Genomic DNA, 48,422 nt, shown 5'->3' on the forward strand with positions numbered 1-48,422 from the left:
CGATCCACGCTTCCTCCCCACACTCGGTCGCCCTCATGCAGTTGCGCTTCACTTCGTTCGCTGTGGTCAGCTTACGGCGGGACTTTCACCCACAAGATTGCGCCCATGCTGGGCGCACATAAAAAAAGGGCGACCGAAGTCGCCCAAATTGCCTTGCGTGCCCGTGGTTCTGGAAAGACTCAGGGCGCCTTGCGCTTGTGTGAGTCTTTCCAGATGAAATAACCAACACCTACGAAGAATGCGACCATCAAACCGACGGTGCCGACTCCGGCGAGAACTACAACATCGATAAACATGATTGCCTCCTGCGGTAGCCCTCTTGGGCTGTTGGGGATGGCTGCAAGTTATCAGGGCTGCGGGGCGGTTCATTGATCCAAGTCAAGGGGGCGCAGAGGCCCGCTGCGCATGGCAGCGGATACTGATCCAGATCAACGAATAGGCCCCGAACGGGGCGAATGGACAGGCGTGGCACAAGGCGACATCGCCTTTATGGACTGCGCGAAAAGCGGGTAAAACAACGCGCACCTGCTGCGACCGTCTCCGGCGGCAGTGCACCATGGTTTATCGGCACGGCACAAAAGCTGGCCGGCTGTCGCTGCGCCCTCGCGACGGCGCTCGACAGGCTCACAACCGCTGAGTCAGGCCTGGCTAGCGCTTTTTCGGCTTGCTCTTGCTGCTCTTCTTGCCCTTGGGCAGGGGCAGCGCCTGCTCGAATGCCTGACGCATCTCGTCGAGCTTCTTGTCATGCAGGTCGTGGATGCGCTTGCCGCGCTCGGCGCTGAAGTCGATCAGCTTGTCGTCGTTGCTCATGATGGCGACCGGATTAAACGAAACGTCAGATTCAGGCGTGGCGCGCATGGGCTGCGCGTCTTCGCCACTTGATGCTGCCAATAATGCTGGGTTGGCCCGCCCATGACCAGCAGCGAACCGTGATTGAGCGCCAGGGAGTGCTCGATGCGGCTGTGCCCCTTGCGCCGTAAATCGAAACGCCGGGTCGCGCCCAGGTTGAGCGAAGCGATCAGCGGATTGGCACCCAGCTCGGCCTCGTCGTCGCTGTGCCAGCCCATGGAGTCCTGGCCGTCGCGGTAATAGTTGAGCAATACGCCGTTGAGCGGCTGCCCGACCGCCGCCACCAGCCGGGCGCGAATCTCCGCGAGCAGGGGCGTCCAGGGCAGCGGTTGATGGGTCAGGCCGGAATAGCGGTAGCTGGCCGCGGCATCGCCATACCAGGCGACCAGCCGCGGCACCGGGTGCTGGCGACCGTAAAGCCGCACCTGCGGCTGCTGCCAGGGCGTCTGCTCGAGCAGCTGCGCAAGCCAGCGATCCGCCGTGGCCTGCTCCAGCCAGTGCGGCTTGAAGTCCAGCTCGGCGTCGGCCAGTTGCACATCGGTATCGGGGAATAGGCTCACGGGCAATCGGGCTTGGTTATCCAGCGCATAGTGTGCGCCGCTCAGACTTCCACATCCACCCACAGACCTTGCCGGGGGAGTTCGTCGATTACCGCCTCATCGGCCTCGGCCACGTCGCCTTCGGCCAGTTCCTCGGCGCTGTAGCCACGCCGCTGGCGCCGGCGCTGCTCCTCGCGCAACAACTCGGCCGCCTCCTGGGGGTGGCGCTTATCCAGGCTCACGCCACTTTCCTTGGCGCTGGCGGCGGCCGGCGTAACCGGCGGGATATCGGGCCTGGGCTTGATCACGTCCTGCTGGACGGTGACCGGCGCCATGCCGTGCGGAATTGGCGGTAGCACTTTATTCAGTCCTCCTTTGGTCAGGCTGTCGGCCACCCGGACGCCGACTTGAGCACGGCCTCGCTACACTTTCGACTCAAGTAACAGCTAATAAGTACCAGTTAAGCAGCATTGCGTCTTTGGCCTTGGCTTGGCGTTCCGTTACCATAGTCGGCTTTTTCACGCAGGAGACAGGCATGGCGCAGTATGAACCGGGGCAACGCTGGATCAGTGACAGCGAAGCGGAGTTGGGCTTGGGCACCATCCTCATACAGGACGGCCGGATGCTCACCGTGCTCTACCCGGCCACTGGCGAAACCCGCCAGTATGCTGCGAACAATGCACCGCTGACCCGCGTGCGTTTCTCCCCGGGCGACGAGATCACCCACTTCGAAGGCTGGAAGCTGACCGTCCAGGAAGTCGATGACGTCGACGGCCTGCTGGTTTACCACGGCCTCAACGGACAGAGCCAGAGCGTCACCCTGCCGGAAACCCAGCTGTCCAACTTCATTCAGTTCCGTCTGGCCAGCGACCGCCTGTTCGCCGGCCAGATCGACCCGCTGGCCTGGTTCGCCCTGCGCTACCGCACCCTGGAGTTCACCAGCAAGCAGTTGCAGTCCTCGCTCTGGGGCCTGGGCGGTGTGCGTGCACAACCGATCGCGCATCAGTTGCACATCGCCCGCGAAGTCGCCGACCGCATCGCCCCGCGGGTATTGCTGGCCGACGAAGTGGGCCTGGGCAAGACCATCGAAGCCGGCCTGGTGATCCATCGCCAGTTGCTCTCCGGGCGCGCCAGTCGCGTGCTGATCCTGGTGCCGGAAAACCTCCAGCACCAGTGGCTGGTGGAAATGCGCCGGCGCTTCAACCTGGATGTGGCGCTGTTCGACGCCGAACGTTTTATCGAGAGCGATGCCAGCAATCCCTTCGAGGATTGCCAGTTGGCGCTGGTCGCCCTGGAATGGTTGTGCGAAGACGAGCGAGCCCAGGACGCGCTGTTTGCCGCCGACTGGGACCTGCTGGTGGTCGACGAGGCCCATCACCTGGTCTGGCACCCGGAGCACGCCAGCGTGGAATACAGCCTGGTCGATCAGCTTGCCGAAGTGATTCCCGGCGTGCTGCTGCTCACCGCCACCCCGGAACAGCTCGGCCAGGACAGCCACTTCGCCCGCCTGCGCCTGCTCGACCCGCATCGTTTCCATGATCTCGCCGCCTTCCGCGCCGAGAGCGCCAACTACAAGCCGGTCGCCGAGGCGGTGCAGGAACTGCTCGATCAGGGCCGTTTGTCGCCCGCCGCGCATAAGACCATCCATGATTTCCTCGGTGCCGAGGGCGAGGCCCTGCTCGGCGCCGTCAGCGATGGCGATAGCGAAGCCGCGGCGCGCCTGGTGCGCGAGTTGCTCGACCGCCACGGTACCGGCCGCCTGCTGTTTCGCAACACCCGCGCCGCGGTGCAGGGTTTCCCCGAACGCGAACTGCATGCCTACCCGCTGCCCAGCCCGGACCTGTACCTGGAGCTGCCGGTCGGCGAGCACCCGGACCTGTACCCGGAAGTCAGCTACCAGGCCCAGGCCGACGTCGACGAGGAACAGCGCTGGTGGCGTTTCGATCCGCGCGTCGAATGGCTGATCGACACCCTGAAGATGCTCAAGCGGGTCAAGGTGCTGGTGATCTGCGCCCACGCCGAAACCGCCATGGACCTGGAAGACGCCCTGCGCGTGCGCAAGGGCATCGCCGCCACCGTGTTCCACGAAGGCATGAACATCCTCGAACGCGACCGCGCCGCCGCCTACTTTGCCGACGAGGAATTCGGCGCCCAGGTGCTGATCTGCTCGGAGATCGGCAGTGAAGGCCGCAACTTCCAGTTCGCCCACCACCTGGTGCTGTTCGATCTGCCGAGCCACCCGGACCTGCTCGAGCAGCGCATCGGCCGCCTCGACCGGATCGGCCAGAAGCACCGCATCCAGTTGCATGTGCCCTACTTGGAGAACAGCCCGCAGGAACGCCTGTTCCAGTGGTATCACCAGGCGCTGAATGCCTTCCTCGCCACCTGCCCGACCGGCAACGCCCTGCAGCACCAGTTCGGCACGCGCCTGCTGCCGCTGCTGGAAAGCGGCGACGACGGCGAATGGCAGAGCCTGGTGGATGAGGCCCGTGGCGAACGCGAGCGGCTGGAAGGCGAACTGCACGCCGGCCGCGACCGTCTGCTCGAGCTCAATTCCGGCGGTGCCGGTGAGGGCGAGGCGCTGGTCGAGGCCATCCTCGAACAGGACGACCAGTTCGCCCTGCCTATCTATATGGAGCAGTTGTTCGACGCCTTCGGCATCGACAGCGAGGACCATTCGGACAACGCCCTGATCCTGCGCCCCAGCGAGAAGATGCTGGATGCCAGCTTCCCGCTCGGCGACGACGAGGGCGTGACCATCACCTACGACCGCGACCTGGCCCTGGCCCGCGAGGACATGCAGTTCCTCACCTGGGAACACCCGATGGTGCAAGGCGGCATGGACCTGGTGCGTACCGGCTCGATGGGCAACACCGGGGTGGCGCTGATCAAGAACAAGGCCCTGAAACCCGGCACCGTACTGCTCGAACTGCTGTATGTCAGCGAAGTGGTGGCTCCGCGCGCCCTGCAACTGGGGCGCTACCTGCCGCCGGCGGCGCTGCGCTGCCTGCTCGACAGCAGCGGCAACGACCTGGCCCACAAGGTGGCGTTCGAGACCTTGAACGACCAACTGGAAAGCGTGCCGCGCGCCAGCGCCAACAAGTTCGTCCAGGCCCAGCGCGATACCCTCAACCCGTTGATCAATGCCGGCGAAGACAAGGTCGCGCCGCGCCACCTGGAGCGGGTAGCGGAGGCCAAGCGCCGCCTGGCCGCCGACACCGAAGAGGAACTGGCGCGCCTGACGGCCCTGCAAGCGGTCAACCCGAGCGTGCGCGACAGCGAACTCACCGCCCTGCGCCAGCAGCGCGAGCAGGGCCTGGCCCTGCTCGACAAAGCCGCGCTGCGCCTGGAAGCGATCAGGGTACTGGTCGCCGGCTGAGGCCAGCCCCTGAACTGACAAGGCCCGCAATTGCGGGCCTTGTCAGTTCAGGGTGACGGGCTGTGGGAGGGGCATCAGCCGCGATCCGACGCGCCTCTGGCTTGTCGCGGCTAAAGCGGAGCGCCGCCCGGCCCCTCCCGCATTACGCCGGCACCGCCTCGGCCATGCCGCTGCGCATGCGCGCAGAGTCGGCGACAAAACAGCGCGAGGCCTGCAGCAGCGCCAGCATGGTGAGAAACAGCGCCACCGGGATCAGCAGCATCGCATCATGCAGCCCCACCGCCTTGAAGGTTTCGCTCATCTCGCTGGCGCCAGCGGCGAGCATCGCCGCCTGGGAGAAATGATCGGACAGCAGGCCCACCGCAATGGGGCCGAGGCCGCCGCCGAGCAGGTACAGACCGGCGAAGAACAGCGCCATGGCCGTGGCACGCAGGCGCGGCTCGACCACATCCTGCAGCGCCGTGTAGACGCAGGTGTAGAAGTTGTAGGCGAACAGCCAGCCGACGCTGAAGACCGCAACGAACACGCCGACCTCGATGCGCCCGGCCAATAACGCATAGGCGGTGGCTGCGGCGGCGATCAGCATGCTCACGGCAGCGAACAACAGGCGTCCGGTGGCCGAATGCTGATGAATACGATCGGCCATCCAGCCACCCAGCGTCAGGCCAAACAGGCCGGTCACGCCGACGATCACCCCGGTGGCCACTGCCGCCTGCCCCAGCGGCAGGAGGAAATAACGCTGCAGCATCGGCACCATGAAGGAGTTGCAGGCGTAGGTGGCGAAGTTGAAGGCCAGGCCGGCGAGCACCAGCCACCAGAAGGTGCGGATCGCCAGCACCTTGCGCAGCGGCTTGTCCACCGCGCTGCTCGCCACCTGCACGGCTTCCGCCGCACCGCGCTTGGGCTCCTTGATGAAGAACATGAACAGCGCGAGGATCATCCCCGGCACGGCGGCGATGAAGAACGGCGCGCGCCAGCTGTCGAAGGCCTCGACCATGGCGCCGATGGTGAAGAACGCCAGCAGCAGGCCCAGGGGTAGGCCGAGCATGAAGATGCCCATGGCCCGGGCGCGTTTGTGCGGCGGAAACAGATCGCCGATCAGCGAGTTGGCCGCCGGCGCATAGCTGGCTTCGCCGATGCCGACGCCCATGCGTATCAGCAGGAAGCTCCAGAAGTTCCAGGCCAGGCCGTTGACCGCGGTCAAGCCGCTCCATACCACCAAACCCCAGCCCATGATCTTGCGCCGCGCGCCGGTGTCGGACATGCGCCCCAGCGGCACGCCGGCGATGGCATAGACGATGGTGAAGGCGGTGCCGATCAAACCCAGCTGAAAGTCGCTGAGGCTCCATTCCAGGCGAATCGGCTCGATGATGATGGCCGGAATGGTGCGGTCGAAGAAGTTGAACAGGTTGGCGAGAAATAGCAGGAACAGAATGCGCCAGGCGTTCGCCGCTTGTTGAGACTGCTGCATGGAATCCATCTCTGATTATTGTTATGGCCGCGATACACCACGGGGGCACGAACGTACTTGGCAGTGACCGCCAGGCAATCGAATCTAGAGCCTGCGATCCGCGCTGTCTGTGACTATTTGTAGTGTTGATGTCAGTGAATCGCACAGATCGAAGTCCCCGGCACCAGCAACCCACCGATCAAAAGCCGATTAAACCTGTCGAACGTGTTCAGGTTTGGCCGCGCGCACCTGTGCGCGCCCCTCTTGTGCTCCATCCAAGGGAGTGCCGGCGCCGTCCAGGCCACCCATGGCGATCCCTCCCCGGGGGATGGGGACAGTTCAATCACAGGAGATCAGAGTGGCTCGCATCGACAAGGAACATTTCATCGGCCTGGAGTGGTTACGCTTTCTGCTTGGCATCTATGTGGTGGTTTTCCACACCCTGCATAGCTATCCGGATGAACAAAAACCGTCCTGGCTGGCGGATCTGACCGGGGTCGGATTCTTTGCCACCAGCAGCTTCTTCGTGCTGTCCGGCTTCCTGCTGGCTCATGTGTACTGCCGCCAAGGGCAATTGCGCGAACCAGCCCGCAGCTTCTGGAGCAGGCGTTTCGCCAACCTCTATCCGCTGCACCTGTTTTCTCTGCTGCTGACGATCGGCGTGCTGTTCATCATCAGCAGCCTCGGTATCCCTCCCGATGACAGCAAGGCCAGCATCCGCTTCGTGATTTATGACACCAACGCAGACATGGCCGGCGCATCCCGGGAGACTCTTGAGCACTTCATGAGCAATGGCGAACTGCTGCTCAACTCCGGCTTGCAATTGCTCATGCTGCAAGCCTGGAATCCTTATTACCTGACGTTCAATGCGCCGCTATGGTCGATTTCCACGTTGTTTTTCTTCTACCTGACCTTTCCCCTGCTGGCACCGCGGCTGATGCGCACACGCCACAAGGGCTGGTGGTTGGTCGCCATCACCCTGATCTACCTGCTGCCACCGCTCTGGGTGATCCAGAGCCAGGAATACGGCATGCCCTACACCGGCATACTGCACCGCATGCCCCTGCTGCGCCTGCCAGAGTTTCTCGCTGGCATTCTGTTGTACGGGCTGTTCCGCCAGCTGCGCGACAACGGCTACCAGCCACAGCTGAGGGCCAAGCTGCTGCTTGGCGGCTTCAGCCTGCTGTGCTTCGGCGCAGCGATCTGGCTGCTGAAAGGTGAACAGTACTGGTACTTCCTGCTGCACAACGGCTTGCTGCTGCCCGCGCAACTGGCCCTGGTCTATCTGTGTGCCCTGATAGCCACGCCAGACAGCGAGCGCCTGATCCACTGGTCACAGCGTCTGGGTGCCGCATCGCTCCCGCTGTTTGTCCTGCACGTGCCGATTTTCATTATGTTTTCCCGCTCGGAAAAGCTCCTCGGCGTTGCCTCAGCACAGTGTTTCGAGCGCTGGACCAGCTGTGCCCAGCAAGCCGGTGAGCAAGCGCTGTCACTGTGGTTCTACCCACTGTTTCTGCTGTTGACGATTGCTTTGTGCGTCTGGGCGCAAGAAAATGCAGTAGTCCCGGCACGCAGGTGGCTACTCAGGCGCCTGCCGATATCTGTCCAGTAAAGATCCCCCAGCAAAGAGGAATCATTTACGGATAACATGGTCGGAAAATCAGTACCCGGTTCAACTGGGCCGCTCTATCTTTCTTGCTTCGTCTGGTGAATCCGTGTCATTGAAAATCGTCAAACTTTCTTCCCCTCACGGCATCCTCTCCCCCCTCCTCCATTTGGCCTCTATCGCCTTGCTGCTCTGCGCCGCTCAAGTACAGGCGTTCTCGCTGGATGACGTGGCTGCCAAGGCCAAGGCTCTCGGCGAAAAAGGCTACAGTGCACCGGCCAGCAATCTGCCTGCCCAATTCAGCGAGATGGCCTTCGCCGATTATCAGAAAATCCAACCGCGTCCTGAAGCGTTCGAGTGGAGCGAGCGCGATACGCCGTTCAAACTGAGCTTTTATCACCAGGGCATGCACTTCAATACACCGGTGAAGATCAACGAGATCACCAGCACCACGGTCAAGGAAATCAAGTACGACCCCGAACGCTTTAATTTCGGTGACCTGAAACTCGACCAGCAAGCGACCAAGAATCTCGGCTATGCCGGTTTTCGGGTGATGTACCCGATCAACCAGAAGGGCAAGCAAGACGAGATCATGAGCATGCTCGGTGCCAGCTACTTCCGAGTGATCGGCAAAGGACAGGTGTACGGTTTGTCGGCGCGCGGCCTGAACATCGACACCGCACTGCCCAGTGGCGAGGAGTTTCCCTATTTCCGCGAGTTCTGGATCGAACGGCCGAGGCCGCAGGACAAGCACCTGGTGATTTTCGCCCTGCTCGACTCACCGCGCGCGACCGGCGCCTACCGTTTCATCCTGCGCCCGGGCAAGGATGCACTGGTGGATGTACAAGCCCGCGTGTACCTGCGCGACGCAGTCGACGAACTTGGTCTGGCATCGCTGACCAGCATGTTCCTGTTCGACCCGAAACAGCCCCCCAGGCAGCACAGTTTCCGGCCGGCCCTGCATGACTCCAACGGCCTGGCGATCCATGCCGGCAATGGCGAGTGGCTCTGGCGACCGCTGAACAATCCAAAACACCTGGCCGTCAGCAGCTGGCAGGTGGAAAACCCGAGAGGCTTCGGCTTGCTGCAACGCGGTCGGGAGTTCTCCCGCTACGAAGACCTCGACGACCGTTACGACCTGCGCCCTAGCGCCTGGATCGAACCCAGGGGTGACTGGGGCAAAGGCCGGATAAAGCTGGTGGAAATCCCCACCCAGGACGAGACCAACGACAACATAGTGGCATTCTGGGCGCCGGATAAACTGCCCGAAAAAGGCCAACCCCTGGAATTTGCCTACCGCATGCACTGGACCCGTGACGAACCAGCGCTGCATCAGCCGGACAACGCCTGGGTCGCCCAGACCCTGCGCGCGCCGGGTGAAGACAAGCAGGCCAACCTGATCCGCCAACTGGACGACAGTATCGCCATGCTGATCGACTTCGAAGGCCCCGCACTGACCAAGTTGGCGAAAGATGCCGCACCGAGTTCGCAAGTCAGCGTCGGCGACAATGCTAAGCTGATGGAGAACAACCTGCGTTATAACCCCGCCACCCGTGGCTGGCGCCTGACCTTGCGGATCAAGGTCAAAAACCCCGAGCAGCCGGTGGAGATGCGCGCGGCGCTGATCAATGGCGACCAGCCGCTGAGTGAAACCTGGAGTTATCAATTACCCGCCCACACGGCTATCAGTCGATGAACGAGCAGAGCGCCGCCCCCCTGCACCAGCCAGAGCTGGACGCCTACCTGGCAGAATTGTCACTGCCTGACGCAGAGCGAGAGGCGCTGGCCCAGGCCGAGAGCTTCGCCGACCTGCACCGGCGTCTGTCCGGCCAGCCGGCGCCGAGCACGGCCGAAGCCGTCTGCCAGTCCGCGACACGCCGCCTGCAACTTGGCGCCGGAACCAACCTGGCTGACATCGGTGTCCTCGGCGAAGATGCCGCTGGCCGGCCGCGCATCGAGGCTACCCCGCCCCTGCACCGCAGCCATGTGACCCCCGAGGCCTGGCGCACCAATATCCTGGTACGTGCCTGGCGCAAACTGCTCGGCAGGAAAAGCCCGCCGCCGCCGCCGCGGCAGCAGCTGGAACCCGCCCCCTGGCGCCAGGTTGGCTCGCACCGCCGGCTGGTCCTGCTGCTGTTGATGCTCGGACAAACCGCAGTGGCGACCTGGTACATGAACAGCATCCTGCCCTATCAGGGCTGGATCCTGATCGACCTGCAGGAAATCATGCAGCAGAGCCTGCAGCAGAGTTTCATCCAGGTTCTGCCTTACCTGGTGCAGGGCAGCATCCTGGTGCTGTTCTCCATCCTGTTCTGCTGGGTTTCCGCCGGTTTCTGGACCGCCCTGATGGGCTTCTGGGAGCTGCTGCGCGGCTATGACCGGTACGGGATTTCCGGCGCGCACGCGGGTGATCAGCCGATCCCTGCCGAAGCGCGGACCGCGATCATCATGCCGATCTGCAACGAGGACGTGCCGCGGGTCTTCGCCGGGTTGCGCGCAACCTATGAGTCGGTGGCCGCCACCGGCGATCTCGATCGCTTCGATTTCTTCGTGCTCAGCGATACCGGCGACGCCGACATCGCCGCCGCCGAGCAGAGCGCCTGGCTGGAACTGTGCCAGGCCTGCAAAGGCTTCGGCCGGATCTTCTACCGGCGCCGGCGCCGCCGGGTCAAACGCAAAAGCGGCAATATCGACGATTTTTGCCGCCGCTGGGGCAGCAACTACCGCTACATGGTGGTCCTCGATGCCGACAGCGTCATGAGCGGCGAAAGCCTGACCTGCCTGGTGCGCCTGATGGAAAACAATCCCCAGGCCGGGATTATCCAGACCGCACCGAAGTCCGCCGGCATGAATACCCTGTATGCACGCCTGCAACAATTCGCCACCCGCGCCTACGGCCCGCTGTTCACCGCCGGCCTGCACTTCTGGCAACTCGGCGAATCGCACTACTGGGGGCACAACGCGATCATCCGCGTACAGCCTTTCATCGACCACTGCGCCCTGGCGCCGCTGCCGGGCAAGGGCGCATTCGCTGGCGCGATCATGTCCCACGACTTCGTCGAAGCGTCACTGATGCGGCGCGCCGGTTGGGGTGTCTGGATCGCCTACGATGTACCCGGCAGCTATGAGGAACTGCCGCCCAACCTGATCGACGAGCTGGAACGCGATCGCCGCTGGTGCCATGGCAACCTGATGAATTTCCGCCTGTTCCTGGTCAAGGGCATGCACCCGGTGCACCGTGCGGTGTTCCTCACCGGGGTGATGTCCTACCTGTCGGCACCGCTGTGGTTCCTCTTCCTGCTGCTCTCCACCGCGTTGCTGGCGACCCACACCCTGCTGGAGCCCCAGTATTTCCTGGTGCCCGGCCAGTTGTTCCCGATCTGGCCGCACTGGAATCCAGATCAAGCCATTGCCCTGTTCTCCACCACCCTGACCTTGCTGTTCCTGCCCAAACTGCTCAGCGTCCTGCTGATCTGGGTCAAGGGTGCGCACGCCTATGGCGGCGCGTTCAAGGTCAGCCTCAGCATGCTCCTGGAAATGCTCTTCTCGGTACTGCTGGCGCCGGTCAGAATGCTGTTCCACACCCGCTTCGTCACCGCTGCCTTTCTCGGCTGGTCGGTGCAATGGAACTCACCCCAACGTGACGATGGCATAACCACCTGGGGCGACGGCGTACGTCGGCACGGCTGGCAAACCCTGCTGGGTATCTTCTGGACTGCCGGGGTCGCCTGGCTCGACCCGGTGTTCCTCTGGTGGCTGGCGCCGATCGTGGTGTCGCTGATGGTGTCGATCCCGGTTTCGGTGATTTCCAGCCGCCTGAGCCTGGGCCTGAGTGCCCGACGCAACCAGCTGTTCCTGATCCCCGAAGAGTCGAATCCGCCCCAGGAACTGGTGTCCACCTATGCCTACGCCAGGCACAACCGCGAGCATGCCCTGCACCAGGGATTTATCGCCGCAGTCCTGCAGCCGTTCCCCAACGCCCTGGCGTGCGCCATGGCAACCGCTCGTCATGGCGATTCGTCACGCCTCGAAACGGCCCGCCAGCGCTTGTTGCAACATGCGCTGAAAAACGGCCCGAAAAAGCTCGACGGCCCCAGCAAACTGGCCTTGTTGAGTGATCCCGTGGTGCTCAGCCGCCTGCACGCGCTGCTCTGGGAACAGGCCGAGCTGCACCCCTTGTGGCGACATGCCTTTGGCCAGTCCATACAGCAGCCAGCCCGTTTGCCAGTCACGCAGGCCAGGCTTCCCCTGTCGCAGCCGCCCCGCCCGGTAGCCGGCTAACACACCCTTCGGCTGCGATGCTTGGCACATCGCAACCGAAGGCTCTGCTGCCGAGCAGAGCCGCTGGTCAGCAAGAACCTGCCGCCGAGCATGCCGGTCCGCGGCCATGCACTTGCCTTATGCACAGACTCACTATACTGATGCCAGATCGCCATATCCTTCACCCATGATCGGCGACACCGATAATCGACGCGAGCGTGGTCTACGACTGCTAGGGCCGTTGTCGTGACCGCATACCCTGTCGATGGTTGTACAAGGCTGTATAGACGCTGAGTCAACGGCAGGTCGCCATGCCCCTACCCGTTCACACACCACCCGGCAAGCGGGGCAACACTTCGCTACGCTTAGGCCTCGGCCTGTTGCTGGTGCAGTTGCTGTGCCTGGCCGAGACCATGGCCGCAGAAAAAATCCGCCTGCAACTGCGCTGGCTGCATCAGTTCCAGTTCGCCGGCTACTACATGGCCCAGGAAAAAGGCTTCTATGCGCAGGCCGGGCTGGAGGTGGAAATCCGCCCAGGCGGGCCCGGCACGCCGAAGCCGATAGACCTCCTGCTCGAAGGGAATGCCGATTTTGCCATTGCCAACAGCGGCCTGGTCATCGCGCGCTTGCAGGGCCGGCCGGTGGTGGCGCTGGCGGCGATCATGCAGAGTTCGCCAATCGTGTGGATAGTGCGCGCCGACTCGGACATCTACACGCCCCACGACCTGGCAGGCAAGCGGGTAATGCTGATGCCGGCACCGGAAAACGCCGAACTGCTTGTCACCCTGGCCCGTGAAGGCGTCGATCAAGACCGCCTGCAGCTGCAACAGACCAGCTTCGACCCGCAAGATCTGATCGACGGCAACACCGACGCCTACAACGGTTACATTTCCAACGAGCTGTTCTGGCTGCAACAACAGCAGCTGCCCTACCGGTTGATCAAGCCGCGCGAATACGGGGTCAACTTCTACAGTGACGTGCTGACCACTAGCGAAGTCCTGCTGCAACAGCGTCCCGCACAGGTCGAGGCCTTCATCCAGGCCAGCCTCAAGGGCTGGCAATACGCCCTGGAACACATCGAGGAAAGCGTACAGCTGATCCATCAACGCTATGCCCCCGACAAGAGCCTGGAACATCTGCGTTTCGAAGCCGAAGAATTGCACAAGCTGATCATGCCGGAGCTGGTGCAACTGGGGCACATGAACCCGGGGCGCTGGCACGCCATTGCGCAAAGCTACCTGGATCTGGGTATGGCCGATGGACCGATCGAACTGGACGGTTTCATCTACAAGCGCAAGGTTGCAACCGATCACAGCCTGCTTTACCAGGTGCTTGGCGGGGCTTTGCTAGCCCTGCTGCTGCTGGGCGCCGTGGCGTTGCGCTTTGCCCGCCTGACTCGCAAGCTGCGCCTGGAGGTCAAGCGCCGGCAACAGGCCGAGCAGGAACTGCGCAGCAGCAACCTGCAACTGGAGCGCCTGGCCAATACCGATCGCCTGACCGGACAATGGTCGCGCCTGAAGATCGAGGAGTTGGCGCACAACGAAATCAAGCGGGCCGAGCGCTATGATTTCCCCCTGGCCCTGGTATTTCTCGATATCGACCGCTTCAAGTCGGTCAACGACCAGTATGGTCACGACGTCGGCGACTGCGTCCTCACTGGCGTGGCGCACCGGATCAAGAGCCACCTGCGCGACTCCGACAGCCTGTGCCGCTGGGGCGGCGAGGAATTCATCATCCTCATGCCGCACACCGACCTCGACCAGGCCTGCCTGATCGCGGAAAAGCTCCGCGGCCTGCTCGCCGCCGAACCGCTGACCGGCACCATCGGCGTTACCGGCAGCTTCGGCGTGGCGCAGTGGCAGCCCGGACAAGGCCTGGGCGAGCTGGTGCACTGCGCCGACCTGATGCTCTATCGCGCCAAGAAGTTGGGGCGCAACCGGGTCGAACGCTTTTCTCCCTGCGCCATCCTGCCCCTGGTGTAACGGGCTAGCCGGCGTTGCGCCAGCTGGCCAGCCAGCCCAGCCCCGCCTGCGTACCCGCCTCGCCCGGCAGGTACTCGGCGCCCAGCCAGCCCCGATAGCCGCTGCGTTCGAGCGCCGCCAGGGCTGGAGCAAACTCGAGCTGACCGGTTCCCGGCGCCCCGCGCCCGGGGCAATCGGCGAACTGCACATGGCCGATGCGCCCGACCAATAACGCGATGCCTGCCAGCAGGTCCACGCCTTGGCGCGCCATGTGATAGAGGTCGTACTGGGCCGCCAGATTGGGGTGCCCGACCCTGCGCAACAACTCATCGAGCTGTTCCGGGGTGTTGATCAAAAAGCCCGGCATGTCCAGCGGGTTGATCGCCTCCACCAGCACGCGGATCCCCAGCACCCGAAAAGCCTCGGCGCTCTTGTGCAGATTGGCGGCCAGGGTCGCCAACGCCCGTTCTCGGCTTACCCCCTCGGCCAGGCGCCCGGGCAGCACATTGACGCAGGCCGGACGCACCATCGCCGCATAGGTCAGCGCCTCCTGCAGTGCCGCATCGAACTCGGCCTGGCGCGCCGGCACCGCCGCCAGACCGGCGCCGCCGTCGAGCAGGTCGCCAGCCGGCAGATTGATCAGCACCAGCGGCATACCCGCGGCCTCCAGTGCCTCCTTCAGGCGAATCGCCGCCAGCTCGTAGGGAAACTGGATCTCCACCCCATCGAAGCCCGCTGCGGCGGCCGCCACCACCCGCTCGCGCAACGGCAGCTCAGTGAACAACAGCGACAGGTTGGCGGCGATTTTCATGCCTCGCCCTCCCGATACAGTTGCACCAGCGTGGCCGGGTCGCGCTGCAGATTGCCCTGGCTGCCGTGCAGGCGCATCAACTGTGCCGCCAGGCCGCTGAGTGGTGTGGCCGAACCGATCTCGCGGGACAGTTTGACCGCGCTGTCGAGATCCTTGAGCAAGGTGCGCACATGCCATTTGATCGGTTCGAACTGGCTGCTGGCCATTTGCGGGGCGAGGATCTGCAGCTGTTTGGAATCGGCAAAACCACCGGCCAAGGCCGGCGCGAGCAGGCTGGCATCGACCCCGGCCCGCTCCGCCAGGGCCACCACCTCGGCAATCACCAGCGTGTTGCAGGCGACGATCATCTGGTTGCACAACTTGGTCACCTGACCGGCACCGACATCGCCCATGCGGGTCAGGCGCTGACCCAGGTGGGCGAGGATCGGTCGCGCCCGTTCGACATCCTCCTCGCGCCCGCCGGCCATGATTGCCAGGCTGCCGGCCTCGGCGCCTGGCGTGCCGCCGGACACAGGCGCATCGACCCAGCGCATGCCACAGCGCTGCTCCAGTTCGGCGGCCATCGCGCGGGTCGCCGCCGGTTCCAGACTGGAGAAATCCACCAGCAGTTGCCCGGGGCGGGCGCCCTCGACGATACCGCCGGAGCCGAACACCACCTCACGCACCACCTCGGTATTGGCCAGGCAGAGCATCACGATGCCGGCATCGGTGCACAACTCGGCCGGGGTTTGCGCACGCTGCGCCCCCAGCTCGAGCAACGGCAGGCACTTGTCCGGCGAACGGTTCCACACGCTCAGGGGATAGCCCGCGGCCAGCAGGCGCCGGGTCATGGGCAGGCCCATCAGGCCGATGCCGGCGAAAGCCAGGGCCGGAAGGGAGGTGGTCATCGATGCCGACATAATGCGACTCCAGCTCAAAGGTGATGGATATCTTAACGTAGGGTGGGACGGGCTAGCGGCGCGAAACGTCTGCAGCGAACCGGGCACGAACCGGGCACGCCGCGTAACCCACCGGGGTGTAAGGCAGACACCGCCGCGGCAATCCGAACAGAGGGCTTCGCCCGCCCAACCACAAGCGCGTGATTCCCTTTATACTTCGCCGGCTTTCCCCGCTATTGAACCGGAGAACCCCCATGTTGAAGCGTCCCTTTGCGCTGGCCGCCGGCCTTGCCTTGTGTTTTTCCGCCGTATTCGCCCAAGCCGCCGATGTATTGCGCGTCTCGGCCATCCCCGATGAAGCCCCCACCGAGCTGCTGCGCAAGTTCAAGCCGCTTGGCGCCTACCTCGAACAGCAACTGGACATGCAGGTCGAGTTCGTCCCGGTATCCGACTATGCCGCCGTGGTCGAAGCCCTCGCCGCCGATCGTATCGACCTGGCCTGGCTGGGCGGCTTCACCTTCGTCCAGGCGCGGCTGAAAACCGGCGATGCTGCGCACGCTGCCATTCCGTTGGTGCAACGCGCCGAAGATGCAAAATTCACCAGCAAGATCATCAGCGCCGATCCGGCCGTGCAATCGCTGCAAGACCTGAAAGGCAAGACCTTCGCCTTCGGCTCGGTGTCGTCCACCTCCGGCAGCCTGATGCCACGCTACTTCATGCTGCAGGACGGGATCGAGCCGGAACAGTTCTTCAGCCGCATCGCCTACTCCGGTGCACATGACGCCACCGCGGCCTGGGTCCAGGCGGGCAAGGCCGACGGCGGCGTACTCAACGCCTCGGTGTGGGACAAACTGGTCGCCGCCGGCAAGGTCGACACCGACAAGGTCAAGGTAATCGCCACCACCCCGCCCTACTTCGATTACAACTGGACAGTGCGCGGCACCCTCGACCCGGTCGTGCGCGACAAGATCCAGGCGGCGTTCCTCGCCCTCGACCCGGCCAACCCGGAACACAAGGCGATCCTCGACCTGCAAGCCGCCAGCCGCTTTATCCCGACCAAGGCAGAAAATTACCAGGGTATCGAGGAAGCAGCCCAAGCGGCCGGCCTGTTGAAGTGAGTGTCAGCCTCAGCGGCGTGGGCCTGACCCACGCCAACGGTCAGGTGGCGCTCAGCGAGGTCGATCTACAGGTCAAGATCGGCGAGCGGGTGGCCATCATCGGCCCATCGGGCGCGGGCAAAACCAGCCTGCTGCGCCTGCTCGCCAGCAACCTGCAACCCAGCAGCGGACAGATCCACCTGCTCGGCCAGCAGCCTTGGCAGCTCGGCGCGCGCCAGCGGCAGAAATTGCGTGCGCGGATCGGCCTGATCCATCAGGCGCCGCCCTTGCCGCCGCGCCAGCGCGTGGTCACCGCGGTACTAGCCGGCAAGCTCGGCCAGTGGTCGCTGGGCAAGAGCCTGCTCAGCCTGCTGCACCCGCTGGATATCCCCGGCGCCCAGGCGGCCCTCAGTCGCCTGGACCTGGCGGACAAGCTGTTCGAGCGCTGCGACCAGCTGTCCGGTGGCCAGTTGCAACGGGTCGGCATCGCCCGGGTGCTCTATCAGGCGCCGGAACTGATCCTTGCCGACGAACCCGTGTCGGCCATGGATCCGGTGCTCGCCGGCCATACCCTGAGCGTACTCAATGAGGAAGTCAGCCGGCGCGGCATGACCCTACTGGCCAGCCTGCATGCGGTGGAGTTGGCCCTGGCGCATTTCCCGCGGATCATTGGCGTGCGCGAGGGGCGCATCATCTTCGACCTGCCGCCCGAGGCAATCGGCGCCAACGCACTGGATGCGCTGTATGCCAACGAACAATTGCCAGCCGTGCCCACCTCGGCGGCGCCGGCACCTGTGAGCGTGCAGATCCCGCGATGCTGAACCCCGTACTGCGCGACCCGGCAGCCTTGCCGCGCCTGGTCCTGACCCTGCTGGCGGTGCTGCTGTTGTGGCCGGGCCTGACGCTCAGCGAGCTGAACCTGGTGGTGCTGTTCGATGAGCGCAACGCGACCAATATGGGCCGCTTTCTCGTCGACTTCTGGCCGCTGGCGCATGATCGCGAGTTCCTCCGGTTGCTCGCTCGCGCCACCCTGGAAACCCTGGCCATCGCCACCGCCGGCATGGCCCTGGCCCTGCTGATCGCCATTCCCGGCGGCCTGCTGGCCAGCCGTGCGCTGTCACTCTCCGCCGTCCACCGTGGCGGACGCCCGGCCTGGTGGGCACAGGCACTGCGCTGGCCGGTGCGCGGCCTGCTGATCGTCCTGCGTAGCGTGCCGGAAATCGTCTGGGCGCTGCTGTTCGTGCGCGCCGTGGGTCTCGGCCCGACGGCCGGGGTGCTGGCCATCGCCATCACCTACAGCGGCATGCTCGGCAAGGTCTATGCGGAGATCTTCGAGTCGGTCGATCCGCGTCCGAGCCGCGCCCTGCTGGTTGCCGGCAGCCCACGCCTGGCCGCCTTTGCCTACGGGGTACTGCCCAATGCTGGCGCAGAAATGCTCTCCTATACGGTGTACCGCTGGGAATGCGCCATCCGCGCCTCGGTGGTGATGGGCTTCGTCGGCGCAGGCGGCCTGGGCCAGCAGATCGACCTGTCGATGCGCATGTTCGCCGGCGGCGAGGTGGCCAGCATGCTGCTGACCTTCCTGTTGCTGGTGCTGCTCGCCGACCAACTCAGCCGCCTGCTGCGCGCGAGGCTGCTATGAAGCCGCCTGCGGACAAGCGCCTGGGCAACTATGCCCTGCTGCTGGCCTTGCTGGCGGCGGTGCTTGCGTCCTTCAGTTTCCTGGGCATCGACCTGGGCGCCCTGGTCAGTGGCGACAGCCTGAGGCAAATGGGCCGCTACGCCAGCAGCTTCTTCAGCCCGGATTTTTCGCCGCCGCACGTGCGGGCCATCGGCCATGGCGCGCTGGAGACCCTGGCCATGTCGGCCATCGGCACCCTGCTGGCCGCCCTGCTCGGCCTGCTCCTGGCCTTGCCGGCGTCCGGGCGCTTTGGCTGGCTGGCCCTGAGTGGCTCACGCTTTCTCCTGAATGCCCTGCGCGCGATCCCGGAACTGGTGTGGGCGGCCCTGGTGGTGCTGGCCGCCGGCCTCGGACCGAATGCCGGCACCCTGGCCCTGGCCCTGCACACCACCGGAGTGCTCGGTCGCCTGTTCGCCGAGGCCCTGGAGAACACCCCGAACGAACCGGCCGAGGCGATTCGCCTGAGCGGTGGCGGGCATGTGGCGGCGTTCTGCTACGGCACCCTGCCGGCGGTCTGGCCGCAGCTGATCGCCTATTCGTTGTACCGCTGGGAAAACAATATCCGCATGGCCAGCGTGCTCGGCTTTGTCGGTGCCGGCGGCCTGGGACAGATGCTCTACGTCAGCCTCAGCCTGTTCCAGGAAGCCCAGGCGGCGACGGTGATCCTGGCGATGCTGATCCTGGTGCTGGCGGTCGACGCCTTCAGCGGCTGGGCGCGTCAACGCTGGGTCAGCGCGTAGGGTCGCGCAGCATCCGGCGCGCTGGCGCTGGCCGTGGACTAGCAGCACTGGAATGGCGAACTAAGGACGGAGTGTGTACTGATCGGCGCAATCGACAGGCTTACAGCCCATCCTTCTCCAGGTGATCGAGGTCGATCGGATCGCCAATATTGACCCCCAATTTGGCCCGAATATCGGCGAACATCTCGTCGTATTCCTGATGGTTACGCATGACTAAGCTGGAGTTGGTCGGGAAACCGTGCTTACGCGCAATACGGGTAGCAACGCTGGCAAAATTAAAGGCGGTATCGCGGTGCAGTTCAAATTGCTCCTCGAAGGTCTTGCCTGCCAGATCGCCAACCATGCGCATGTGCAGCATCGGCCCTTCGGCGGGATCCCTGCGCACCTCGTAATAGAGATCGACGCTGAACGCGAGTTGATCGGCTATGCCGGGACTGGTGATGTGAAGATGGCCGGGTTCGAACATAACGACACTCCCACTATAAAGTCCCTTTCGAGCATAGCTCAGCACCGCTAGTCCGGTTAAAAAAGCGGCCAGCGGTTTGCCGGATCAGATTGGTCTCGTTTCCCCGGCGCGCTCCTGCACCAGCACCCAGGGTGCCACCACCACAGCCCAGAGCTTGGGATCGCGCGCCAACAAGTCCTGCGCACACACCTCATCGACCTTGCTCAGCACTTCGGCCTGCAGCCAGGTAGCCACTTTGCCCTGATCGTTTTCGGCCACGGCTTGCGCCACTGCAACCAGATCTTGCTCGCCCTGCACCCACAGCAACGCGCCGCGGGCGAAGAAAGGTTGTAATTCTTGCCAGGTGATTGGCGCAGTTTCTCCAAGCAGCTTGGCATAGAGGGTGCTAGGTTGTTCAGTCATGGTTTGTCCGCAGAAGTAGTCCGAGTTTTGCTCGGGCAACATGATAGCGCCGAGCAAGCACCAGGCAAGTCCGCCGGAAGCTGTCGGACGCAGGCAAATCACGCCGTTTTTCTATACGTTTATTGCAATTAAGCGACATCCGCATGCTTTGCCGTCAGCGGCCGGCTTTCAAGCCGCAAAGCGGCGCTCTACACTGCAGCGGTAAAGTTGCCGGGGGTATAAGCGGATGAAACCATCCGGTTATGCAACTTTGGCTGCCAGAACTACACAACGAAAATCAATAAGAGTGGAGCACTATGAACAAGGCTACTAAGCAGATATCCAAACTGTTTGCCGCCATGGCCATGGCCGGCGTTGCCAGCTACTCGCTAGCGGCTGACACCATCAAGATCGGCATGGCAGGTCCGGTAACGGGCGCAGTCGCACAATATGGCGAGATGCAATTCATCGGCGCCAAGATGGCCATCGAGCAGATCAACAAGGCTGGTGGCGTCAACGGCGCCATGCTCGAAGGCGTGGTCTACGACGATGCCTGCGATCCGAAACAAGCCGTGGCCGTGGCCAACAAGATCGTTAACGACGAAGTGAAATTCGTGATCGGCCACCTCTGCTCCAGCTCCACTCAGCCGGCGTCCGACATCTATGAAGACGAAGGCATCCTGATGATCAGCCCGGCGTCCACCAGCCCGGACATCACCGCTCGCGGTTACGAACTGGTGTTCCGCACCATCGGCCTGGACAGCCTGCAAGGCCCGACCGCCGGCAACTTCATTGCCGACCACGTCAAGCCAAAAGCTGTAGCTGTCATCCATGACAAGCAACAGTACGGCGAAGGCATCGCCACCGCGGTCAAGCAGACCCTGGAAGCCAAAGGCACCAAGGTCGCCCTGTTCGAAGGCATCAACGCCGGCGACAAGGATTTCTCCGCGATGATCGCCAAGCTCAAGCAAGCCGGTGTGGATTTCGTCTACTACGGCGGCTACCACCCGGAACTGGGCCTGCTGCTGCGTCAGTCGGCTGAAAAAGGCCTGAGCGCCAAGTTCATGGGCCCGGAAGGTGTGGGTAACAAGGAAATCTCGGCCATCGCCGGCCCGGCTTCCGAAGGCCTGCTGGTGACCCTGCCGAAGTCGTTCGACCAGGATCCACGCAACCAGGCGCTGGTCGAGGCGTTCAAAGCCAAGAACGAAGACTCCAGCGGCCCGTTCGTATTCCCGGCCTATGCGGCCGTGCAGGTAATCGCCGAAGGCATCGAAAAAGCCGGCAGTACCGACACCGACAAGGTGGCCGCAGCCCTGCGTGCCAACAGCTTCGACACGCCAACCGGCGTCCTCAGCTTCGACGAAAAGGGCGACCTGAAGGACTTCAGCTTCGTGGTCTACGAATGGCACCAGGACGGCACCAAGACCGAAGCGCCGCTCAACTGATAAAGCGGCTTCCCGCCTGAACCCAAAGCCCACTGCAACCGCAGTGGGTTTTGTTTATTAGAAGAATTCCGGTCTCACCCTGCGCCACAAGCGCTGACGTGCGTGACGACCCAGGAGTTAGGCAATGCCTGATCTGTATCACTACCTGCAACAGCTGGTTAACGGTCTGACCGTTGGCAGTACCTATGCCCTGATTGCCATTGGCTACACCATGGTCTACGGCATCATCGGCATGATCAACTTCGCCCATGGCGAGGTTTACATGATTGGCTCGTATGTAGTCTTCATAGTTATCGCCGGCCTGGCCATGTTCGGCCTGGACAGCTTGCCCCTGATGATGATCGCGGGCTTCGCCGCCAGCATCATCGTCGCCAGCGCCTACGGTTACAGCATCGAACGGGTCGCCTATCGCCCTCTGCGCGGCGGCAACCGCTTGATCCCGCTGATCTCGGCGATCGGCATGTCGATCTTCCTGCAGAACCTCGTGTTGCTGTCCCAGGACTCCAAGGACAAAGCCATCCCCAACCCGCTACCGGGCAACTTCGTGTTCGGTGAAAGCGCCATGAACGGCGTGGTCATTTCCTATATGCAGGTGCTGATCTTCGTCGTTACCTTCCTGGCGATGGTCGGCCTGACCCTGTTCATCTCCCGTTCGCGCCTCGGCCGGGCCTGCCGGGCCAGCGCCGAAGACCTGAAGATGGCCAACCTGCTGGGCATCAACACCAACAACATCATTAGCCTGACCTTCGTCATCGGCGCCGCCCTGGCGGCCGTGGCCGCGGTGCTGCTGGGCATGCAGTACGGTGTGATCAACCCGCACCTGGGCTTCCTTGCCGGGATCAAGGCCTTCACCGCAGCGGTACTGGGCGGCATCGGCAGCATCCCCGGCGCAGTATTGGGCGGCCTGGTGCTCGGCGTGGCCGAAGCCTTCGGCGCCGACATCTTTGGCGATCAGTACAAGGACGTGGTGGCTTTCAGCCTGCTGGTGCTGGTGCTGCTGTTCCGCCCGACCGGCATCCTGGGTCGTCCGGAGGTTGAGAAAGTATGAGCACCTCGATCAAGAATAACTTCAAGACAGCCATCTTCAGCGCCCTGCTGGTACTGGCCGTGGCCTATCCGGTAATGGGCCTGAAGCTCTCCACCGTGGGCATCAAACTGGAAGTGCAAGGCGCCAGCCCGGCCGCGCTCTGGACCATACTCGGCTGCTCAATTGCCATGTTCTTCTGGCAATTGTTCCGCACCCAACTAAGCGCCGCCTGGGGCCATGCACCGAAGTTGCCGAGTATGCCGAGTCAGGCCAGCAACTTCCTCACCCTGCCCTCGACCCAGCGCTGGGTGATCATCGGACTGATCATCGTGGCCCTGGCCTGGCCGTTCTTTGGCAGCCGCGGCGCGGTGGACATCGCCACCTTGATCCTGATCTACGTGATGCTCGGCCTCGGCCTGAACATCGTGGTCGGTCTGGCCGGCTTGCTCGACCTCGGTTACGTGGCCTTCTACGCCGTCGGCGCTTACAGCTACGCGCTGCTGGCGCACTACTTCGGCCTGAGCTTCTGGATCTGCCTGCCGATCGCCGGTCTGATGTCCGCGTTCTTCGGCTTTATCCTGGGCTTCCCGGTGCTGCGCCTGCGCGGCGACTACCTGGCCATCGTCACCCTGGGTTTCGGCGAGATCATCCGCATCCTGCTGAACAACATGACCTGGCTGACCGGCGGCCCCAACGGCATCGGCTCGATCCCCAAGCCGACCCTGTTCGGCCTGTCCTTCGACCGCAAGGCCGCCGAGGGCATGCAGACCTTCCACGAGTATTTCGGCGTGGCCTACGCCTCGATCAACAAGGTGATCTTCCTCTACCTGATCGCCCTGGTGCTGGTGCTGCTGACCCTGTTCGTGATCAACCGCCTGCTGCGCATGCCGCTCGGCCGCGCCTGGGAAGCCCTGCGCGAGGACGAGATCGTCTGCCGCGCGCTGGGCATGAACCCCACCATCATCAAGCTCTCGGCCTTCACCCTGGGCGCCTGCTTCGCCGGTTTCGCCGGCAGCTTCTTCGCCGCGCGCCAAGGTCTGGTCAGCCCACAATCCTTCACCTTCATCGAGTCGGCGATCATTCTCGCTATCGTCGTGCTGGGCGGCATGGGCTCGCAGCTGGGGATCATCCTGGCGGCCATCGTGATGATCCTGTTGCCGGAACTGGCGCGGGAGTTCAACGAATACCGCATGCTGATGTTCGGCGCCCTGATGGTGCTGATGATGATCTGGCGTCCGCAAGGCCTGCTACCCATGCAGCGTCCCCACCTGGAGTTGAAACAATGAGCCGGCCTATTCTGGAAGTAAGCGGCCTGTCCATGCGCTTCGGTGGCCTGTTGGCCGTCAACGGGGTGGGGCTGACCGTCAATGAAAAACAAGTGGTGTCGATGATCGGTCCGAACGGTGCCGGCAAGACCACGGTGTTCAACTGCCTGACCGGCTTCTACCAGCCGACCAGCGGCAATATTCGCCTCGATGGCGAGCAGATCGAGGGCCTGCCAGGCCACAAGATCGCCCGCAAGGGTGTGGTGCGGACCTTCCAGAACGTGCGCTTATTCAAGGAAATGACCGTGGTGGAAAACCTGCTGGTGGCCCAGCACCGCCACCTCAACACCAACTTCTTCGCCGGCCTGTTGAAGACCCCGGCGTTTCGCAAGAGCGAACGCGAAGCCATGGATTACGCCGCGCACTGGCTGGAGCAGGTCAACCTGACCGACTTCGCCAACCGCACGGCTGGCACCCTCGCCTACGGCCAGCAGCGCCGCCTGGAGATTGCCCGCTGCATGATGACGCGACCGCGCATCCTCATGCTCGACGAGCCGGCCGCCGGCCTCAACCCGCGGGAAACCGACGACCTCAAGGCCCTGATCCGCATGCTGCGCGATGAACATGACGTCACCGTATTGTTGATCGAACACGACATGAAGCTGGTCATGAGCATTTCCGACCATATCTACGTGATCAACCAGGGCACGCCCCTGGCCGAAGGAACGCCGGAGCAGATCCGCGCCAACCCGGACGTGATCAAAGCCTACCTGGGGGAAGCTTGATGCTGTATTTCGACAAGGTTTCCACCTTCTACGGCAAGATCCAGGCCCTCCACGACGTCAGCGTCGAGGTGCGCCAGGGCGAGATCGTCACCCTGATCGGCGCCAACGGCGCCGGCAAGTCGACCCTGCTGATGACCCTGTGCGGTTCACCGCAGGCGAGCAGCGGCAGCATCCGCTACCAGGGCGAAGAGCTGATCGGCCAGAACACCCCGGACATCATGCGCAAGAGCATTGCCGTGGTCCCGGAAGGCCGCCGGGTATTCTCCCGCCTGACCGTGGAGGAAAATCTGGTGATGGGCGGTTTCTTCACCGCCAAGGGCGAATTCCAGGAGCAACTGGACAAGGTTCTGCAGCTGTTCCCGCGCCTGCAGGAACGCCTGACCCAGCGCGCCGGCACCATGTCCGGCGGCGAACAGCAGATGCTCGCCATCGGCCGCGCGCTGATGAGCAAGCCCAAGCTGCTGCTGCTCGACGAGCCGTCGCTGGGGCTGGCGCCGATCATCATCCAGCAGATCTTCAGCATCATCGAACAGCTGCGCGCGGACGGTGTGACCGTGTTCCTGGTCGAGCAGAACGCCAACCAGGCGCTCAAGCTGGCCGACCGCGGCTATGTACTGGAGAACGGCCGGATCGTCATGCAGGGCAGCGGGCATGACTTGCTCAACGATCCGAAGGTGCGCGACGCCTACCTGGGCGGCTAAAAATATCCGCCTTATTGAAACCGCTCCTCGGAGCGGTTTTTTTATCTGCGCCGTTCGCCCAATGATCCGTGCATCGCGTCCCTGGCCAGTTACAATGGTTGCCCTTTTTTGCCGACGACTCTTTCCATGACCGACCCGATACGCCTGTCCAAACGCCTGATCGAACTGGTCGGCTGCTCGCGCCGCGAGGCCGAGCTGTATATCGAGGGCGGCTGGGTGACGGTCGACGGCGTGGTGGTGCAAGAGCCGCAGTTCAAGGTCGAGGCGCAGCGCGTCGAACTGCTGCCGGACGCCGTACTGGCGCCGGTCGAACCAGTCACCCTGCTGCTGCATGTGCCCTCCGGGCATTTCCCGGATCGCGCGGTCGAGTCGGTCGGTCCGGCCAGCCAGTGGCCGGACGACAACTCCGGCATCCGCCCGCTGAAAAGCCACTTCGCCCGCCTGGTCACCTGCCTGCCCCTGCAGGCCGGCGCCGATGGCCTGCACGTGCTGACCCAGGACTGGCGTATCGAGCGCAAGCTCAAGGAAGATCAGGCCAAGCTGGAACAGGAATACGTGGTCGAGGTGCTCGGCACGCTCAGTAACAGCCAGCTGAAACGCCTGAACCATGGCCTGAGCTTCAACGGCACCGCCCTGCCGCCGTGCAAGGTCAGCTGGCAGAACGAAACCCGCCTGCGCTTCGCCTTGAAGAACCCGCAGCCCGGGCAGATCGTCTTCATGTGCAACAGTGTCGACCTCAAGGTACTGGGCATGAAGCGCATCCGCATCGGCGGCGTGCCCATGGCCAAGGTCCAGCCCGGCCAATGGCGCTATCTCGCCGGCAAAGAGCGCTTCTAACTTTTCTCCAGCTGGCGCCTCTCAGGCGCCAGCCCTTTTCAGGACACCCCCATGCTCAATAACGATGTACTGCGCAGCCTGCGCTACACGCTCGACGTCAACGATGTGCAGATGACCGAAATCATTCAACTCAGCGGCAAGGAGGTCGAGCTGGAAACACTCGACGCCCTGCTGAAAAAGGAGGATGAGGAAGGCTTCGTGGCCTGCGACGATGAGCTGATGGCGCATTTTCTCGATGGCCTGGTGTACTTCAAGCGCGGCAAGGACGAAAGCCGTCCGGCCCAGCCGTTCGAGCTGCCGGTGACCAACAACATGGTGCTGAAAAAGCTGCGGGTCGCCTTCGAACTGAAGGAAGACGACATGCACGCGATCATGCAGAGCGTCGACTGCCCGGTGTCGAAACCCGAGATGAGCGCGCTGTTCCGCAAGTTCGGCCACAGCAACTACCGCACCTGCGGCGATCAGTTCCTGCGCAACTTCCTCAAGGGCCTGACCCTGCGCGTGCGCGGCTAAACCGTACCTGCATGGCTCATGGCGCTGCATTCCCAGGCGCAATAATGCCTGCCGCGCGGCAGGCAGGCGATTAGGCTAGTGGCATTCATCCCCCAAGAGGATTCGCCATGCACCCCTACTTCTCTTTGCAAGGCCGCACCGCCCTGGTCACCGGTGGCACTCGCGGCATTGGCAAGATGATCGCCAAAGCCTTCCTCGAAGCCGGCGCGACTGTCTACGTCTGTGCCCGTGACGGCGAGGCCTGCGCACAAACCGCCGCCGAACTCTCGGCCTTCGGCACTTGCCATGGCATGGCCGCCAACCTGGCCAGCGAGGAAGGCGTGCAGGCGCTGGCCGCGCAGCTGGCCGGCGAAATCGGCCAACTGGATATCCTGGTCAACAATGCCGGCACCACCTGGGGTGCGCCGCTCGAGTCTTACCCGGCCAAGGGCTGGGAGAAGGTCATGCAACTCAACGTGACCTCGGTGTTCAGCTGCATCCAGCAGTTGCTGCCGCTGCTGCGCAAGGCCGGTTCGGCGGCCAATCCGGCGCGGGTGATCAATATCGGCTCGGTAGCCGGCATCACCTCCCATGGCGAAGACGCCTATGCCTATGGCCCGAGCAAGGCCGCGCTGCATCAGCTGTCGCGCATGCTCGCCCGCGAACTGGTCGGCCAGCACATCAACGTCAACGTGATCGCGCCGGGGCGCTTTCCGAGCAAGATGACCCAGTTCATCGCCCAGGACGAACAGGCCCTGGCCGAAGACACCGCGCTGATCCCGATGAAACGCTGGGGCCGCGAAGAGGAAATGGCCGCCCTGGCAATCAGCCTGGCCAGCACCGCCGGCGCCTACATGACCGGCACCATCATCCCTATCGACGGTGGCTTCCACCTCTGACCAGTGCCCACGGCCGAGCCCGACCTTTGGTCGGCAGCCCCTGCCCGATGCGCGCGCCCTGCTAGCGTTAATTAATGGAGGGATGGGGGTAACCGCAGCTTTCGTTTCACCAGCCAGGTGAAGGAGGTTGATCATGGCCATCGCCGAATGGCGCATGCAGGGCGTCGAATTCATTGCCTGCAACTGCAATTGGGGCTGCCCCTGTCAATTCGATGCACCACCAACCCATGGCCACTGCCAGGCGGTGGCGTCGATGCAAGTGGAACACGGGTATTTCAATCAGGTGGCGCTGGATGGCCTGTGCTGGGCCGCCACCTTCGCCTGGCCAGGCGCCATCCATGAGGGCAACGGCAGTTGTCAGGTGTTCATCGATGAACGCGCCGACGACGCGCAACGCCAGGCACTGCTGACCATCCTCTCCGGCCTGGAGAGTGACCCCGGAGCCAACGTGTTTCAGGTGTTCAGCACCACCATGAGTGAAGTGTTCGAACCGCAGTTCGTGCCCATCGCCCTGTCCATCGATGTCGATCAGCGCCTGGCGCACCTGGACATTCCAGGCGTGCTGCAGGCCAGCGGCGAGCCGATCCGCAGCCCGATCGACGGCTCGCCTCATCGAGTCCGCCTGTCCCTGCCCGACGGTTTCGAGTTCCTCGAGGCCGAAGTAGCCAGCGGCAGCTACCAGACTCATTCAGCCCTCAAACTGCAATCCCAGGGCAGCCATAGCCACCTCGCCCACGTGCACTTCACCGGCCATGGCATAGAGCCGTAAAGATGGCAGAACTTCAGGCCGCGACGCAGGGCAAGCGCCTGACAGGCGAGCAGGTGCTGTTCCTGCTCTGCCTGCTCGCGCTGACCGCCCTGGCCTGGCTGATGCTGCTGCAAATGGCCCGCGACATGAGTGCGCCTGGCGGCATGGCCGATGCGGCGATGGCCGGCATGCTCATGCCCTGGAGCCTGACCGATGCGCTGCTGATGTTCGCCATGTGGGCGGTGATGATGGTCGGCATGATGCTGCCCAGCGCCCTGCCCATGCTGCTGATCTACCAGCAGATGCTGCGCAAGCGCATGCCGGCGCCACAGCGACACCTGGCCCTGCTGCTGTTCTGCAGCGCCTATGGCCTGGTCTGGACCGGCTTCGCCCTGGGCGCCACGGCGCTGCAATGGGCGCTCGAGCAGCTCGCCCTGCTCAGCCCGGGGATGCGCAGCAGCAGTACCGCGCTGGGCGCCGGCCTGCTGCTGGTCGCAGGCGTCTACCAGTGGCTGCCAAGCAAGGCGGTCTGCCTCGAGCATTGCCGCGGGCCGCTGCATTTTCTGCTCGGCTACTGGCGCCCCGGCGTGCTCGGCGGCTGGCGCATGGGCCTGGCCCATGGCGCTTACTGCCTGGGCTGCTGCTGGGCCCTGATGGGCCTGCTGTTCGTGGTCGGCGTGATGAACCTGCTCTGGGTGGCAGTGATCGGCGCCTTCATCCTGCTGGAGAAAAATCTGCCGCAGGGGCTCTGGCTCAGCCGTATCTGCGGTTTGTTGTTGCTCGGCTGGAGCCTGTGGCTGCTGCTGGGCTAGGGTCTGTTGCCGTTTCGGCGCGGCTCGCGACGAAACGGCAACAGACCCTAACGACTGCTTAAGAGCGCCGCGCATTGCAGGTAAGATGAGCCCCCGCCACTGCTGACCGTCGCCCCCATGCCCTACTCCGTCTCACCCATCGGTTTTGTCCGCTCCTGCTTCAAGGAGAAGTTCGCCATTCCCCGTCAGCCACAGTTGGCACCGGCTGCCCGTGGCGTGCTGGAGCTGGTCGCTCCCTTCGATACTGGCGAAGCGGTGCAGGGCCTGGAGCAGGTCAGCCATGTCTGGCTGCTGTTCCTGTTTCACCAGGCCCTGGAAGACCGGCCACGTTTGAAAGTGCGCCCACCGCGCCTGGGTGGGAATAAATCGGTGGGGGTGTTCGCCAGCCGCGCCACCCACCGCCCCAACGGCATCGGTCAATCGGTGGTCAAGCTGGACGCGGTAGAGCCGGGCAGACTCTGGCTGTCGGGGATCGATTTGCTCGACGGCACCCCGGTGCTGGATATCAAACCCTATGTGCCCTATGCCGACAGCGTCGCGAGCGCCTATAACCGCATCGCCGACGCTGCTCCGCGGCTGATCGAGGTGCACTGGCTGGACGGCGCCCTCGGCCAGGCGCGCAGCCATGGCCTGCGCCTGGACCAGCCGCTGATCGAGCTGATCGAGCAATGCCTGGCCCAGGATCCGCGCCCGGCCTATCAGGTACCAGCGCCCGAACGGCGCTATGGCGCGCGCTTCTGGGATGTCGATGTGCGCTGGCACTATCCTGAGCCGGGCAAGATCTGTGTGCTGGACGTGGTGGCGGCCTGAACGGGCCAGCCGAAAGCCAAACAGAATAGTTACCCGCCTGCGCGCGACCACTACACATTTTGATTGAAGTATTGCTTCCGCAGTGCCTGGGCTGCGGCTAAAGTTGACTCGTGGGCAGCACCTTTCGGCACATCGCCACACTCCCCCGCAGGTCATGGCCAGTCCCGAGAATCCATAATTTACCTTATGAAAAAACAGTCTTACGTGCCATCAGGCGACCTTGTCGACCTTCTGCTCGATGCCATCTGTGTGGTCGACAAGGAGGGCCGCTTCGTTTTTGTCAGTGCGGCCTGCGAGCGGATCTTTGGCTATACGGCCGAGGAAATGGTCGGCAGGAACATGATCGAACTGGTAGTGCCGGAAGACCGCGCCAGGACTCTGCAAACGGCCAGCGACATCATGGCAGGCACCAGCAAACCCAGCTTTGAAAATCGCTATATCCGCAAGGATGGGCAGATCGTTCACATCATGTGGTCGGCACGCTGGTCGGCGGACGATCAACTGCGGATTGCCGTGGCCCACGACATCAGCGAACGCAAACACAGCGAGACGATGCAAGCGGCGCTCTATGCCATATCCGAAGCGGCGCACCTGACCAAGGACCTACCCGGTCTGTTCGAGAAAATTCATTCGATCGTCGGCGAACTGTTACCGGCCATCAACTTCTCCGTGGCCCTTTACGATGAGCAGAATGACCAGCTGAGCTTTCCCTACCATATCGATGAGCACCATCCGGCACCGGCTCCGCACAAGCGCGACGCGGCTACACTCAGCGCCGAAATCATCCGCACCGGACAGACCTTGCTGCTCTCGCCAGAAACGCTGACGACATTGCCCGAGCATGTGCAGGCGATCGACTGCGCTTCACTGTACTGGCTGGGCGTGCCGCTCACCTCGCACAACGGCACCATTGGCGCCCTGGTAGTCCAGAGCTATACCCATGGGGCGCGTTACACCGACAGGGACAAAGAGCTGCTGCAATTCGTCTCGACCCAGGTGGCGTCGGCCATCGAACGCCAGCAGATGCTCAGTCGCCTGCAGTTCATGGCCCAATATGACCAACTGACCCGCCTGCCTAACCGCGCGCTGCTCCATGACCGCCTGCATACCGCACTGACCAGGGCACGCCGGGAGCACACGCAACTGTCGCTGCTATTCCTCGATCTGGACAAGTTCAAGCAGGTCAACGATACCTTCGGTCACGCCATCGGCGATCTACTGCTGCAGATGGTTGCTAATCGCCTCAAGCAATGCATTCGCGAATCGGATACGGTCGCACGCCTGGGCGGCGACGAATTCGTGGTGCTGCTCGAGGACTTCCAATCGCCGGATCATGCCTTGCTGGTCGCCGAGAAAATCCGCTTGGCGCTCAACCAGCCATTCGACCTCAATGGTCAGGCTCACCGGGTTCTGCCGAGCATCGGGGTGGCGTTCTATCCGCAGCATGGTGATGATGCGCACCAGTTGCTCAGTCATGCCGACAACGCCATGTACGTGGCGAAGAAAAGCGGCGGCAACTGCTTTCAGATCATGCTCGAACCAAGCCCCCGCTGAAGGCTTTTGCCCGGGTGATTGCTCCAGCGGCGGACTCAACAGGTGAGTGACATCAGCCAGCCGTGCAACGCGTAGCCCGGATGCCATCCGCGAGCAATAAGTCGGCGCTGGGTGTCTCCCCGAATTGCATCCGCGCAGAAAAAATCCCGTTCACTTGAGTCAAGAGAACGGGATTGCACTTGCGCCAAGCCTTGGCAGAAAACCCTGGAGCCTACTTCTCGACGAAGGCGCGCTCGATCAGGTAGTCGCCCGGCTCGCCCATGCGGGGGGAGATCTTCAGGCCGAAGCTGTCGAGCACCGCGGCGGTTTCGTCGAGCATGCTCGGGCTGCCACAGATCATCGCGCGGTCGTCCTGCGGGTTGATCGGCGGCAGGCCGATATCGCGGAACAGCTTGCCACTGCGCATCAGGTCGGTCAGGCGGCCCTGGTTCTCGAACTCTTCGCGGGTCACGGTCGGGTAGTAGATCAGCTTGTCCTTCAAGGCATCGCCGAAGTATTCGTTCTGCGGCAGGTGCTCGGTGATGAACTCGCGGTAAGCCACTTCGTTGACGTAACGCACGCCATGCACCAGCACCACTTTCTCGTAGCGCTCGTAGGTTTCCGGGTCCTGGATCACGCTCATGAAAGGCGCCAGGCCAGTGCCGGTGCTGAGCAGGTACAGGTGCTTGCCGGGCAACAGGTCGTCGAGTACCAGGGTGCCGGTGGGCTTGCGGCTGACCACCAGCTCATCGCCGGGCTTGAGGTGCTGCAACTGCGAAGTCAGTGGACCGTCCTGCACCTTGATGCTGAAGAACTCCAGGTGCTCTTCGTAGTTCGGGCTGGCGATGGAATAGGCGCGCATCAGCGGCCGACCGTTATCCTGCTGCAGGCCGATCATCACGAACTGGCCATTCTCGAAGCGCAAGCCCGGATCGCGGGTGGTCTTGAAGCTGAATAAGGTGTCGTTCCAGTGGTGAACACTGAGTACACGCTCGACGTTCAGGTTGCTCATGCTAGGTCCTCAAGATCACGGGCAATGGCGGTTGCAGCGGATTCTAGACGCGGGCAGAATATCTGTTAAGTGAATAATCAAGATATAGGTTATCGGTTATATAGATATGCGATTTACCCTAAGACAGCTCCAGGTATTCGTCGCCGTGGCCCAGCAGGAAAGCGTCTCCCGCGCGGCCGACTCGCTGGCCTTGTCGCAATCGGCGGCCAGCACTTCGCTCAGTGAATTGGAGCGGCAAACCGACTGTCAACTATTCGATCGCGCTGGCAAGCGTCTGGTCCTCAATGCCCTGGGCTCGCAGTTATTGCCCCAGGCGCTGGCCCTGCTCGAGCAGGCCAAGGAAATCGAGCGCCTGTTGGCCGGCAAGAGTGGTTTCGGTTCGTTGAATGTCGGCGCCACCCTGACGGTGGGCAACTACCTGGCCACCCTGTTGATCGGCAGTTTCATGCAGCGCCATCCCGAATGCCGAGTGAAATTGCAGGTACACAACACCGCCTATGTGGTGCAGCAGATCGCCCATTATGAGCTGGACATGGGCCTGATCGAGGGCGACTGCCAGCACCCGGATATCGAGGTGCAACCCTGGGTCAAGGACGAACTGGTGGTGTTCTGCGCCCCGCAGCATGCCCTGGCCAAGCGCGGCGCAGCCAGCCTGGACGAGTTGACCCAGGAAGCCTGGATCCTCCGTGAACAGGGCTCAGGCACGCGCCTGACCTTCGATCAGGCGATGCGTCATCATCCGCGCTCGTTGAACGTGCGCCTGGAGCTGGAACATACCGAGGCGATCAAGCGCGCGGTGGAGTCGGGCCTGGGCATTGGCTGCATCTCACGCCTGGCCCTGCGCGATGCCTTTCGCCGTGGCAGCCTGGTGGCGGTGGAAACGCCCGAACTGGATCTGCGCCGGCAGTTCTACTTCATCTGGCACAAACAGAAGTACCAGACGGCTGCCATGCGCGAATTCATCGAGCTATGCCGGGCGCTGACTGCCGGGGTCAAGCGCAGCGATGAGATAGTGCTGCCGAACATTGCCTGATCGCACGACGTGGCGGGCACTGCCAGCAGTGACCGATTCACCACCGATTAACCCAGCAGGATCACCGCCCAGACACTGGCGATCAGCGCCAGGGACACGAGTTGCGCGGCGCTGCCCATGTCCTTGGCGTTTTTCGACAAGGGATGCAGCTCCAGGGAAATCCGATCGACCGCCGCCTCCAGCGCCGAATTGAGCAGTTCGACGATCAACGCCAACAGGCAGACACCGACCATCAGGGCGCGCTCGCCCCGACTGACGTCGCTGTAGAACGCCAACGGAATCAACACCAGGTTGAGCAACATCAACTGACGAAATGCGGCTTCGCCAGCAATCGCGACACGCAAACCCGCCAGCGAATAGCCCGCAGCATTAACGATACGCTTAAGGCCAGTCTGGCCCTTGAATGGCGACATAAGAAGGTTATCCACACTATAAAAGGCCGGCCGCCACGAGAACGCTAGACCGGCACACGCAAACCGACGCCACCCTGCCGAGTAACGCGCATCAAGCGCGCGTCAATTGCTGGGGATCGATTCCATCTGCTGCAACAACAGCGCCGCCTGGGTGCGGGTACGTACGCCGAGCTTGCGGAAAATCGCCGTGACATGCGCCTTTACCGTTGCCTCGGAAACGCTCAACTCGTAGGCGATCTGCTTGTTCAGCAGGCCGTCGCAGACCATGGTCAGCACGCGAAACTGCTGCGGAGTCAGGCTGGCCAGGCCGGCGCTGGCGGCCTTGGCCTCGGCAGAGACCTGGGCGGCCTCCTCGGTTTGCTCCGGCCACCAGGTATCGCCATCGAGCACCACTTGTACGGCTTGCTGGATGCTCTCCAGGGAGCTGGACTTGGGAATAAAGCCACTGGCACCAAACTCGCGGGCCCGCGCCACCACGGCCGCCTCTTCCTGCGCCGAGACCATCACCACCGGCACCTGCGGGTATTGCCCGCGCAGCAGCACCAGACCGGAAAAACCATAGGCACCGGGCATGTTGAGGTCGAGCAGAACCAGATCCCAATCTGCTTTTCCCGATAGGCAGGCTTCCAACTCGGCGATGCTGGCAGCCTCTACCAGCCTCACCTGCGGGCCAAGACCCAGGGTCAGCGCCTGCTGCAGTGCACTGCGAAAAAGCGGATGATCGTCGGCAATCAGGATTTCATAAGCGGCCATTGCAGATCCTGTTCTTGTTATGTGGGTACCGCTAGCGCTGGCCTGTCGACTGAAACATGACAGGCCACTCGATTTAGCCGCGCATAGTACACGGGCAACCGCAAATGCGCCTAGGACGGCGCCCAGCATGCCGAGCGATCTCGGAGTGGTCAAGCGCGTTGCTTTGCGGCACAGTCTGCCCTTTTTCCCAACGAGGCTGTTTTATGCGAAGCCAGGCCCTGCGCGCCGACCTTTTGATGCTGCTGACGGCCATGATCTGGGGCTCGGCCTTCGTCGCCCAGCGCCTGGGCATGGACTCGATAGGACCACTGCTCTACAGCGGTCTGCGTTTTGCCCTGGCGGTGTTGATTCTGCTGCCGCTGCTACCGCTACTCGAGCGCCGCTCGCGCAGCACGCCCACCGCGCCGCTGAACCGCCATCTGCTGCTGGGTGGCGGCCTGATGGGCCTGGCACTGGCCCTGGGGATCAATCTGCAGCAGGTCGGTTTGCTCTTCACCAGTGTCACCAACGCCGGATTCATCACCGGCCTGTACGTGATCATCGTGCCCCTGCTCGGCCTGTTGCTCGGCCACAAGACGGGGCTGGGCATCTGGCTGGGCGCCTCGCTGGCGGTGGTCGGTATGTTCCTGCTCAGCGTTGGCGAAGGCTTTCAGGTTGCTTCCGGCGACTGGCTGCAATTGGCCGGAGCCTTGGTCTGGGCCGTGCATGTGCTGCTGGTCGGGGTGTTCGCCAGACGGCATGACCCTTTGCGTCTGGCCGTGGTGCAGTTCGCCACCTGTGCGCTGATCAGCCTGCTGCTGGCGCTGATCTTCGAGGACATCCGCCTCGACGCGATCATCGCCGCCGGGCCAGCGATTCTGTATGGCGGGCTGTTCGGCGTGGCGATCGGCTTTACCCTGCAGGTGGTGGCGCAAAAGCATGCGATCGCCTCGCATGCCGCGATCATCCTCTCGCTGGAAGCCGTGTTTGCCGCCATTGCAGGCGCCTGGCTACTGGGCGAAGCGCTGCACCTGCGTGGTTATTTCGGCTGTGCGCTGATGCTCGCCGGCATGCTGCTGGCGCAACTATGGCCGAAAAACCCCAGCCAACTGCTCACAGAAACAGCCGCAAATGCTGATGCAGGGCGTCGTCCAGATCAACCGCGCGTGGAGCTTTAGCCGCCAGGTAGTGCTGGCTGAAGACATCCAGATAGGCATTCAGCGCGTCGGCGGCGCGCTGATCGCCGGCCAATTCCAGACAGAGCGCCGCCACCTCGGCGGTACACAGGTGATCGTCGCGCGTGGATCGACGCAGACGGTAACGCGACAACTGCTCGGGCTGCAGGCTGAGCACCGGCAAGCTGTCGAGGTAGGGGCTTTTGCGGAACATCTTGCGCGCCTCGGTCCAGGTCGCATCGAGCAGAATGAACAGTGGCCGCTTGCCAGGCGCATGCTGCACCTCACTGACCACCCGCTCAGGCCCGGCGTATTCACCGGGAAATACCAAATAGGGCTGCCACTGCGGATCGCTCAGCAGCGCCGGCAAGGCCGGTTCAACCGCGGTGCGCAACCAGCCGAAGGCCGAGGTGTCGGCCACTACATCGGCAATCAGCCAACCGGTATTGCTCGGCTTGAGCGCCTCGACATCATGCATCAGCAGGCACACACCCGACCTGGCCTCGATCTGCGGACGCCAGGCGCACAGGCAATGGCTCAGGGCGAGTCGGCAACGCTGGCAACGCACGGCCTTGGAGCCGCGGGCCAGGAAGGGTTTTTCACTACGCGCAATGCGCGCGGAGCGCAAACGCGCGACGGCATGGCTCATGGGCAAAGCGTTCCGCAGCGAGAAATGGACGGCATGTTGGATCCTGGGGCGGTAAGCCCGCCAGTCTAACAAAGCCACCACTATTGCAGGTGGGGTAAACCCCGCCAGCCAAGTAAGATAGTCGCCTGCTGAACCTCTGCAGGCTGATGCCTGTCGAAGGGTTCGAACTGACTCTGGAGACCCCCCATGCCGCGCCTGATCGCCGTAATCCTCGCCCTTAGCCTACCCGTGCTCGCTCAGGCCGCATCGCTGAACGATTTCGAGCTGAGCAAGACCCTTGAACGAGTCGCCCAGGAAAGCAGCGTTGGCACGCCACGGGCGATCAACGAGGATATTCTCGATCAAGGTTATAGCGTCAAAGGCAATGAACTGGTCAATCACCTGAGCGTGCGCCCCGACCACGCCGCACAGATGCGCGGCAACCCGGACAGCGTGCGCGCGCAGTTGGCCAACAGCGTGTGCCGCAACCAGGGCTATCGCCAGTTATTGGCGCGTGGCGCCGTCCTGCGTTACGAATTCAGCGAGTACAAGACCAATCGTCCGATCGTCAGCGAGCGCTTCAGTAACAGCGACTGCGGCCAATAGGTCATGCGTCGGTCGCGCACGTGCATGGGATCGGCGTTCCCCTGTCGCGCCGATCACCCGCACCCCGCTGCGGACCACCCAGTCGCTTAATATCCTGCTCTCTGCCGGGCGGTTCTAGCGCAGGCATTCGGGCTTGCCCTTGCCGGCCAGCGCAGCCCGCTCCTCGCGACTCAAGAGCTTCTGGGCGGGGATACCCAACAGCTCTGCTACTGCTTGCAACACGTGCGCCCAGGTCGCCTGATTGGCGAACAGCATGCCCGCCTCATCCAGGGTGCCACCGCGGTTGCGGTAACCCAGCACCCGGTTGTTGCGGGCATCGCCGAGGATCGGCCAGAGATGCCCACGCGCCACTTCCGGGCGCATATGGGTCAGCAGCACGCGGCGCGGATACCGCGCAGGGAATAACGCAGTGCGGAGTGCGGCCGGCGCCACGACTTGTGCTTCCCAGTGATCCCGCGGCTCACGAAAGCGCCCCGGTTCCTGCAGGTAAATCAGGCGCCAGGCGCATTTCTTCGCACTCAGGCGCACCGCCGCACGGCGCATCTCGCTCAACTGATAAGCGCCGGTGGCGATCAGCAGCACGGGGTCGGCGCCATCGTGCTGGTCCAGCAGGAGGGCACCATCACGGGCCAGTTGTTCGGCCTGCTGTTGATCGAACTGAGCCGGGCGTTCGCGCTTGGGGCTGACGATACAAGCCAGCTGCCCGCGCGCCTGGTAGACCGCCGGCAGCAGGGCCAGCAATGAGTTATGGTCGGCCGGAAACAGCACCCGCAGCATGTCGTTCATCTCGCCGAGCAGCGCCTCGCAGAAACTGGTGTCCTGGTGCGATTGCTGGTTCTTGCCGTTCTCCCAGGTATGCGAAGTCGCCACCAGCGGCCAGCCAAGCCAGCCGGCAGGACGCCCCACTTCCTTCTGCTGCCTGGCGAAGATCAGGGTCTGGCGCACCGCGCCGAGCATCTTCACGCAGAAGGCTTCATAACTCGCCACCAGGTTCAGGCCGCCTTGATTGGCCAGGCAGGCAGACACCACCGCCTCCTCGTTGAGCACGGTAATAATCGCGCCATCCACTGCTTCCAACTCGCTTTCAGGCACACAGACCCGGTGCTTGAGGGCATGCAGAACGCCTTCCAGGCGATTACTGGCCAGCTCATCCGGATTACCCACCCGCGGGCGCAGCTGCGGATTAGCCTGCACCAGCTCGACGAAGAAGCGGTCCAGCGCCGACATCGGCGAGCAGCTTTGCCCGTGGTAGTGCAGTTCGGGCAGTTGCAGCGCCACGGGCTGGCGTAACGCCAACGGATGGTCGCGCTCCAGCGCACGCTCGCCGTGCGCGCAACGGAATTGCGCGCAGGCCTGGGCCAATTCGTCAGGCGCCACCCACAGGCCGGCAGCATGCCGATTGAACAGCGCACGCGCGGCGTCGTCGTGATGTGGATTGGCCGGCAGCGGCAGGTTGTGCGCGGCGTTGCTGCCGGCGCCATAGAAGCCGAAGCCTTTCTCGGTTTCGGCGATCGCGTAAGGCATCGGCAACGGATAATGCAGGATGCCACTGTGCAACTCGGCAACCCGATGCCCCAGACGCTGCTCCATCTGCCACAGGGCGCAGACGAAAGCCGCCGGATCGCGCCCATCGAAGCTGATCGGATCGAATCCGCAGTGGCGCAGGTGCTGACGAAATCCTTCCAGCCCCGCCTGCGTACCCAGCTCGGTGCGTTGTTCGATACGCCTGCCGTTGGCGATCATCACCGGTAGCGCCACACCGCAGTCTTGCGCCCGCCACCAGCGCGGCATCCAATCGCTGCCACGCTGCTCTTCGGCCGCGCCATCCGAGAGGAAGGCCACCAGCTTTTCACCGGGCAAAGGCAAGTGGCAGTACTGCAACTCGGCAAAGCCGAGGTAGCCCCCTTCGGCGATACCGCCAGCGGTATGCGGATTGACGTGACTGCCCAGGGGCACTCCCGGCGCGCCATCGGGCGCCTGGGCATAGCTGTAGAAATCCGCCACCAGCCGGCTCATGCCACCTTCATCGCAGCTGTAGCGCGCAGCCTGTTCGGGGTGCTGGTTGGCGGTCAGCAGATTCAGCGCCTCGACCGCCGCCACACAGTGGCCCTGGCCCATCAGCCAGCCACGGGTTTCCCCCGTCAGGGCATTCAACGCCAGGTAGGCGGCATAGGCGGGCACCATGTTCAAGGCGCCACCGGTGTGTCCCTCGGGCTTTACCTTGAAGTCGTCAGGTTCCAGGGCCATACCGTCCAGGCGCACGCGCCTGGCATAGGTCATGTGCACCACCAGCCATAACCCGGCGGCGTTCAGCCGGTCCAATGCGCGCAGCAGGGCATAGACGCTGGCCAGGTCAGGCTGCTGACCGGCCTGGACCAATTGATGGGCCATTCGAAAGACCGCCGCACGGGTCTCTGAACTATGCTCTACAGGGCCGTAGCCCTGCTGCCAAGCGGCGAAGCCGGGCTCGACCAGGGCATGTGCGGCCAGTTCGCTGGCACTCGGCAATAGTTGCGACATGGGCGCTCTCCCGGTGTTTTCGCACAGTCTAGGACAACCAGAGCAGCCGACACCCTGATATGCATCAAGGCCGCTAGCCGTCATTCGCGGCACTCTGTGGTCATTCACCCTCATCAAGGATTTCCCACATGGCTCTGCTCAGTTTCCTTGGCGCCATCCAGCAAGTCACCGGTTCCTGCTACCTGATCGAAAGCCGCGATGGCGCCAAAGTGCTGCTGGAGTGCGGCATGCGCCAGGGGCGCCGTGAAGAGGAGGAAGGCAACCGCGCGCCCTTCCCCTTCGACCCTCTGAGCCTGGATGCCGTGGTGATTTCCCACGCCCATATCGACCATAGCGGCCTGCTGCCCAAACTGGCCGGGGCCGGTTATCGCGGGCCGATCTTCGCCACCGACGCCAGTTGTGAACTGATGGAACTGATGCTGCTGGATGCGGCGCAGATCCAGGAAAAGGATACCGAGTGGGAGAACAAGTGGCGTGCGCGCCTGGGCAAGCCGCCGCTCAGCCCGCTGTACACCACCGAGGATGCCGAGCAGGCACTCAAGCAACGACGCCCGCAGGCCTATGGCGAGCCAATCGAAGTGGCCAAGGGCGTACAGGTAACCTTTCACGATGCCGGGCATATCCTTGGCTCGGCAATCGTCGAACTGCAGGTGCAGGATCATCACCTGACCCGTCGCCTGGTGTTTTCCGGCGACCTCGGCAACACCTGCTCACCGCTGATGCACGCCCCGACTACGCTCGATCGCGCCGATCTGGTGCTACTGGAATCCACTTACGGCGATCGCGATCACCGCTGCAGTGACGACACCCTGGATGAGCTGGCCGAGATTCTCCAGCAGGCCCATCGCGACGGCGGCAACGTACTGATTCCGGCCTTCGCCGTGGGCCGTACCCAGGACCTGATCTACTACCTCGGGCGTTTCTACCAGGAAGGCCGACTGCCGCAGCAGGCGGTGTTTCTCGACAGCCCGATGGCCATTCGAGCCAACGCCATCTATTCGCGCTTTCAACACCTGTTCGACCCGGACGATCATGCGGCCATCGCGGACAAACCCGCCAGGCGCATCGAGGACTGGCTGCCGATACTGCGCTGCACGCCGACGCCGGAGGAGTCCATGGCGATCAACCGGGTCAAGAGCGGCGCCATCATCATCGCCGGTAGTGGCATGTGCACCGGCGGACGCATCGCCCACCACTTCAAGCACAACCTCTGGCGCGAGAATTGCCATGTGGTGTTCCCCGGCTTCCAGGCCAGAGGCACCCCGGGGCGCGCCATAGTCGACGGCGCCAGCACGGTGAAAATGCTCCACCAACGCATCGCGGTCAAAGCGCAGATCCACACCCTCGGTGGTTTCTCCGCCCATGCCGGACAGTCGCAGTTACTCGACTGGGTCAGTCATTTCGACCATCACCCCGAGCTGTATCTGGTGCATGGCGAGCTGGAGAAAATGCAGGTGCTGCAACAAGCCCTGCGCGAGCGCCTCAACTGGATTGCCAGCATTCCCGAGCCAGGCGAACAGATCGCCATCTGAGCAATGCGGGACGACTGCAGCAAGCCGAACCGGTGCAATCCCCAAGGATTGCAGGCGCGGGGCTGTCTAGGGCGAGTGCCCCCCTACGGATCGCGGACTGACTAAGGTAATGGGTCGCAGCCTAGGGCGTCTGGAGACGGCCGCAGCAGCAGGCGAGAGTTTTTCACCCCTCTCGGCCTTCATGCTGGCGAACCGGCTCGGGATCCAGCAGCGGGCCAGCCGAATCCGTCACTGACGCCCGCCCAAAACGGATATTTTCTGCAATCTGATCAGGTATTTAGCCCGCCAAAGCACAAGCCCGAGCCATACTCTGAAGAGGGTCGGGCTTTCACAGTAGCGAAAGAATCCGGCCGGCATCCTGAAAGGAGAAGTCGAATGCCTTACGAACCGGATGATTATTTATCCCGCCACTTCCAGACCAGCGGCATCGACCTCGCCGACAAAGTCGACGAGCTGGTAACCCTGGTCGCCCCTGGCGACAGCCCGAACCTGCCGCTGTATCGCGACATGCTGATTACGGTGATTCGCATGGCCCAGGCCGACCGCAATCGTTGGGACGCCAAGATCATGCTGCAAACCCTGCGTGAAATGGAGCACGCCTTCAGCTCACTGGAGCAGTTCAAACGGCGGCGCAAGGTTACCGTATTCGGCTCGGCGCGTACGCCGCCCAATCACCCGTTGTATGCCTTGGCCCGCGAACTCGGCGCCACCCTGGCGCGACACGACTTGATGGTGGTTACCGGTGCCGGTGGCGGCATCATGGCCGCCGCCCATGAAGGCGCCGGCCTGGAAAACAGCCTGGGTTTCAATATCACCCTGCCCTTTGAACAAGGGGCCAATGCCACCGTGCATGGCACCAGCAACCTGCTGTCGTTCCACTTCTTCTTCCTGCGCAAGCTGTTCTTCGTCAAGGAAGCGGATGGCCTGGTGCTCTGCCCTGGCGGCTTCGGCACGCTGGATGAAGCGCTGGAAGTGCTGACCCTGATTCAAACCGGCAAGAGTCCACTGGTGCCCGTGGTACTGCTCGATCAACCGGGGGGCAGTTTTTGGGAAGATGCCATGGCCTTTATCGACAAACAGCTGGTGGGTAACCGCTATATCCTGCCCAGCGATCTGCATCTGGTGCGCCTGGTCCACAGCGCCACAGAGGCGGCCGATGAAATCGCGCAGTTCTATCGCAATTACCACTCCAGTCGCTGGCTCAAGGATCGCTATGTGATCCGCCTCAACTACATGCTCAATGAAGCGGCCATGCAGCAGCTGAACATCGAGTTCATCGACCTGTGCAAGAGCGGTGGTTTCCACCAGCAAGCTTATTGCGAGTCCGAGCAGGACGAGCCGGAACTCTGCCATCTGACTCGCCTGGCATTCGCCTTCAATAGCCGCGACCACGGCCGCTTGCGCGAATTGCTGAATTTGATCAACCAGCCGCAGCATTGGGAACAGCCAAGCTGAGTACGGTTGGCAAACGAGGTCAGCTTTGCGTAACGCGTAGCGCCAACAAAGCAGTGCACATAACCGCCGCCGATAAACAGAAAACCCGGAGCACAGGCTCCGGGTTCAAGGGGCGTTTCAGTCCAGATCGATGCCGCGCAACAAGCGGTCGATCAGATCCAGTGGGTAACCGCGATAACTGAGGAAGCGGCCCTGCTGGGCACGTTCACGGACATCGCCCGGCAGTTGACCGGCGAACTTGCGGCGCCAGGTTTGCTCCAGTTGCTCACGCCAATCGATGCCGCTGTCGCGCAGTGCTTGCTCGACAGCGGCCCGCGACAAGCCGCGCTGGATCAGCTCTTCACGAATGCGCAAGGGCCCATAACCGGCGCGCGCACGATAGCCGACAAAGCTTTCCAGATAACGCGCTTCGGATAACAAACCCTCTTGCGCCAGGCGCTCGAGGGCTGTGTCGATCAGTTCAACCGGGGCGCCACGCTGACGCAACTTGCGGGTCAACTCGACGCGCCCATGCTCGCGACGCGCCAGTAGATCCATGGCCGCTCGGCGCACCGCGACGAGGTTATCCAGTACGACAGACATACTCTACGAATCAGGCCTCGGCGGTGGCCAGATCGCCTGCGCCAGCCTTGACCGGCGGGCTGACTACCAGCAGTTTCTCGCGGATCAGGCCCTCGATGGTGCGTGCCACTTCAGGATTGTCTTCCAGGTACTTGGCCGAGTTGGCCTTGCCCTGACCGATTTTGTTGCCCTGATAGCTATACCAGGCACCGGATTTTTCCAGCAGGCCGTGTAGCACGCCGAGGTCGATAACCTCGCCATTGCGGTAGATGCCCTTGCCGTAGAGGATCTGAAATTCGGCCTGACGGAACGGCGGCGCCACCTTGTTTTTCACGACCTTGACCCGGGTTTCGCTGCCGACCACTTCATCACCCTCTTTCACCGCACCGGTGCGGCGAATATCCAGACGCACCGAGGCATAGAACTTCAGGGCGTTACCGCCGGTAGTGGTTTCCGGGCTGCCGAACATCACGCCGATCTTCATGCGGATCTGGTTGATGAAGATCACCAGGCAATTGGCATTCTTGATGTTGCCGGTGATCTTGCGCAGCGCCTGGGACATCAGGCGAGCCTGCAGGCCCACGTGCATGTCGCCCATCTCGCCTTCGATTTCGGCCTTCGGCACCAGGGCCGCCACCGAGTCGATGACGATCACGTCGACGGCATTGGAACGCACCAGCATGTCGGTGATTTCCAGTGCCTGCTCGCCGGTATCCGGTTGCGATACCAGCAGGTCATCGACATTCACCCCCAGCTTGCCGGCGTATTCGGGATCCAGAGCATGCTCGGCATCGACGAAGGCGCAAGTGGCGCCGAGCTTCTGCGCCTCGGCGATCACTGACAGGGTCAGGGTGGTTTTACCGGAAGACTCGGGGCCGTATATCTCGACGATTCGGCCTTTCGGCAGACCGCCAATGCCCAGGGCGATGTCCAGACCGAGCGAGCCGGTGGAAATGGCCGGAATCGCCTGGCGATCGTGATCGCCCATGCGCATTACCGCACCCTTGCCGAATTGCTTTTCGATCTGGCCCAGGGCTGCCGCCAAGGCGCGCTTCTTATTCTCGTCCATTGAAGTCCTCACGTAATAAAGAAGGGCCTGCTAGCGGCCACTAACAACTGTATAAGTAGACAGTATTATTCCACAGGGCAAGGCGCTCGCCTACCCTGCATTTGGATTTTCTTGCGCAATCACGCGCAGCAGCCCTTCCAGCGCGGCCTCGACCGTTTGTCGGCGAACTTCGCCGCGATCGCCGACGAACTGCCGACGCGCACTGAACAGCCGCTCGCCGTCACCCCAGGCCAGCCACACGGTACCCACCGGCGTCTCCGCCGAACCGCCATCCGGCCCCGCCACGCCACTGACCGCTACGGCATAACGCGCCCCGCTGTGCGCCTGGGCGCCACGGACCATGGCCTCGACCACCTCGCGACTGACCGCCCCCACCGCGGCGAACAACGCCTCGGGCACTGCCAACTGCTTGCTCTTCTGTCCATCGGAATAGGTGACATAACCGGCCTCGAACCAGGCCGAACTGCCGGGGATTCGGGTAATCGCCTCGGCGATACCGCCGCCGGTACAAGACTCGGCAGTACTCACCTGCGCGCCTTGCGCCTGCAACCGGCGCCCCAATTCGGCCGCCAAACGGGCCAGCTCCTGCTCATTGACGATCATCTGCACTCCGGGGTTAAAGCCTGCCAGGGGGATACCGTACACTAGGCGCTTTTGCGATTCAGCCGGACAGTTAAAACGATGAGCCACAGCGACCTCAGTTCTCACACGCCGATGATGCAACAGTACTGGAGGCTGAAGAACCAGCACCCGGATCAGCTGATGTTCTACCGCATGGGCGACTTCTACGAGATCTTCTACGAGGACGCGAAAAAGGCCGCCAAGCTGCTGGATATCACCCTCACCGCCCGCGGCCAGTCGGCCGGCCAGGCCATCCCCATGTGCGGGATTCCCTACCACGCCGCCGAAGGCTACCTCGGCAAACTGGTCAGGCTCGGCGAGTCGGTGGTCATCTGTGAGCAGATCGGCGACCCGGCCACCAGCAAAGGCCCGGTGGAACGCCAGGTGGTGCGCATCATCACCCCGGGTACAGTCAGCGACGAAGCCCTGCTCGACGAGCGGCGCGACAACTTGCTGGCCGCCGTACTCGGCGACGAACGGCTGTTCGGCCTGGCGGTGCTGGACATCACCAGCGGCCGCTTCAGCGTGCTGGAAATCAAAGGCTGGGAGAACCTGCTGGCCGAACTGGAGCGCCTCAATCCGGTCGAGTTGCTGATTCCCGACGACTGGCCGCAGGGCCTGCCGGCAGAAAAACGCCGCGGTGTGCGCCGCCGTGCGCCCTGGGATTTCGAGCGCGACAGTGCGCACAAGAGCCTTTGCCAGCAGTTCGCCACCCAGGACCTGAAAGGCTTCGGCTGCGAGAACCTGAGCCTGGCCATCGGCGCCGCCGGCTGCCTGCTGGCCTATGCCAAAGAGACCCAGCGCACCGCCCTGCCGCACTTGCGCAGCCTGCGCCACGAGCGTCTCGACGATACGGTGATTCTTGACGGCGCCAGCCGACGTAACCTGGAGCTGGACATCAACCTCGCTGGCGGCCGTGAAAACACCCTGCAATCGGTGGTCGACCGCTGCCAGACCGCCATGGGCAGTCGCCTGCTCAGCCGCTGGTTGAACCGCCCGCTGCGCGACCGCACGATATTGGAAGCGCGCCAGGAGTCGATCGCCTGTCTGCTGGAACGCTACCGCTTCGAGACCCTGCAGCCACAACTCAAGGAAATCGGCGATCTGGAGCGTATCCTCGCGCGGATCGGCTTGCGCAACGCCAGGCCGCGGGATCTGGCGCGCCTGCGCGACGCCCTGGCGGCCCTGCCCGAGTTGCAACAGGCCATGACCGACCTCGACTCGCCGCACCTGGCTGACCTGGCCGGCATAGTCGGCACCTACCCGGAGCTGGCCGAGTTGCTGGCCCGCGCCATTATCGACAACCCGCCCGCGGTGATCCGCGATGGCGGCGTGCTCAAGACCGGCTACGACGTCGAGCTGGACGAGCTGCAATCGCTCAGCGAAAACGCCGGTCAGTACCTGATGGACCTGGAAGTGCGCGAGAAAGCCCGCACCGGCCTGGCCAACCTCAAGGTCGGCTACAACCGCGTGCATGGCTACTTTATCGAACTGCCGAGCAAGCAGGCCGAATCGGCCCCGGCCGACTATATCCGCCGCCAGACCCTGAAAGGTGCGGAACGCTTCATCACCCCCGAACTCAAGGAGTTCGAGGACAAGGCCCTGTCGGCCAAGAGCCGTGCCCTGGCCCGGGAAAAGATCCTCTATGAGGAACTGCTGGAACGCCTGATCAGTCACCTCGGCCCGCTGCAGGACAGCGCCGCGGCCCTGGCCGAGCTGGACGTGCTGAGCAACCTGGGCGAGCGCGCACTGAATCTCGATCTCAACCGTCCACGCTTCGCCGACGAACCCTGCATGCGCATCGAGCAGGGCCGTCATCCGGTGGTCGAGCAGGTGCTGACCACTCCATTCGTGGCCAACGACCTGAGCCTGGACGATGACACCCGCATGCTGATCATCACCGGGCCGAACATGGGCGGTAAATCCACCTATATGCGTCAGACCGCGCTGATCGTGCTGCTCGCCCATATCGGCAGCTTCGTCCCGGCGAAAAGCTGCGAGCTGTCGCTGGTCGACCGCATCTTCACCCGCATCGGCTCTTCCGACGACCTGGCCGGCGGTCGCTCGACCTTTATGGTGGAGATGAGCGAAACCGCGAATATCCTGCACAACGCCACAGCAAGCAGCCTGGTACTGATGGACGAGGTGGGGCGCGGCACCAGCACCTTCGATGGTTTGTCGCTGGCCTGGGCGGCCGCCGAGCAACTAGCCAAACTGCGCGCCTACACGCTGTTTGCCACCCACTACTTCGAACTCACGGTACTGCCGGAGAGCGAACCGCTGGTGGCCAACGTGCACCTCAATGCCACCGAGCACAATGAACGCATCGTCTTTTTGCACCATGTACTGCCCGGCCCGGCCAGCCAGAGCTATGGTTTAGCTGTAGCGCAACTGGCCGGCGTCCCCGGCGAAGTGATTCTGCGCGCCCGCGAACATCTGGCACGCCTGGAAACCACCAGCCTGCCCCATGATTTGCCACGCAACGACTCCGGCCAGCAGGCGGCTCCGCTGCAAAGCGATATGTTTGCCAGCCTGCCGCACCCGGTGCTGGAGGAATTATTCAAGATCAACCCGGATGATCTGACTCCGCGCAAAGCGTTGGAACTGTTATATACATGGAAAGCGCGAGTCTAACGCCCGCGCGCGCAAGCTGTTAGAATCGCGCGCGCTTTGGGATGCTGCGGCCTACTAGCCTGGCGTCGCAGTCATAGTTTCCCGAGCCGAGGGGCTGTTTATGGAAAACAGTCCCCGCGCCGTAGCCTGAGGAGAGAATTAGAAATGACCTTCGTCGTCACCGACAACTGCATCAAGTGCAAGTACACCGACTGCGTGGAAGTCTGTCCGGTGGACTGCTTCTACGAAGGCCCGAACTTCCTGGTGATCCACCCGGACGAGTGCATCGACTGCGCACTCTGCGAACCGGAATGCCCGGCTCAAGCGATCTTCTCCGAAGACGAAGTGCCGGAAGATCAGCAGGAATATATCGAGCTCAATGCCGACCTGGCTGAAGTCTGGCCAAACATCACCGAGAAGAAAGAAGCGCTGCCTGATGCTGAAGAGTGGGATGGCGTAAAAGACAAGCTGCAACACCTGGAACGCTAAGACTCGACCGGCGTTCACTAAAAGACCCGCCTTGCGCGGGTCTTTTGCTTTCTTGCAGGCAAAAAAAAGGGGCGGTATTACCCGCCCACTCTTTTGTCCCTACTCCCTGTATTCCCTGCTCATCATCCTGATGAAATCGCGTCCTGCGATTGTCCTGACCACTATCCGTTGCGGCCTGCGCCAGTCCCTAGGCACAGGTGTAATACTAGCGTTTCCCTGCTTTGCCACAAGCCCGCCAAATACCTGAAAAAACACAACACTTGGCAGCATAAAATAAAATAATCATATTAATCAGTAAGTTAAATTAAACCCTTAGACTCAACCGGCGACTTGCCTGCCATTCTTTCCCTTAATCACTTACACGTTGTGTAAGCGATGGCTTACATGCCCCTCATCGGCATAGGAGGCGGCCTTCATAGGCCGCTCCCCTGCCACACCACCCGGCATGCGGGTCCGCACCGGGCGGTTCGAGAGATTGAGGTTATGAGAGACGTACTAATCCCAGCCTGTC

General features: G+C 63.0%; 45 protein-coding genes. 28 read left to right on the forward strand and 17 right to left on the reverse strand.

The annotated features are described in order from the left end of the window. Positions 1 to 179: 179 nt before the first annotated feature. The 4 genes from ccoM to G9C89_RS23230 all read right to left on the reverse strand — a co-directional run bounded on the left by ccoM (position 180) and on the right by G9C89_RS23230 (position 1,747). The gene (ccoM, locus tag G9C89_RS25430; protein WP_315852844.1) at positions 180 to 296 is read right to left on the reverse strand and encodes a cytochrome c oxidase subunit CcoM; all 117 of its coding nucleotides are present in this window, start codon (positions 294 to 296) and stop codon (positions 180 to 182) included. A 352-nt stretch (positions 297 to 648) separates the two neighbouring features. Continuing rightward, entirely contained in the window at positions 649 to 810 is a 162-nt protein-coding gene (locus tag G9C89_RS23220) for a hypothetical protein (protein WP_172152765.1), read from the reverse strand. Then, complete coding sequence (locus G9C89_RS23225) at positions 807 to 1,409, reverse strand: alpha-ketoglutarate-dependent dioxygenase AlkB family protein (RefSeq protein WP_172152767.1); 603 nt, start codon at positions 1,407 to 1,409, stop codon at positions 807 to 809. The genes G9C89_RS23220 and G9C89_RS23225 overlap by 4 nt, the downstream gene beginning before the upstream one ends. A gap of 41 nt (positions 1,410 to 1,450) precedes the next feature. Next, entirely contained in the window at positions 1,451 to 1,747 is a 297-nt protein-coding gene (locus tag G9C89_RS23230) for an aspartate-semialdehyde dehydrogenase (protein WP_172152769.1), read from the reverse strand. A gap of 176 nt (positions 1,748 to 1,923) precedes the next feature. Here G9C89_RS23230 and rapA point away from each other — a divergent pair, with 176 nt between their 5' ends. Further along, positions 1,924 to 4,767: an RNA polymerase-associated protein RapA gene (gene rapA / locus G9C89_RS23235; RefSeq protein ID WP_172152771.1), complete on the forward strand. Its 2,844-nt coding sequence runs from the start codon at positions 1,924 to 1,926 to the stop codon at positions 4,765 to 4,767. 142 nt (positions 4,768 to 4,909) lie between these two features. Here the strand turns inward: rapA and G9C89_RS23240 are convergent, their stop codons facing one another. Further along, on the reverse strand, positions 4,910 to 6,238 hold the full coding sequence (locus tag G9C89_RS23240; RefSeq protein WP_172152773.1) for a spinster family MFS transporter: 1,329 nt from the start codon (positions 6,236 to 6,238) through the stop codon (positions 4,910 to 4,912). A gap of 337 nt (positions 6,239 to 6,575) precedes the next feature. Between G9C89_RS23240 and G9C89_RS23245 the strand changes: the two genes are divergently transcribed. The 4 genes from G9C89_RS23245 to G9C89_RS23260 all read left to right on the forward strand — a co-directional run bounded on the left by G9C89_RS23245 (position 6,576) and on the right by G9C89_RS23260 (position 14,065). Then, positions 6,576 to 7,829 (forward strand): acyltransferase family protein, encoded by a 1,254-nt coding sequence (locus G9C89_RS23245; protein ID WP_172152775.1) that lies wholly within the window; start codon positions 6,576 to 6,578, stop codon positions 7,827 to 7,829. 142 nt (positions 7,830 to 7,971) lie between these two features. Next, positions 7,972 to 9,519 carry a glucan biosynthesis protein G gene (locus G9C89_RS23250; RefSeq protein ID WP_390623862.1) on the forward strand — a complete coding sequence of 516 codons (1,548 nt, stop codon included), beginning with the start codon at positions 7,972 to 7,974 and terminating at the stop codon, positions 9,517 to 9,519. Continuing rightward, positions 9,516 to 12,104, forward strand: a complete 2,589-nt coding sequence (mdoH, locus tag G9C89_RS23255; protein WP_172152777.1) for a glucans biosynthesis glucosyltransferase MdoH — start codon at positions 9,516 to 9,518, stop codon at positions 12,102 to 12,104. Before G9C89_RS23250 ends, mdoH begins: the two co-directional genes overlap by 4 nt. Positions 12,105 to 12,394: 290 nt before the next feature. After that, entirely contained in the window at positions 12,395 to 14,065 is a 1,671-nt protein-coding gene (locus G9C89_RS23260) for a GGDEF domain-containing protein (RefSeq protein WP_172152779.1), read from the forward strand. A 4-nt stretch (positions 14,066 to 14,069) separates the two neighbouring features. Here the strand turns inward: G9C89_RS23260 and G9C89_RS23265 are convergent, their stop codons facing one another. Continuing rightward, positions 14,070 to 14,855, reverse strand: a complete 786-nt coding sequence (locus G9C89_RS23265; protein WP_172152781.1) for a hydroxypyruvate isomerase family protein — start codon at positions 14,853 to 14,855, stop codon at positions 14,070 to 14,072. Beyond that, complete coding sequence (locus G9C89_RS23270) at positions 14,852 to 15,742, reverse strand: NAD(P)-dependent oxidoreductase (RefSeq protein WP_172152843.1); 891 nt, start codon at positions 15,740 to 15,742, stop codon at positions 14,852 to 14,854. The genes G9C89_RS23265 and G9C89_RS23270 overlap by 4 nt, the downstream gene beginning before the upstream one ends. A gap of 245 nt (positions 15,743 to 15,987) precedes the next feature. Between G9C89_RS23270 and G9C89_RS23275 the strand changes: the two genes are divergently transcribed. Genes G9C89_RS23275 through phnE form a run of 4 tightly spaced genes read left to right on the forward strand, consistent with a single transcriptional unit; the run spans position 15,988 to position 19,251 of the window. After that, the gene (locus G9C89_RS23275; RefSeq protein WP_172152783.1) at positions 15,988 to 16,851 is read left to right on the forward strand and encodes a putative selenate ABC transporter substrate-binding protein; all 864 of its coding nucleotides are present in this window, start codon (positions 15,988 to 15,990) and stop codon (positions 16,849 to 16,851) included. Next, positions 16,848 to 17,651: a phosphonate ABC transporter ATP-binding protein gene (locus G9C89_RS23280; protein WP_172152785.1), complete on the forward strand. Its 804-nt coding sequence runs from the start codon at positions 16,848 to 16,850 to the stop codon at positions 17,649 to 17,651. The genes G9C89_RS23275 and G9C89_RS23280 overlap by 4 nt, the downstream gene beginning before the upstream one ends. Then, positions 17,645 to 18,472 (forward strand): PhnE/PtxC family ABC transporter permease, encoded by an 828-nt coding sequence (locus G9C89_RS23285; protein WP_172152787.1) that lies wholly within the window; start codon positions 17,645 to 17,647, stop codon positions 18,470 to 18,472. The genes G9C89_RS23280 and G9C89_RS23285 overlap by 7 nt, the downstream gene beginning before the upstream one ends. After that, positions 18,469 to 19,251, forward strand: coding sequence for a phosphonate ABC transporter, permease protein PhnE (gene phnE / locus G9C89_RS23290; RefSeq protein ID WP_172152789.1), 783 nt, complete (start codon positions 18,469 to 18,471; stop codon positions 19,249 to 19,251). The genes G9C89_RS23285 and phnE overlap by 4 nt, the downstream gene beginning before the upstream one ends. Before the next feature lie 100 nt (positions 19,252 to 19,351). Here the strand turns inward: phnE and G9C89_RS23295 are convergent, their stop codons facing one another. Both G9C89_RS23295 and G9C89_RS23300 read right to left on the reverse strand, forming a co-directional pair. Continuing rightward, the gene (locus G9C89_RS23295) at positions 19,352 to 19,717 is read right to left on the reverse strand and encodes a DUF5064 family protein (RefSeq protein ID WP_172152791.1); all 366 of its coding nucleotides are present in this window, start codon (positions 19,715 to 19,717) and stop codon (positions 19,352 to 19,354) included. An 84-nt stretch (positions 19,718 to 19,801) separates the two neighbouring features. Next, positions 19,802 to 20,119, reverse strand: coding sequence for a DUF2288 domain-containing protein (locus tag G9C89_RS23300; protein ID WP_172152793.1), 318 nt, complete (start codon positions 20,117 to 20,119; stop codon positions 19,802 to 19,804). A 296-nt stretch (positions 20,120 to 20,415) separates the two neighbouring features. Here G9C89_RS23300 and G9C89_RS23305 point away from each other — a divergent pair, with 296 nt between their 5' ends. The 12 genes from G9C89_RS23305 (at position 20,416) to G9C89_RS23360 (ending at position 31,473) form a co-directional block, all read left to right on the forward strand. Then, on the forward strand, positions 20,416 to 21,543 hold the full coding sequence (locus tag G9C89_RS23305) for a branched-chain amino acid ABC transporter substrate-binding protein (protein ID WP_172152795.1): 1,128 nt from the start codon (positions 20,416 to 20,418) through the stop codon (positions 21,541 to 21,543). 124 nt (positions 21,544 to 21,667) lie between these two features. Further along, positions 21,668 to 22,591 carry a high-affinity branched-chain amino acid ABC transporter permease LivH gene (gene livH / locus G9C89_RS23310; protein WP_172152797.1) on the forward strand — a complete coding sequence of 308 codons (924 nt, stop codon included), beginning with the start codon at positions 21,668 to 21,670 and terminating at the stop codon, positions 22,589 to 22,591. Then, entirely contained in the window at positions 22,588 to 23,856 is a 1,269-nt protein-coding gene (locus tag G9C89_RS23315) for a high-affinity branched-chain amino acid ABC transporter permease LivM (RefSeq protein WP_172152799.1), read from the forward strand. Before livH ends, G9C89_RS23315 begins: the two co-directional genes overlap by 4 nt. Beyond that, positions 23,853 to 24,620, forward strand: a complete 768-nt coding sequence (gene livG, locus G9C89_RS23320; RefSeq protein ID WP_172152801.1) for a high-affinity branched-chain amino acid ABC transporter ATP-binding protein LivG — start codon at positions 23,853 to 23,855, stop codon at positions 24,618 to 24,620. Before G9C89_RS23315 ends, livG begins: the two co-directional genes overlap by 4 nt. Then, positions 24,620 to 25,321 carry an ABC transporter ATP-binding protein gene (locus G9C89_RS23325; RefSeq protein ID WP_172152803.1) on the forward strand — a complete coding sequence of 234 codons (702 nt, stop codon included), beginning with the start codon at positions 24,620 to 24,622 and terminating at the stop codon, positions 25,319 to 25,321. Before livG ends, G9C89_RS23325 begins: the two co-directional genes overlap by 1 nt. 126 nt (positions 25,322 to 25,447) lie before the next feature. Further along, positions 25,448 to 26,158: an rRNA pseudouridine synthase gene (locus G9C89_RS23330; protein WP_172152805.1), complete on the forward strand. Its 711-nt coding sequence runs from the start codon at positions 25,448 to 25,450 to the stop codon at positions 26,156 to 26,158. Positions 26,159 to 26,209: 51 nt separating this feature from the next. Next, the gene (locus G9C89_RS23335; RefSeq protein WP_172152807.1) at positions 26,210 to 26,671 is read left to right on the forward strand and encodes a YehS family protein; all 462 of its coding nucleotides are present in this window, start codon (positions 26,210 to 26,212) and stop codon (positions 26,669 to 26,671) included. Between the two features lie 107 nt (positions 26,672 to 26,778). Next, on the forward strand, positions 26,779 to 27,549 hold the full coding sequence (locus tag G9C89_RS23340) for an SDR family oxidoreductase (RefSeq protein ID WP_172152809.1): 771 nt from the start codon (positions 26,779 to 26,781) through the stop codon (positions 27,547 to 27,549). A gap of 133 nt (positions 27,550 to 27,682) precedes the next feature. Then, a complete protein-coding gene (locus G9C89_RS23345) occupies positions 27,683 to 28,318 on the forward strand; it encodes a DUF1326 domain-containing protein (protein WP_172152811.1) in 636 nt (211 codons plus the stop codon). A gap of 2 nt (positions 28,319 to 28,320) precedes the next feature. Next, positions 28,321 to 29,109, forward strand: a complete 789-nt coding sequence (locus tag G9C89_RS23350; protein ID WP_172152813.1) for a DUF2182 domain-containing protein — start codon at positions 28,321 to 28,323, stop codon at positions 29,107 to 29,109. A gap of 117 nt (positions 29,110 to 29,226) precedes the next feature. Next, positions 29,227 to 29,919 (forward strand): tRNA (N6-threonylcarbamoyladenosine(37)-N6)-methyltransferase TrmO, encoded by a 693-nt coding sequence (gene tsaA / locus G9C89_RS23355; RefSeq protein WP_172152815.1) that lies wholly within the window; start codon positions 29,227 to 29,229, stop codon positions 29,917 to 29,919. A 186-nt stretch (positions 29,920 to 30,105) separates the two neighbouring features. Beyond that, complete coding sequence (locus G9C89_RS23360) at positions 30,106 to 31,473, forward strand: sensor domain-containing protein (RefSeq protein WP_172152826.1); 1,368 nt, start codon at positions 30,106 to 30,108, stop codon at positions 31,471 to 31,473. A gap of 211 nt (positions 31,474 to 31,684) precedes the next feature. Here the strand turns inward: G9C89_RS23360 and fpr are convergent, their stop codons facing one another. Then, complete coding sequence (gene fpr, locus G9C89_RS23365; RefSeq protein WP_172152828.1) at positions 31,685 to 32,464, reverse strand: ferredoxin-NADP reductase; 780 nt, start codon at positions 32,462 to 32,464, stop codon at positions 31,685 to 31,687. 106 nt (positions 32,465 to 32,570) lie between these two features. Here fpr and G9C89_RS23370 point away from each other — a divergent pair, with 106 nt between their 5' ends. Next, entirely contained in the window at positions 32,571 to 33,497 is a 927-nt protein-coding gene (locus G9C89_RS23370; RefSeq protein WP_172152829.1) for a LysR family transcriptional regulator, read from the forward strand. A gap of 47 nt (positions 33,498 to 33,544) precedes the next feature. Here the strand turns inward: G9C89_RS23370 and G9C89_RS23375 are convergent, their stop codons facing one another. Together G9C89_RS23375 and erdR are read right to left on the reverse strand one after the other, a co-directional pair. Next, positions 33,545 to 33,910, reverse strand: a complete 366-nt coding sequence (locus G9C89_RS23375) for a diacylglycerol kinase (protein ID WP_172152830.1) — start codon at positions 33,908 to 33,910, stop codon at positions 33,545 to 33,547. Between the two features lie 102 nt (positions 33,911 to 34,012). Beyond that, positions 34,013 to 34,663, reverse strand: a complete 651-nt coding sequence (gene erdR / locus G9C89_RS23380) for a response regulator transcription factor ErdR (protein WP_172152831.1) — start codon at positions 34,661 to 34,663, stop codon at positions 34,013 to 34,015. A 203-nt stretch (positions 34,664 to 34,866) separates the two neighbouring features. Here erdR and G9C89_RS23385 point away from each other — a divergent pair, with 203 nt between their 5' ends. Next, a complete protein-coding gene (locus G9C89_RS23385) occupies positions 34,867 to 35,820 on the forward strand; it encodes a DMT family transporter (protein ID WP_172152832.1) in 954 nt (317 codons plus the stop codon). On the opposite strand, the gene G9C89_RS23390 is transcribed toward G9C89_RS23385, so the two are convergent. Next, the gene (locus G9C89_RS23390; RefSeq protein WP_172152833.1) at positions 35,756 to 36,466 is read right to left on the reverse strand and encodes a tRNA-uridine aminocarboxypropyltransferase; all 711 of its coding nucleotides are present in this window, start codon (positions 36,464 to 36,466) and stop codon (positions 35,756 to 35,758) included. The two genes, G9C89_RS23385 and G9C89_RS23390, sit on opposite strands and share 65 nt — an antisense overlap. A 186-nt stretch (positions 36,467 to 36,652) precedes the next feature. On the opposite strand from G9C89_RS23390, the gene G9C89_RS23395 reads away from it, so the two are divergent. After that, positions 36,653 to 37,051 carry a quorum-sensing-regulated virulence factor family protein gene (locus G9C89_RS23395; protein WP_172152834.1) on the forward strand — a complete coding sequence of 133 codons (399 nt, stop codon included), beginning with the start codon at positions 36,653 to 36,655 and terminating at the stop codon, positions 37,049 to 37,051. Positions 37,052 to 37,165: 114 nt separating this feature from the next. Here the strand turns inward: G9C89_RS23395 and G9C89_RS23400 are convergent, their stop codons facing one another. Then, positions 37,166 to 39,571 carry a phosphoketolase family protein gene (locus tag G9C89_RS23400; RefSeq protein WP_172152835.1) on the reverse strand — a complete coding sequence of 802 codons (2,406 nt, stop codon included), beginning with the start codon at positions 39,569 to 39,571 and terminating at the stop codon, positions 37,166 to 37,168. Positions 39,572 to 39,699: 128 nt separating this feature from the next. Here G9C89_RS23400 and G9C89_RS23405 point away from each other — a divergent pair, with 128 nt between their 5' ends. Both G9C89_RS23405 and G9C89_RS23410 read left to right on the forward strand, forming a co-directional pair. Then, positions 39,700 to 41,103 carry an MBL fold metallo-hydrolase RNA specificity domain-containing protein gene (locus tag G9C89_RS23405; RefSeq protein ID WP_172152836.1) on the forward strand — a complete coding sequence of 468 codons (1,404 nt, stop codon included), beginning with the start codon at positions 39,700 to 39,702 and terminating at the stop codon, positions 41,101 to 41,103. Between the two features lie 375 nt (positions 41,104 to 41,478). After that, positions 41,479 to 42,558: an LOG family protein gene (locus tag G9C89_RS23410; protein WP_172152837.1), complete on the forward strand. Its 1,080-nt coding sequence runs from the start codon at positions 41,479 to 41,481 to the stop codon at positions 42,556 to 42,558. Positions 42,559 to 42,675: 117 nt separating this feature from the next. Here the strand turns inward: G9C89_RS23410 and recX are convergent, their stop codons facing one another. From recX to G9C89_RS23425, 3 genes are all read right to left on the reverse strand, one after another. After that, the gene (recX, locus tag G9C89_RS23415; protein WP_172152838.1) at positions 42,676 to 43,140 is read right to left on the reverse strand and encodes a recombination regulator RecX; all 465 of its coding nucleotides are present in this window, start codon (positions 43,138 to 43,140) and stop codon (positions 42,676 to 42,678) included. 10 nt (positions 43,141 to 43,150) lie between these two features. Next, positions 43,151 to 44,188, reverse strand: coding sequence for a recombinase RecA (recA, locus tag G9C89_RS23420; protein ID WP_172152839.1), 1,038 nt, complete (start codon positions 44,186 to 44,188; stop codon positions 43,151 to 43,153). Between the two features lie 90 nt (positions 44,189 to 44,278). Next, positions 44,279 to 44,791 carry a CinA family protein gene (locus tag G9C89_RS23425; RefSeq protein WP_172152840.1) on the reverse strand — a complete coding sequence of 171 codons (513 nt, stop codon included), beginning with the start codon at positions 44,789 to 44,791 and terminating at the stop codon, positions 44,279 to 44,281. A 78-nt stretch (positions 44,792 to 44,869) separates the two neighbouring features. Between G9C89_RS23425 and mutS the strand changes: the two genes are divergently transcribed. Continuing rightward, positions 44,870 to 47,443: a DNA mismatch repair protein MutS gene (gene mutS / locus G9C89_RS23430; protein WP_172152841.1), complete on the forward strand. Its 2,574-nt coding sequence runs from the start codon at positions 44,870 to 44,872 to the stop codon at positions 47,441 to 47,443. Positions 47,444 to 47,587: 144 nt separating this feature from the next. Further along, a complete protein-coding gene (gene fdxA, locus G9C89_RS23435) occupies positions 47,588 to 47,911 on the forward strand; it encodes a ferredoxin FdxA (RefSeq protein ID WP_090500306.1) in 324 nt (107 codons plus the stop codon). Positions 47,912 to 48,422: the final 511 nt, after the last annotated feature.

It is taken from the genome of Pseudomonas tumuqii (genome assembly GCF_013184545.1).
Taxonomy (GTDB): domain Bacteria; phylum Pseudomonadota; class Gammaproteobacteria; order Pseudomonadales; family Pseudomonadaceae; genus Aquipseudomonas; species Aquipseudomonas tumuqii.

Excerpts from the sequence above, each read along its gene's own strand:
- G9C89_RS23335 (WP_172152807.1), top strand. The coding sequence starts at position 26,210 with ATGCTCAATAACGATGTACTGCGCAGCCTGCGCTACACGCTCGACGTC.
- G9C89_RS23315 (WP_172152799.1), top strand. The coding sequence starts at position 22,588 with ATGAGCACCTCGATCAAGAATAACTTCAAGACAGCCATCTTCAGCGCC.
- G9C89_RS23345 (WP_172152811.1), top strand. The coding sequence starts at position 27,683 with ATGGCCATCGCCGAATGGCGCATGCAGGGCGTCGAATTCATTGCCTGC.
- G9C89_RS23305 (WP_172152795.1), top strand. The coding sequence starts at position 20,416 with ATGAACAAGGCTACTAAGCAGATATCCAAACTGTTTGCCGCCATGGCC.
- G9C89_RS23325 (WP_172152803.1), top strand. The coding sequence starts at position 24,620 with ATGCTGTATTTCGACAAGGTTTCCACCTTCTACGGCAAGATCCAGGCC.
- G9C89_RS23390 (WP_172152833.1), bottom strand. The coding sequence starts at position 36,466 with ATGAGCCATGCCGTCGCGCGTTTGCGCTCCGCGCGCATTGCGCGTAGT.
- fdxA (WP_090500306.1), top strand. The coding sequence starts at position 47,588 with ATGACCTTCGTCGTCACCGACAACTGCATCAAGTGCAAGTACACCGAC.
- recA (WP_172152839.1), bottom strand. The coding sequence starts at position 44,188 with ATGGACGAGAATAAGAAGCGCGCCTTGGCGGCAGCCCTGGGCCAGATC.
- G9C89_RS23270 (WP_172152843.1), bottom strand. The coding sequence starts at position 15,742 with ATGACCACCTCCCTTCCGGCCCTGGCTTTCGCCGGCATCGGCCTGATG.
- G9C89_RS23240 (WP_172152773.1), bottom strand. The coding sequence starts at position 6,238 with ATGCAGCAGTCTCAACAAGCGGCGAACGCCTGGCGCATTCTGTTCCTG.
- G9C89_RS23265 (WP_172152781.1), bottom strand. The coding sequence starts at position 14,855 with ATGAAAATCGCCGCCAACCTGTCGCTGTTGTTCACTGAGCTGCCGTTG.
- G9C89_RS23330 (WP_172152805.1), top strand. The coding sequence starts at position 25,448 with ATGACCGACCCGATACGCCTGTCCAAACGCCTGATCGAACTGGTCGGC.
- livG (WP_172152801.1), top strand. The coding sequence starts at position 23,853 with ATGAGCCGGCCTATTCTGGAAGTAAGCGGCCTGTCCATGCGCTTCGGT.
- G9C89_RS23360 (WP_172152826.1), top strand. The coding sequence starts at position 30,106 with ATGAAAAAACAGTCTTACGTGCCATCAGGCGACCTTGTCGACCTTCTG.
- tsaA (WP_172152815.1), top strand. The coding sequence starts at position 29,227 with ATGCCCTACTCCGTCTCACCCATCGGTTTTGTCCGCTCCTGCTTCAAG.
- G9C89_RS23220 (WP_172152765.1), bottom strand. The coding sequence starts at position 810 with ATGAGCAACGACGACAAGCTGATCGACTTCAGCGCCGAGCGCGGCAAG.
- G9C89_RS23260 (WP_172152779.1), top strand. The coding sequence starts at position 12,395 with ATGCCCCTACCCGTTCACACACCACCCGGCAAGCGGGGCAACACTTCG.
- G9C89_RS23385 (WP_172152832.1), top strand. The coding sequence starts at position 34,867 with ATGCGAAGCCAGGCCCTGCGCGCCGACCTTTTGATGCTGCTGACGGCC.
- livH (WP_172152797.1), top strand. The coding sequence starts at position 21,668 with ATGCCTGATCTGTATCACTACCTGCAACAGCTGGTTAACGGTCTGACC.
- phnE (WP_172152789.1), top strand. The coding sequence starts at position 18,469 with ATGAAGCCGCCTGCGGACAAGCGCCTGGGCAACTATGCCCTGCTGCTG.
- G9C89_RS23295 (WP_172152791.1), bottom strand. The coding sequence starts at position 19,717 with ATGTTCGAACCCGGCCATCTTCACATCACCAGTCCCGGCATAGCCGAT.
- G9C89_RS23410 (WP_172152837.1), top strand. The coding sequence starts at position 41,479 with ATGCCTTACGAACCGGATGATTATTTATCCCGCCACTTCCAGACCAGC.
- erdR (WP_172152831.1), bottom strand. The coding sequence starts at position 34,663 with ATGGCCGCTTATGAAATCCTGATTGCCGACGATCATCCGCTTTTTCGC.
- G9C89_RS23300 (WP_172152793.1), bottom strand. The coding sequence starts at position 20,119 with ATGACTGAACAACCTAGCACCCTCTATGCCAAGCTGCTTGGAGAAACT.
- G9C89_RS23425 (WP_172152840.1), bottom strand. The coding sequence starts at position 44,791 with ATGATCGTCAATGAGCAGGAGCTGGCCCGTTTGGCGGCCGAATTGGGG.
- mdoH (WP_172152777.1), top strand. The coding sequence starts at position 9,516 with ATGAACGAGCAGAGCGCCGCCCCCCTGCACCAGCCAGAGCTGGACGCC.
- G9C89_RS23275 (WP_172152783.1), top strand. The coding sequence starts at position 15,988 with ATGTTGAAGCGTCCCTTTGCGCTGGCCGCCGGCCTTGCCTTGTGTTTT.
- G9C89_RS23405 (WP_172152836.1), top strand. The coding sequence starts at position 39,700 with ATGGCTCTGCTCAGTTTCCTTGGCGCCATCCAGCAAGTCACCGGTTCC.
- G9C89_RS23340 (WP_172152809.1), top strand. The coding sequence starts at position 26,779 with ATGCACCCCTACTTCTCTTTGCAAGGCCGCACCGCCCTGGTCACCGGT.
- G9C89_RS23400 (WP_172152835.1), bottom strand. The coding sequence starts at position 39,571 with ATGTCGCAACTATTGCCGAGTGCCAGCGAACTGGCCGCACATGCCCTG.
- G9C89_RS23350 (WP_172152813.1), top strand. The coding sequence starts at position 28,321 with ATGGCAGAACTTCAGGCCGCGACGCAGGGCAAGCGCCTGACAGGCGAG.
- G9C89_RS23285 (WP_172152787.1), top strand. The coding sequence starts at position 17,645 with ATGCTGAACCCCGTACTGCGCGACCCGGCAGCCTTGCCGCGCCTGGTC.
- recX (WP_172152838.1), bottom strand. The coding sequence starts at position 43,140 with ATGTCTGTCGTACTGGATAACCTCGTCGCGGTGCGCCGAGCGGCCATG.
- fpr (WP_172152828.1), bottom strand. The coding sequence starts at position 32,464 with ATGAGCAACCTGAACGTCGAGCGTGTACTCAGTGTTCACCACTGGAAC.
- G9C89_RS23395 (WP_172152834.1), top strand. The coding sequence starts at position 36,653 with ATGCCGCGCCTGATCGCCGTAATCCTCGCCCTTAGCCTACCCGTGCTC.
- mutS (WP_172152841.1), top strand. The coding sequence starts at position 44,870 with ATGAGCCACAGCGACCTCAGTTCTCACACGCCGATGATGCAACAGTAC.
- ccoM (WP_315852844.1), bottom strand. The coding sequence starts at position 296 with ATGTTTATCGATGTTGTAGTTCTCGCCGGAGTCGGCACCGTCGGTTTG.
- rapA (WP_172152771.1), top strand. The coding sequence starts at position 1,924 with ATGGCGCAGTATGAACCGGGGCAACGCTGGATCAGTGACAGCGAAGCG.
- G9C89_RS23370 (WP_172152829.1), top strand. The coding sequence starts at position 32,571 with ATGCGATTTACCCTAAGACAGCTCCAGGTATTCGTCGCCGTGGCCCAG.
- G9C89_RS23375 (WP_172152830.1), bottom strand. The coding sequence starts at position 33,910 with ATGTCGCCATTCAAGGGCCAGACTGGCCTTAAGCGTATCGTTAATGCT.